Annotated in this window: 57 protein-coding genes and 2 tRNA genes (2 of these 59 running past the window's edge); 29 read left to right on the top strand and 30 right to left on the bottom strand. The window is 63.7% G+C overall.

Annotated features, from left to right (window positions below):
• Positions 1-1,334: the 5' portion of an MATE family efflux transporter gene (locus FNJ84_RS07225; protein WP_143792349.1), read on the bottom strand. The gene continues 43 nt to the left of window position 1, outside the view; only the first 1,334 of its 1,377 coding nucleotides appear in the window; it begins with the start codon at positions 1,332-1,334; its stop codon lies off the left edge, out of view.
• Between the two features lie 130 nt (positions 1,335-1,464).
• Here FNJ84_RS07225 and FNJ84_RS07220 point away from each other — a divergent pair, with 130 nt between their 5' ends.
• From FNJ84_RS07220 to plsY, 4 genes are read left to right on the top strand one after another with little or no spacing between them, the layout of a single operon-like run.
• Positions 1,465-2,433: an aspartate carbamoyltransferase catalytic subunit gene (locus tag FNJ84_RS07220; RefSeq protein WP_143792348.1), complete on the top strand. Its 969-nt coding sequence runs from the start codon at positions 1,465-1,467 to the stop codon at positions 2,431-2,433.
• Positions 2,430-2,885, top strand: a complete 456-nt coding sequence (locus tag FNJ84_RS07215) for a hypothetical protein (protein ID WP_143792347.1) — start codon at positions 2,430-2,432, stop codon at positions 2,883-2,885. Before FNJ84_RS07220 ends, FNJ84_RS07215 begins: the two co-directional genes overlap by 4 nt.
• Complete coding sequence (gene pyrC / locus FNJ84_RS07210; protein WP_143792346.1) at positions 2,882-4,144, top strand: dihydroorotase; 1,263 nt, start codon at positions 2,882-2,884, stop codon at positions 4,142-4,144. Before FNJ84_RS07215 ends, pyrC (FNJ84_RS07210) begins: the two co-directional genes overlap by 4 nt.
• Positions 4,141-4,725, top strand: a complete 585-nt coding sequence (gene plsY, locus FNJ84_RS07205; RefSeq protein ID WP_143792345.1) for a glycerol-3-phosphate 1-O-acyltransferase PlsY — start codon at positions 4,141-4,143, stop codon at positions 4,723-4,725. Before pyrC (FNJ84_RS07210) ends, plsY begins: the two co-directional genes overlap by 4 nt.
• A gap of 78 nt (positions 4,726-4,803) precedes the next feature.
• On the opposite strand, the gene FNJ84_RS07200 is transcribed toward plsY, so the two are convergent.
• A complete protein-coding gene (locus tag FNJ84_RS07200) occupies positions 4,804-5,496 on the bottom strand; it encodes an acyl-homoserine-lactone synthase (RefSeq protein ID WP_143792344.1) in 693 nt (230 codons plus the stop codon).
• Positions 5,497-5,849: 353 nt separating this feature from the next.
• On the opposite strand from FNJ84_RS07200, the gene FNJ84_RS07195 reads away from it, so the two are divergent.
• Complete coding sequence (locus tag FNJ84_RS07195; protein ID WP_143792343.1) at positions 5,850-6,470, top strand: autoinducer binding domain-containing protein; 621 nt, start codon at positions 5,850-5,852, stop codon at positions 6,468-6,470.
• 57 nt (positions 6,471-6,527) lie between these two features.
• Here FNJ84_RS07195 and FNJ84_RS07190 read toward each other — a convergent pair.
• The 11 genes from FNJ84_RS07190 to cobT form a co-directional block, all read right to left on the bottom strand.
• Positions 6,528-6,603 (bottom strand) — tRNA-Phe (locus FNJ84_RS07190).
• Positions 6,604-6,680: 77 nt separating this feature from the next.
• On the bottom strand, positions 6,681-6,854 hold the full coding sequence (locus FNJ84_RS07185) for a DNA gyrase inhibitor YacG (RefSeq protein WP_143792342.1): 174 nt from the start codon (positions 6,852-6,854) through the stop codon (positions 6,681-6,683).
• Positions 6,851-7,927 (bottom strand): ribonuclease E/G, encoded by a 1,077-nt coding sequence (locus tag FNJ84_RS07180; RefSeq protein WP_143792341.1) that lies wholly within the window; start codon positions 7,925-7,927, stop codon positions 6,851-6,853. The genes FNJ84_RS07185 and FNJ84_RS07180 overlap by 4 nt, the downstream gene beginning before the upstream one ends.
• Complete coding sequence (locus tag FNJ84_RS07175) at positions 7,924-8,544, bottom strand: nucleoside triphosphate pyrophosphatase (RefSeq protein WP_143792340.1); 621 nt, start codon at positions 8,542-8,544, stop codon at positions 7,924-7,926. The genes FNJ84_RS07180 and FNJ84_RS07175 overlap by 4 nt, the downstream gene beginning before the upstream one ends.
• 7 nt (positions 8,545-8,551) lie before the next feature.
• A complete protein-coding gene (gene infA, locus FNJ84_RS07170; protein ID WP_010397442.1) occupies positions 8,552-8,770 on the bottom strand; it encodes a translation initiation factor IF-1 in 219 nt (72 codons plus the stop codon).
• Between the two features lie 88 nt (positions 8,771-8,858).
• Complete coding sequence (locus FNJ84_RS07165) at positions 8,859-10,145, bottom strand: FliM/FliN family flagellar motor C-terminal domain-containing protein (protein ID WP_143792339.1); 1,287 nt, start codon at positions 10,143-10,145, stop codon at positions 8,859-8,861.
• 69 nt (positions 10,146-10,214) lie between these two features.
• On the bottom strand, positions 10,215-12,905 hold the full coding sequence (locus tag FNJ84_RS07160; RefSeq protein WP_143792338.1) for an ATP-binding protein: 2,691 nt from the start codon (positions 12,903-12,905) through the stop codon (positions 10,215-10,217).
• Positions 12,906-13,235, bottom strand: a complete 330-nt coding sequence (locus tag FNJ84_RS21945) for a hypothetical protein (RefSeq protein ID WP_185968449.1) — start codon at positions 13,233-13,235, stop codon at positions 12,906-12,908.
• A gap of 17 nt (positions 13,236-13,252) precedes the next feature.
• Entirely contained in the window at positions 13,253-13,624 is a 372-nt protein-coding gene (locus tag FNJ84_RS07150) for a response regulator transcription factor (protein WP_143792337.1), read from the bottom strand.
• 74 nt (positions 13,625-13,698) lie between these two features.
• Positions 13,699-14,970: an XRE family transcriptional regulator gene (locus tag FNJ84_RS07145; protein WP_143792336.1), complete on the bottom strand. Its 1,272-nt coding sequence runs from the start codon at positions 14,968-14,970 to the stop codon at positions 13,699-13,701.
• Positions 14,971-15,042: 72 nt separating this feature from the next.
• A complete protein-coding gene (cobT, locus tag FNJ84_RS07140) occupies positions 15,043-16,911 on the bottom strand; it encodes a cobaltochelatase subunit CobT (protein WP_143792335.1) in 1,869 nt (622 codons plus the stop codon).
• A 155-nt stretch (positions 16,912-17,066) separates the two neighbouring features.
• On the opposite strand from cobT, the gene FNJ84_RS07135 reads away from it, so the two are divergent.
• On the top strand, positions 17,067-17,651 hold the full coding sequence (locus tag FNJ84_RS07135) for an NADPH-dependent FMN reductase (protein WP_143792334.1): 585 nt from the start codon (positions 17,067-17,069) through the stop codon (positions 17,649-17,651).
• A gap of 70 nt (positions 17,652-17,721) precedes the next feature.
• Here FNJ84_RS07135 and FNJ84_RS07130 read toward each other — a convergent pair whose 3' ends face one another.
• Positions 17,722-18,075: a hypothetical protein gene (locus FNJ84_RS07130; RefSeq protein ID WP_143792333.1), complete on the bottom strand. Its 354-nt coding sequence runs from the start codon at positions 18,073-18,075 to the stop codon at positions 17,722-17,724.
• A gap of 22 nt (positions 18,076-18,097) precedes the next feature.
• The gene (gene cobS, locus FNJ84_RS07125; protein WP_143792332.1) at positions 18,098-19,069 is read right to left on the bottom strand and encodes a cobaltochelatase subunit CobS; all 972 of its coding nucleotides are present in this window, start codon (positions 19,067-19,069) and stop codon (positions 18,098-18,100) included.
• Between the two features lie 127 nt (positions 19,070-19,196).
• Between cobS and FNJ84_RS07120 the strand changes: the two genes are divergently transcribed.
• Together FNJ84_RS07120 and FNJ84_RS07115 are read left to right on the top strand one after the other, a co-directional pair.
• Complete coding sequence (locus FNJ84_RS07120; protein ID WP_143792331.1) at positions 19,197-19,739, top strand: sigma factor-like helix-turn-helix DNA-binding protein; 543 nt, start codon at positions 19,197-19,199, stop codon at positions 19,737-19,739.
• Positions 19,736-20,131 (top strand): hypothetical protein, encoded by a 396-nt coding sequence (locus FNJ84_RS07115; protein WP_143792330.1) that lies wholly within the window; start codon positions 19,736-19,738, stop codon positions 20,129-20,131. Before FNJ84_RS07120 ends, FNJ84_RS07115 begins: the two co-directional genes overlap by 4 nt.
• A 17-nt stretch (positions 20,132-20,148) precedes the next feature.
• Here the strand turns inward: FNJ84_RS07115 and FNJ84_RS07110 are convergent, their stop codons facing one another.
• The 4 genes from FNJ84_RS07110 to ugpB all read right to left on the bottom strand — a co-directional run bounded on the left by FNJ84_RS07110 (position 20,149) and on the right by ugpB (position 24,264).
• Positions 20,149-21,156 carry a sn-glycerol-3-phosphate import ATP-binding protein UgpC gene (locus FNJ84_RS07110; RefSeq protein ID WP_143792329.1) on the bottom strand — a complete coding sequence of 336 codons (1,008 nt, stop codon included), beginning with the start codon at positions 21,154-21,156 and terminating at the stop codon, positions 20,149-20,151.
• Positions 21,157-21,158: 2 nt separating this feature from the next.
• On the bottom strand, positions 21,159-22,007 hold the full coding sequence (ugpE, locus tag FNJ84_RS07105; RefSeq protein WP_143792328.1) for a sn-glycerol-3-phosphate ABC transporter permease UgpE: 849 nt from the start codon (positions 22,005-22,007) through the stop codon (positions 21,159-21,161).
• 1 nt (position 22,008) lies between these two features.
• Complete coding sequence (gene ugpA / locus FNJ84_RS07100) at positions 22,009-22,887, bottom strand: sn-glycerol-3-phosphate ABC transporter permease UgpA (RefSeq protein ID WP_143792327.1); 879 nt, start codon at positions 22,885-22,887, stop codon at positions 22,009-22,011.
• A gap of 63 nt (positions 22,888-22,950) precedes the next feature.
• The gene (gene ugpB / locus FNJ84_RS07095) at positions 22,951-24,264 is read right to left on the bottom strand and encodes a sn-glycerol-3-phosphate ABC transporter substrate-binding protein UgpB (protein WP_143792326.1); all 1,314 of its coding nucleotides are present in this window, start codon (positions 24,262-24,264) and stop codon (positions 22,951-22,953) included.
• A gap of 338 nt (positions 24,265-24,602) precedes the next feature.
• Between ugpB and FNJ84_RS07090 the strand changes: the two genes are divergently transcribed.
• Positions 24,603-25,007, top strand: a complete 405-nt coding sequence (locus FNJ84_RS07090; RefSeq protein ID WP_143792325.1) for a hypothetical protein — start codon at positions 24,603-24,605, stop codon at positions 25,005-25,007.
• 29 nt (positions 25,008-25,036) lie between these two features.
• Here FNJ84_RS07090 and FNJ84_RS07085 read toward each other — a convergent pair whose 3' ends face one another.
• Positions 25,037-26,044 carry a DUF808 domain-containing protein gene (locus tag FNJ84_RS07085; RefSeq protein ID WP_143792324.1) on the bottom strand — a complete coding sequence of 336 codons (1,008 nt, stop codon included), beginning with the start codon at positions 26,042-26,044 and terminating at the stop codon, positions 25,037-25,039.
• Positions 26,045-26,280: 236 nt separating this feature from the next.
• Between FNJ84_RS07085 and FNJ84_RS07080 the strand changes: the two genes are divergently transcribed.
• Complete coding sequence (locus tag FNJ84_RS07080) at positions 26,281-27,390, top strand: M4 family metallopeptidase (protein WP_221931942.1); 1,110 nt, start codon at positions 26,281-26,283, stop codon at positions 27,388-27,390.
• Positions 27,391-27,463: 73 nt separating this feature from the next.
• On the top strand, positions 27,464-27,787 hold the full coding sequence (locus tag FNJ84_RS07075) for a protealysin inhibitor emfourin (protein WP_143792323.1): 324 nt from the start codon (positions 27,464-27,466) through the stop codon (positions 27,785-27,787).
• A gap of 15 nt (positions 27,788-27,802) precedes the next feature.
• Here FNJ84_RS07075 and FNJ84_RS07070 read toward each other — a convergent pair whose 3' ends face one another.
• On the bottom strand, positions 27,803-28,606 hold the full coding sequence (locus FNJ84_RS07070; protein ID WP_143792322.1) for an AraC family transcriptional regulator: 804 nt from the start codon (positions 28,604-28,606) through the stop codon (positions 27,803-27,805).
• Between the two features lie 14 nt (positions 28,607-28,620).
• Here FNJ84_RS07070 and FNJ84_RS07065 point away from each other — a divergent pair, with 14 nt between their 5' ends.
• Entirely contained in the window at positions 28,621-29,157 is a 537-nt protein-coding gene (locus FNJ84_RS07065; protein ID WP_143792321.1) for a peroxiredoxin-like family protein, read from the top strand.
• A 58-nt stretch (positions 29,158-29,215) separates the two neighbouring features.
• Here FNJ84_RS07065 and FNJ84_RS07060 read toward each other — a convergent pair whose 3' ends face one another.
• Positions 29,216-30,391, bottom strand: coding sequence for a M20 aminoacylase family protein (locus FNJ84_RS07060; protein WP_143792320.1), 1,176 nt, complete (start codon positions 30,389-30,391; stop codon positions 29,216-29,218).
• 67 nt (positions 30,392-30,458) lie between these two features.
• Between FNJ84_RS07060 and mazG the strand changes: the two genes are divergently transcribed.
• Positions 30,459-31,265 (top strand): nucleoside triphosphate pyrophosphohydrolase, encoded by an 807-nt coding sequence (mazG, locus tag FNJ84_RS07055; RefSeq protein ID WP_143792319.1) that lies wholly within the window; start codon positions 30,459-30,461, stop codon positions 31,263-31,265.
• Between the two features lie 57 nt (positions 31,266-31,322).
• On the opposite strand, the gene glnA is transcribed toward mazG, so the two are convergent.
• Positions 31,323-32,729 (bottom strand): type I glutamate--ammonia ligase, encoded by a 1,407-nt coding sequence (glnA, locus tag FNJ84_RS07050; protein WP_143792318.1) that lies wholly within the window; start codon positions 32,727-32,729, stop codon positions 31,323-31,325.
• Between the two features lie 68 nt (positions 32,730-32,797).
• Positions 32,798-33,136, bottom strand: a complete 339-nt coding sequence (locus tag FNJ84_RS07045; protein ID WP_143792317.1) for a P-II family nitrogen regulator — start codon at positions 33,134-33,136, stop codon at positions 32,798-32,800.
• 162 nt (positions 33,137-33,298) lie between these two features.
• Between FNJ84_RS07045 and FNJ84_RS07040 the strand changes: the two genes are divergently transcribed.
• The 4 genes from FNJ84_RS07040 to FNJ84_RS07025 all read left to right on the top strand — a co-directional run bounded on the left by FNJ84_RS07040 (position 33,299) and on the right by FNJ84_RS07025 (position 37,197).
• Positions 33,299-35,047: an NAD(P)H-hydrate epimerase gene (locus FNJ84_RS07040; protein ID WP_143792316.1), complete on the top strand. Its 1,749-nt coding sequence runs from the start codon at positions 33,299-33,301 to the stop codon at positions 35,045-35,047.
• Between the two features lie 86 nt (positions 35,048-35,133).
• Positions 35,134-35,218: transfer RNA gene (locus FNJ84_RS07035), tRNA-Leu, on the top strand.
• Between the two features lie 20 nt (positions 35,219-35,238).
• Positions 35,239-36,573, top strand: coding sequence for a trigger factor (tig, locus tag FNJ84_RS07030; RefSeq protein ID WP_143792315.1), 1,335 nt, complete (start codon positions 35,239-35,241; stop codon positions 36,571-36,573).
• A gap of 231 nt (positions 36,574-36,804) precedes the next feature.
• Positions 36,805-37,197, top strand: a complete 393-nt coding sequence (locus FNJ84_RS07025) for a nuclear transport factor 2 family protein (protein WP_143792314.1) — start codon at positions 36,805-36,807, stop codon at positions 37,195-37,197.
• Between the two features lie 6 nt (positions 37,198-37,203).
• On the opposite strand, the gene FNJ84_RS07020 is transcribed toward FNJ84_RS07025, so the two are convergent.
• The 4 genes from FNJ84_RS07020 to FNJ84_RS07005 form a co-directional block, all read right to left on the bottom strand.
• Positions 37,204-37,767, bottom strand: a complete 564-nt coding sequence (locus tag FNJ84_RS07020) for a DUF1007 family protein (RefSeq protein ID WP_143792313.1) — start codon at positions 37,765-37,767, stop codon at positions 37,204-37,206.
• Positions 37,749-38,846, bottom strand: coding sequence for a DUF3500 domain-containing protein (locus FNJ84_RS07015; protein ID WP_185968448.1), 1,098 nt, complete (start codon positions 38,844-38,846; stop codon positions 37,749-37,751). The genes FNJ84_RS07020 and FNJ84_RS07015 overlap by 19 nt, the downstream gene beginning before the upstream one ends.
• A gap of 106 nt (positions 38,847-38,952) precedes the next feature.
• Positions 38,953-40,056, bottom strand: a complete 1,104-nt coding sequence (locus FNJ84_RS07010; protein WP_143792311.1) for a YihY/virulence factor BrkB family protein — start codon at positions 40,054-40,056, stop codon at positions 38,953-38,955.
• 35 nt (positions 40,057-40,091) lie between these two features.
• Positions 40,092-40,748, bottom strand: a complete 657-nt coding sequence (locus tag FNJ84_RS07005; protein WP_143792310.1) for a hypothetical protein — start codon at positions 40,746-40,748, stop codon at positions 40,092-40,094.
• Positions 40,749-40,875: 127 nt separating this feature from the next.
• Between FNJ84_RS07005 and purB the strand changes: the two genes are divergently transcribed.
• The 4 genes from purB to gap all read left to right on the top strand — a co-directional run bounded on the left by purB (position 40,876) and on the right by gap (position 44,862).
• The gene (gene purB, locus FNJ84_RS07000) at positions 40,876-42,192 is read left to right on the top strand and encodes an adenylosuccinate lyase (protein ID WP_143792309.1); all 1,317 of its coding nucleotides are present in this window, start codon (positions 40,876-40,878) and stop codon (positions 42,190-42,192) included.
• 73 nt (positions 42,193-42,265) lie between these two features.
• On the top strand, positions 42,266-43,288 hold the full coding sequence (locus FNJ84_RS06995; protein ID WP_143792308.1) for a FliG C-terminal domain-containing protein: 1,023 nt from the start codon (positions 42,266-42,268) through the stop codon (positions 43,286-43,288).
• A 63-nt stretch (positions 43,289-43,351) separates the two neighbouring features.
• Positions 43,352-43,495: a hypothetical protein gene (locus tag FNJ84_RS21940; RefSeq protein ID WP_185968447.1), complete on the top strand. Its 144-nt coding sequence runs from the start codon at positions 43,352-43,354 to the stop codon at positions 43,493-43,495.
• Positions 43,496-43,860: 365 nt separating this feature from the next.
• Positions 43,861-44,862 (top strand): type I glyceraldehyde-3-phosphate dehydrogenase, encoded by a 1,002-nt coding sequence (gene gap / locus FNJ84_RS06990; protein ID WP_143792307.1) that lies wholly within the window; start codon positions 43,861-43,863, stop codon positions 44,860-44,862.
• 87 nt (positions 44,863-44,949) lie between these two features.
• On the opposite strand, the gene FNJ84_RS06985 is transcribed toward gap, so the two are convergent.
• Entirely contained in the window at positions 44,950-45,276 is a 327-nt protein-coding gene (locus FNJ84_RS06985) for an antibiotic ABC transporter (protein ID WP_143792306.1), read from the bottom strand.
• 130 nt (positions 45,277-45,406) lie between these two features.
• Between FNJ84_RS06985 and pyrC (FNJ84_RS06980) the strand changes: the two genes are divergently transcribed.
• The 8 genes from pyrC (FNJ84_RS06980) to FNJ84_RS06945 all read left to right on the top strand — a co-directional run bounded on the left by pyrC (FNJ84_RS06980) (position 45,407) and on the right by FNJ84_RS06945 (position 53,877).
• The gene (gene pyrC, locus FNJ84_RS06980; RefSeq protein WP_143792305.1) at positions 45,407-46,450 is read left to right on the top strand and encodes a dihydroorotase; all 1,044 of its coding nucleotides are present in this window, start codon (positions 45,407-45,409) and stop codon (positions 46,448-46,450) included.
• Entirely contained in the window at positions 46,447-47,118 is a 672-nt protein-coding gene (locus FNJ84_RS06975; protein WP_143792304.1) for an orotate phosphoribosyltransferase, read from the top strand. Before pyrC (FNJ84_RS06980) ends, FNJ84_RS06975 begins: the two co-directional genes overlap by 4 nt.
• Before the next feature lie 148 nt (positions 47,119-47,266).
• Positions 47,267-48,754: a replicative DNA helicase gene (locus FNJ84_RS06970; protein WP_143792303.1), complete on the top strand. Its 1,488-nt coding sequence runs from the start codon at positions 47,267-47,269 to the stop codon at positions 48,752-48,754.
• On the top strand, positions 48,745-49,101 hold the full coding sequence (locus FNJ84_RS06965; RefSeq protein WP_143792302.1) for a DMT family protein: 357 nt from the start codon (positions 48,745-48,747) through the stop codon (positions 49,099-49,101). The genes FNJ84_RS06970 and FNJ84_RS06965 overlap by 10 nt, the downstream gene beginning before the upstream one ends.
• The gene (locus FNJ84_RS06960; protein WP_143792301.1) at positions 49,088-50,284 is read left to right on the top strand and encodes a multidrug effflux MFS transporter; all 1,197 of its coding nucleotides are present in this window, start codon (positions 49,088-49,090) and stop codon (positions 50,282-50,284) included. The genes FNJ84_RS06965 and FNJ84_RS06960 overlap by 14 nt, the downstream gene beginning before the upstream one ends.
• Before the next feature lie 183 nt (positions 50,285-50,467).
• Positions 50,468-51,865, top strand: a complete 1,398-nt coding sequence (locus tag FNJ84_RS06955; RefSeq protein ID WP_143792300.1) for a short-chain fatty acyl-CoA regulator family protein — start codon at positions 50,468-50,470, stop codon at positions 51,863-51,865.
• Positions 51,866-52,037: 172 nt separating this feature from the next.
• Entirely contained in the window at positions 52,038-53,363 is a 1,326-nt protein-coding gene (locus FNJ84_RS06950) for a M23 family metallopeptidase (RefSeq protein ID WP_255471090.1), read from the top strand.
• The gene (locus FNJ84_RS06945) at positions 53,353-53,877 is read left to right on the top strand and encodes a polymer-forming cytoskeletal protein (RefSeq protein ID WP_143792298.1); all 525 of its coding nucleotides are present in this window, start codon (positions 53,353-53,355) and stop codon (positions 53,875-53,877) included. Before FNJ84_RS06950 ends, FNJ84_RS06945 begins: the two co-directional genes overlap by 11 nt.
• Positions 53,878-54,034: 157 nt before the next feature.
• On the opposite strand, the gene FNJ84_RS06940 is transcribed toward FNJ84_RS06945, so the two are convergent.
• Positions 54,035-54,304, bottom strand: partial view of a DUF2189 domain-containing protein gene (locus FNJ84_RS06940; RefSeq protein ID WP_370454585.1) — the end only. The gene runs 609 nt beyond the window's last position; 270 of the gene's 879 nt are visible here — the last part of the coding sequence; the start codon falls outside the window, past its right edge; it ends in the stop codon at positions 54,035-54,037.

Here is a 54,304-nt window from a genome sequence, read left to right as displayed (position 1 = left end):
CCGTGATAGAACCGCCAGTACATCAGACCGGCGGCCACGGTCAGCCCGGCGAGAAGCCCGACCCACAAGCCCGGCGCACCCATGCCGAAGGTAAAGGCGCACAGATAGCTGGTGGTCAAACCAACCGCCCAATAGCCGACAAAGGCCAGATACAGCGGCACCCTTGTATCCTGCACGCCACGTAGCAGGCCCTGCAAGATGACCTGCATCGCATCGGCAATCTGGAACATGGCGGCCCAGATCATCAGCCCGACGGCAACCGTCAGAATTGCGCCGCTGGCCGGGTTGGCCTCGTCCAGATACAGCCGCACCAATGACTCGGGCCACAGCACGAATATCACGATCACCACCGCAGCGAAGGTCAGCGACAGCAGGATCACCGCCGCGGCCACCCGCCGCAGCGCGTCGAAGTCGCGGCGGCCAAAAGCCTCGCCCGCGCGGATCGTCGCGGCATTGGACAGCCCCAGATGCACCATAAAGGCGATGCTGGTGATCTGCAGCGCGATGCCATGGGCGGCCAGTTCGGTCGTGCCGATCCAGCCCATCATCACATTGCTGCCGGCAAACAGCGCCACCTCGGCCACCACGGCCAGTCCGATCGGAAGGCCCAGCCGCAGCACGCTGAAGAAGAACGGCCAGTCGGGTCGCCAGAACCGCTGCATCAGGCGATAGCGCCGGGCCTCGGGCAGCCACAGCGCATAGGCCAGCAGACCGGCCAGCTGCACCGCATTCACCGTCAGGCTGGCAATCGCCGACCCCGCCACACCCAAATCCGGCGCGCCCAGATTGCCAAAGATGAACATCCAGTTCAGCAGCACGTTCAGCGGCACGCCAGCCAGGGTGATCCACATCACCGCATTGGGCCGGCCAAGCGCCGACAGATAGGAGTTGATGACCATCCCCGCCAGCACCAGCGGCATGGCAGGCATCATGATCCGCAGATAATCCTGCGCAAGGATGGAAAGCTGCGGGTCCTGCCCCAGCAGGATCAGGATCTTGCCCGACCACCACATCAAGGGCGCCATGATCAGCCCATGCAGGATCGACAGCCACAGCGCCATGCGGGTGACCCGGCGCACCTCGACATCATCGCCGCGCGCCCGCGCGCCGGCGATCAGCCCCGAGCCACCGATGGAATAGCCCCCGCCCAGCAAAAACAGCAGCATGAACAACGAACTGGCCAGCACCAGCGCGGCCAGGGCCTCGACCCCGTACCAGCCGACCATGACCGTATCGGTCACGCCAATGGCCATGCGCGCGACATGACTGCCGATCATCGGCAGTCCAAGCGCCATCGTGGCGATCAATTCAGGGCGCAGGCGTGCAAGGTTCATCATCCGCCCATATCTGCACAGAATGCAGGCAGCAAGCGACGATCCGGGTCTATTGGCAAATGCTTGCCGCGCCGTGCGGCTTCTGCGATAGACACAGCCGAACGATCCTGCCCGCGATCACGGAGCCGCCATGACCTTTCGCGCCCGCCATCTGCTTGGCATCGAACATCTGAACCCGCAGGACATCACCACGCTTCTGGATCTGTCCGAGAATTACGTGCAGCTGAACCAGCGCACGGTAAAGCATTCCGACACGTTGGCCGGAATGACCCAGATCAACATGTTCTTCGAGAACTCGACCCGCACCCAGTCCAGCTTCGAGCTGGCGGGCAAGCGTTTGGGGGCCGATGTGATGAACATGTCGATGCAGACCAGCAGCGTGAAAAAGGGCGAGACGCTGATCGACACCGCGCTGACGCTGAACGCAATGCATCCCGATCTGCTGATCGTGCGGCACCCCCATTCCGGCGCGGTCAACCTGCTGGCCGAAAAGGTGAATTGCGCGGTGATCAACGCGGGCGATGGCCGCCATGAACACCCGACCCAGGCCCTGCTGGACGCGCTGACGATTCGCCGCAGCAAGGGGCGTCTGCATCGCCTGACCGTTGCCATCTGCGGCGATATCGCCCACAGCCGGGTGGCGCGGTCGAACCTGATCCTGCTGGGCAAGATGGAAAACCGGCTGCGCCTGATCGGGCCACGCACGCTGATGCCCGCTGGCGTCGCCGATCTGGGCTGCGAGGTCTATGAGGACATGCGCGAGGGGCTGCGCGACGCCGATGTCGTGATGATGCTGCGGCTTCAGCGGGAACGGATGGATGGCGGGTTTATCCCCTCGGAACGCGAATACTTCCACCGTTGGGGGCTGGATGCCGAAAAGCTGGCCCTGGCGAAACCCGATGCCATCGTCATGCATCCGGGCCCGATGAACCGGGGCGTGGAAATCGACGGCACCATCGCCGATGACATCAACCGCAGCGTCATTCAGGACCAGGTCGAGATGGGCGTTGCGGTCCGCATGGCGGCGATGGACCTGCTGGCGCAGAACCTGCGCGCCGAACGCGGCCGCGCCCTGGCCGGGCCGGGCTTGTGGGGATGACCGGGATGGTGAATGCCGAGTTGCAACCGGGGGAAACCGTGCTGGGCATCTATCGCACGACCACCGCCGCGATCCTGCGCGCGGCGGCCGTGGCAACGGCCATGTTCGCCGTGGTCATGGCTGTGATCCGCGCATCCGAGGACCAGTTCGGCATGCCGGGCTATCTGGGTTCGGTCCTGGTGTTCGGCGCCTTCATGGCGGGGGCTGGCTGGCTGATGGACCGCGACCGCGAATGGGTGGTCACAGATCGCCGGATCGTCGGACCGCGCGGGCACACGCTGGACATCAACCCGGACCTGCGGGTGCGGCGGCTGATCTATGGGCTGCGGCTGCGCCAGAGGGGCAAACCGATGATGACCATCCGCGCCGTGCCCGATATCGGCGAAATGGCGGTGCGCATCCGCAATGCCACCTTCGCCAGCATGGCTAAAGACGACACGAGGGGCGCATGATCCTGCACTTTACCAATGCCCGGCTGATCGACCCCGAGGCGCAGACCGACAGCCTCGGCTCGCTGACCGTCGAGAACGGTCAGATTGCGTCCCGCGACGGCGACATTGCCAAGGGGGCCGAGATCATCGACTGCGCCGGGAAATGCCTGGCACCGGGCATCGTCGACTGGGGCGTAAAGATCGGAGAGCCGGGCGAACGGCACAAGGAAAGCTTCCGCAGTGCCGGGCTGGCGGCGGCGGCGGGCGGTGTGACCACGATGATCGTGCGGCCCGACACCCTGCCCCCCATCGACACGCCCGAGGATCTGGAATTCGTCACCCGCCGCGCCGCCGATGCGCCGGTGAACATTCGCCACATGGCGGCGCTGACCAAGGCACGCGAAGGGCGCGAGATGGTCGAGATCGGTTTTCTGACCGATCTGGGCGCCGTCGCCTTTACCGATGGCGTGCGGGTCGTGGCCGACAGCAAGCTGCTGGGCCGCTGCATGAGCTATGCCAAGGGGCTGGGCGCCCTGATCGTCGGCCATCCGCAGGATCCCGGCCTGTCAAAGGGCGCGGCGGCGACCAGCGGCAAATTCGCCAGCCTTTACGGGATTCCCGCCGTATCCCCCATGGCCGAGGTCATGGGGCTGGACCGCGACCTTGCGCTGGTGGCCATGACCGGCTGCCGCTGGCATGCAGACCAGATCACCGTCGCAGCCGCCCTGCCCGCCCTGCGCCGCGCGCGGGCCTCGGGTCTGGATGTGACGGCGGGCACCTCGATCCACCACCTGACGCTGAACGAATTCGATGTGGGCGACTATCGGACCTTCTTCCGCTTTACCCCGCCCTTGCGGTCGGAAGATGACCGGCTGGCCATGGTGCAGGCCGTGGCCGATGGCGAGATCGACGTCATCGCCAGCTTCCACACCCCGCAGGACGAGGAATCCAAGCGCCTGCCCTTTGAGGTTGCAGCGCCCGGCGCCGTGGGCCTGCAAACCCTGCTGCCGGCGGCGATGCGGCTGTATCATGCAGGCGCGCTGACTTTGCCGGAACTGTGGCGGGCCATGTCGCTGAACCCGGCCGCCCGTCTTGGCCTTCCGGCCGGCCGACTGGCCGAGGGCGCCCCCGCCGATCTGGTGCTGTTCGACCCCGACGCCCCTTTCGTGATGGACCGCTTTGGCCTGTTGTCGAAATCGAAGAATACCCCCTTTGACGGCGCCCGGATGCAAGGCAAGGTGATGGGCAGTTGGGTCGCGGGCAAAAGGGTGTTCGGATGATTGCGCTTCTCTGGGCCGTTATCGGTTATCTGCTGGGTTCGATCCCCTTTGGCCTGGTGATCGCCCGCGCCCTGGGGCTGGGCGACCTGCGCCAGATCGGGTCGGGCAATATCGGCACCACCAATGTGCTGCGAACCGGCAACAAACCCGCAGCGGCAGCCACCCTGTTGCTGGATGCAGGCAAGGGCGCCATCGCGGTGCTGCTGGCGCGTTATTTCGCCGGTGAAACGGCAGCCATCCTCGCCGGAGGCGCCGCCTTTCTGGGCCATTGCTTTCCGGTCTGGCTGGGCTTCAAGGGCGGCAAGGGCGTCGCCACTTTTCTGGGCACGCTGATCGCGCTGGACTGGCGGCTTGGGCTGATCGCCTGCGCCACCTGGCTGGTCGTGGCGTTGATTGCGCGCATCAGCTCTCTTTCCGCGCTGATTGCGGCGGCGCTGTCGCCGATCGTTGCCTGGATGCTGGGCCGGACTGAACTGATCCTTGTCGCGCTGTTCATGGCCGCACTGATCTTTGTCCGCCACAAGGCGAATATCAGCCGGCTGCTGGACGGGACCGAACCCCGAATCGGCGGCCGGAAATAGATCCGGCCGCCGCTCCGGGGGCCATTCATCGAACATCCATCGCTGCCGGTTCAAAAGCCTGTGATCTGACCGCGAAGGTCAGGCCACGGGCAGCCGATGCTTCTGCGCCTGCGGCGTGCCCGGACGAACCGCCGTGGCCACGCTGCGCACAGGCACCTCGACCACCTGGAAACGACCATCGGCATTGCCACAGACCGGGCCAAGCGGCCTGGCCGGCCAGCTAAGCTTGCGCGCCATCCGCAGGAATGCGGGCGATCCGAGGAACAGGCAACTGGTCGCCTCTTGCTGCAACAGGAACTGGTTCACCTCTTCCAGCACATGTTCGGTCAGGGCGCGCGGGCCGTTCACGATCATCCGCGTCAGCTCCCAGGTCTGCGCATCCGAAGGCGGCAGTTCATCGCACAGATTGTCGGGCAGCCCCGGCAGATGGCCCAGGCACGCATCCCGAATCATATAGGAATATTGCAGGCTGCCATGCCCGCTGAAGTGGTCGGCACGCCGCAGACGCGCGCCGCCGACCACTTCATTCCCCTTCAGGCAGATCACATAGGTCGTATCAAGCGAATCATACTGTTCAAACTCCACCTCTTCGGCGTAGAACAGCGGCCATTCCAGCCTGTCGACAAAGACCTGCTTGCGCAGTTTCAGGTACTCGTTAACAAGATACCAGGAAGAAATTCCGTCCGGCAGCCGGACAATCTTAACACTATATTCCGGTGGCAGATCCGGATTGAGTTTCCATTCAGTTGGGAAGCGGTTCTCGAACAGCATGGTTGGGCAGTTCCTTCGTTGCACCTATAAAAAGCCTCACACCCTCTGCCGTAACCGCCCAGACACCCCATTCACGGAGCTCTATGGTGACGGGGTTGTCGCTTTCGCGAACCTCGAACATCAAAAGCAGGTTCCTTACCATATCAATGGTAAAATCTGCCTTCGCGACTAGCGGCAAGTAGCCAGCGGTCACCCTGTCAGATATGGAATCCATAACCCCCCCAATGGTCCGCCAATCCTCTGCGGTGAATGCAACGTATCCGAAGCAATTTACGATTGACAGAACCCTAGCCAATTAGACAGTCTGATTGGTCAGACCCCCACCAAATAGCCGGCACGAACGGACAAATTACATGCTAGAGACCATCATTCCGAACCATGAAGACGAGTTGACCGAGATCGCCGAGCTTGCGCCGACCGGATATATCATGGGTTTCGGACTGCGATTCGGTCGTCCCGACCTGATCATCAACCGCTATCCGGCGCGCTGGACCCAGAAATACGAGGAAGACAACTATTTCTTCCGCGACCCACTGGCGGTCTGGACCATGGCGCGGATCGGCAAGACCCGCTGGTCCGAGGTCACGATCCCCGACCCGTTCGACGTGATGACCGAGGCGGCGAAATTCGGGCTGCGCTATGGGGCCACCTTCGTGGCAAAGGTTGACCGGAAACGGTCCTTCATGTCGCTGGCCCGCCCCGACCGCGAATTTACCGATGCCGAGATGGCGATGCTCAGCGTCAAGCTGGATCTGTGGGCACATCTGTTCGCCCGCAGCCATGTCGCCCTGTCAGACAAGGAAATCGAGGCCTTGCGCCTGATGCGCGACGGCATGACCCATACGGATGCCAGCGAAAAGCTGAACATCAGCGTCTCGGCGCTGAAGCTGCGCCTTTCAGGTGCGCAAAAGAAGCTTGGCTGCCGGAACACGATGACGGCGGTGGTCAAGGCGGTGCGCGACGGGCTGATCTAATCCGTCAACTGCCGTGCGGGGCCCTGGCATCACATGCGGCAAATCTGGGGGGGTAAATGGTGCCCGGAGACGGATTTGAACCGCCGACACGCGGATTTTCAATCCGCTGCTCTACCAACTGAGCTATCCGGGCCATCGGCCTTGCGACCTTGGGTGTCGGGTGTTTACGGGCGCGGCGCGGCGCTGTCCAGACCCGAAATCGACAAAACGTCAGTTGCCATCGCGATCGTCGTCATCGCCCTGGCCGGGCACATCAGCCGGAGGCCCCGGAATGACGTAATCGCCCCGCAACCACCGCGCCAGATCGACATCGGCGCAGCGACGTGAACAGAAAGGGCGATAGGCCGCGACACTGGCCTTGCCACAGATCGGACATTTGCTCATCGCGCGGCCTTCCCGGCAGCCGCCGCCAGCATGGCCAGCGGCGCACGGTCTCGTTTTCGGCTGATTTCGTACAGCCCCATCTTGGTCCAGCCGACCAGAACGGTTTCGGCTGATTCGCCCCTGAAGGCGGCTGTCAGGATCTGATCCAGCGTCGCGCGGTCCCGTTTCGGCATCGGCGCGAAATCGACCACCACCTGCCCGCCCAGACCTCGCAGACGCAGTTGACGCGGCAAATCACGCGCAAGGGCGATGTTGGCCTTCAGCCCCGCCGCCGGCGACATGTCGCGGCCGGTGTTCACATCAACCGCCAGCAAGGCGCGCGTTGGCTGAATCGCGGCAGAGGCGCCGCCGGGCAAGGCGACCTGAGACCGCAGCAGGTCGTCAATCATCTGATCCACACCAAGCTGCTCAAAGGCAGCCGCACCCTCGTCGACCTGATCGGGCGCGGGTTCCGCCCAGTCGATCCAGGCAGCCTCGTGCGGGCTTGGCGGATCAAGCAGCAGTTCGGGCTGGCCGGCTTCCTCGGCCAGAATACCGGCAGCAAGGGTGATCAGCTGCCCCAACTCGGCCTGAACCTGATGATCATCTGACAGGGCAGCCGCGCTGCGCAGGATCAGCCCGCAATCCTGCGGCAGACCGGCGGCATCGGCGATCAATGCCTGGCCAATCGCCGTCAGCACCGCGCGCGTCTGATCGTCGCGAATGCTGCGAGAGACGTTCACCCCCGGCCGACCTGGCGTCAGGATTCCGAAACGGCCGCGAAACAGCAGTCGCGATGTCACGGGAATCGCCTTGCCTTCGTCGGCGACGCCGGCCACCTGGACCAGAATCGGCTGCCCCTCGCGCAGCCCGCTGCGATCGCGCAGATAGCCGCGGGCCCCGTCGGGCAGACGCAGAAAGACCCCGCCCTGCCCCTTGACCAGCCGATCGACGACACCGCGGCAGATGGCCCCCGGTGCCAGCGGCGTCAGCGCGCTGCTGTCCGCGATGAGGTCGATCAGCTGACCGTCCTGAATCAGCGCGGCGGCCTCGTTTCCGAACAGTTTTCCCAGAACGATCTGACGACCCTTCATGTCCTGCCTCCGATAATGCCGATGGCAGCCAGCATCGCCGCCGTCTCGGACAGCGGCAGGCCGACCACGGCGGAATAGCTGCCCTGAATCCAGGGGATGAACGCAGAAGCCGGGCCCTGGATCGCATAGCCGCCCGCCTTGCCGCGCCAGTCTTCCGTCGCCAGATATCGTGCAAGCGCCGGCGCGTCGATCACTCGCATCTTCACAGTGGTCTCGACCAGCCTTACCCGGCATCCGGCATGGTCGCGCAATGCCACCGCAGTCAGAACCAGATGACGCCGGCCCGACATCAGCCGCATGAAAGCGCCAGCCTCGACCTGGTCTTCGGGTTTGCCCAGGATGCGGCGACCAACAGCGACCGTGGTATCAGCGCACAGCACTGCCTCGGCCGGACCAAGCGTCACCGCCGCAGCCTTTTCGGCAGCCATGCGGTACACATAGTCGCGCGGTTTTTCACCGTCATGCGGCGTTTCATCAATATCGGCCGGACGAATCGCGTCCGGTCGGATACCGATCTGCGCCAGCAGCTCCAGCCGCCTGGGGCTAGCGGATCCCAGAACAAGACGCGGTGCGCCCTGCCCTGCGGCAAGGCCGCCCGTTTGCACAGGATCAGGCATTTCGCCCCTATTTGAAGCGATAGTTGATGCGTCCCTTGGTCAGGTCATAGGTGTTCATTTCCACCTGAACCTTGTCCCCAGCCAGAACACGAATGCGGTTCTTCCGCATTTTTCCTGCCATATGCGCAATGATCTCATGGCCATTTTCAAGCTCGACCCGGAACGTCGCATTCGGCAGGAGTTCCTTCACGACGCCTGGAAATTCGAGCATTTCTTCCTTGGCCATGGTCACTCCGTCTTGATTTTCCCCCGACTCTGCGAGGCCGCTGTTACATGCGGCGGAAACGGGTCTTTTACAAGGGGGAAGCGTCGTCTCAGCCGGATATGGCCGCTTTCTGTTGCGAAGCAACCGTCATTGCACCATCAACAGCGCCCGAATCACCTGCCTGTGGATCGCGGAAGCCGTCGGGATCCTTCAGATCGGCCATCGGCGGCTCGGCCGCATTTCTCGGCGAGAAAGGGGCGGCATTGACCTGCTGGCGTGCCGATCCGGTTTCCCCCATCCCAGGGGCCGGCTGACGCATGGCCGTGTCGTTTGCGCCTTCCGTCTCGGCGCTGGCCTCTGGGGGGGCGCCTGCATCACGCAGCCGAATGGCGTGATAGCCGTCCGCCTCGCCCAGCTTGCCCGTCGCCAGAACCTGTCCCAATCGGGTCTCAAGGCGCGTATCGGACAGATCGAGCCGGGGCAGAGGCAGAAGCTGCCCGGCTTTCAGGCCCCGCAGATCGCCCAACGTCATCATGCGGCGACACAAGACCCCCACCACCTCGACCGGGGCGTCCTGCACCGGGCGGGCCAAGGCGCCATCGGCCCGAGCCGTGGCGCCTTCTTCGGTGACACCTCTCCCGTTCCGCGCCCCCTGCCCTGACGGACGCGGGGCGGCATCGGGCGGGGTGCCCGCCTGACGGTCGGGCCGGGTGGGGCCACCGGACGGCGGCAGGGCCGCAACGGCCTGATTCTGTGGTAATGCAACAAAGATCTGCCCCTCGCGCTCGGGGTTTTGGCCGAAGCGCAGGCGATAGCGCAGGCTGCGATAGGGGCTGTCATCCAGCATCAGCAGCAAGGGGCGCTGGTCGTCCAGAAAACTGGCATAGCGGAAGCCGCCGAAGGTCTCGAACCCGTCGACCTGGGTAATTTCCTGGCCCAGCTGCTCTAGCAGCTTGTTCACGAAATCGGCGCAGATAATGGCATCACTGCGCGTTGCGCGACGTGCCTCGACCGGGCGCGCGGTCAACCGGCCCAGGGTCTGCATCTCGATCAGGGCCGTCATCAGGTCGGGGCAAATGGCGACCACGCCGATGGCATCACCCGCGCCTTCAACCACCGACAGCAAGGCGGGCTGCGGCAGCAGTTCGGCCATTTCGGCCAGAGTTATGGCGGCAGGTTGCAGTTCCAGCGTGCTGACAGGCAGTTGATACAGCTGGTCCATCGCACGGGCGACGGCGGTAATGGCGGCGCGCCTGGCCGTCACGGGTTGAGGACGCGGCAAGGCTTGGGCGGCACCATGATCCAACCGGGCCTGATCGCGTGCCAGCAGCAGCCGTCGCAACACGCCCTGCCCCCCGCCTTCGTCCTGTAGCCTGCCCGCGTCCATTTCCGTCATTCCGCCCGAATCCTGACCTGCCTTTCGGGCAGCATCACCCAGACAGGTTTAGATTTCGTTTATGACGCCTCATTCATTCCAATCACCGCCCCCGCCACACGCATTCGGCGCATCCGCGCTTGCCGAGGGCTTCAACGGCGGCCGGTGCGGCAGGCTGACGCGGAAGGCGGCCCCACCCTGCCCCGGCAGATAGGTGATGTCACCGCCAAGCGCCGTCATGATCTCGCGGCAAATGGCCAGCCCCAGCCCGGCCCCGCCCGCCCGCATCGGATCGTTCAGCCGGGCGAATTTCTCGAAGATCAGCGCCTGACGGTCCGGGTCTATGCCAGAACCGTTGTCGATGATGTCGATCTCGGTGCTGCGATCAGGCCGGCGGCGGACATGGACCCACAGCTCGGGTCGGGGGGCGTCGCAATATTTGCGGGCATTGCTGATGATGTTGATCAGCACCTGCAACAGCCGGTCTGTGTCAGTGATCACCGCAACATGTTCAGTCGGCAGGTCACGGTGGATGACGAAATTGCGCCCCGTGCCGGTGGCCGAGGCCGCATTCACTGCCCGGTCGACCAGATCATGCAGATTGGCCACCGCAACATTCAGCCGGACGCCGCCACTTTCCAGCACCGACAGGTCCAGCAGGTCGTCCAGCAGCCGGGTCAGGCGGCCTGCCTCGTCATGAATGATCCCGGCGAAACGGGTGCGGTCGGCCTCGGGCAGGTCGGGCAGCTTCAACAGCTCGGAGAAAGCCCGGATCGAGGTCATCGGCGTGCGCAGCTCGTGGCTGACCTGGCCGAGAAAGCTGTCCTTCTGAACCGACAGTTCGGTCAGCTTTTCATTGGCCTCGCGCAATTGGCGGGCGGTGCGGGCCAATTCGGCGCGGGCGGTTTCCAGACGGCGGGCTTCCTCCTTGGCGCGGCTGGCCTCGCCGGCGACCTCCATCAGGTCGGCCACGCTCAGCCCGGTTCCGCCGCCAACCCGGCCGATCATCGCATGGGCCGTAGCTGTGCCCACAGACCCGGCAAGCCTGCGTTCCAGACGGGTCAGAAAGCGCGGCGTCAGGTCGGGCAGAAAGCCGGACTTGCCTTGTGCCACAGCCTCGGCCTGAAAGAAGCGCAGCGCCGGATCCGCGCCCCAGATGCGACGCGACATGGCCAGCAGCGATTCGGCGCTTCGCGCCGTGTCGCCGCCGGCGCGGTCCGGCCCCTCGGGTTCGACGGCCAGAACGAAGGACAAGCCCTGCAACCGCTCTACCGGATCGGGAAAGCTGACCAGCGACAGCGTCAGGAAGGCAAGCGTATTCGCCCCAAGCGACAGCACGATCGACCCTGCCAGAGGGTCGACGCCCTGCGGAAAGCCGGGCGTGGCGCCGATGCCCACCGACGGCAGGAAGATCAGCACCATCCACAGCACCAGCCCGGTCCCCACCCCGGCATAGGCGCCGATCCGCGTGGCCCCGCGCCACAGCAGCCCCCCCAGCATGGCCGGAAAGACCTGCGCCATCCCGGTAAAGGCGACCAGCCCCATCGCTGCCAGCGCAGCCGACCCGCCCGATGCCTGATGATAGACCCAGCCGCCGCCAACCACGGCAAGGATCGCCAGTCGGCGTGCGTTCAGCACAAAGCGGCCCAGATCCTCGGCATCATCGCCATCCGGCCTGCGGCGCAGCCACAGCCACAGCGGCACAAGCCAATGGTTCGAGATCATCGTCGCCAGCGCGATCGCGCTCATCACCACCATCGAGGTGGCGGCGGAAAATCCGCCCAGAAAGACCAGCAGGGCCAGCATGTTCTGGCCCTGCGACAAGGGCAGGCTGAGAACGAACAGATCAGGGTTAGAGCCAGCCGGCAGCAACTCGCGGCCAACCACCGCAATGGGCAGCACAAACAGCGACATCGCGAACAGATAGGTCGGGAAGGCCCAACCCGCCATGCGCAGCCGCTCGGCATCGGCGGCCTCGACCACCATGACCTGAAACATGCGCGGCAGGGTGATGACGGCGATCCCCGAGACGACGATCAGCGCCGTCCAGCGATCAGGTTTCAGCAGCCAGCCCTGCACCAGCGCGGGATCCTCGGCGGTGGCTTTGGCGATGCGGCCGACAACATCGGTGGGACCGTCGGCCAGACCCCAGACGACAAAGACGCCAAGCGCAAGAAAGGCGATCAGCTTGACCACGGCCTCCAGCGCGATGGCGGTGACGACGCCGTGGTGGCGTTCGTCCGCCGCCAGGTTGCGCGTGCCGAACAGGATGGTGAACAGGGCCAGCCCCGCCGCCACCCACAGCGCAGTTCCGCCTTGGGCGACGGGGTCGGCCTCTTGCGTGAAGGCACGAAAGGACAGGCTGACCGATTGCAGCTGCAAGGCGATATAGGGCGTGGCGGCGGTCACGGCGATCAGGGTGATCAGCGCGGCCAGCGGGTTCGACTTGCCAAAGCGGGCCGAGATCAGGTCGGCCACCGATGTGACATGGTGCATGCGCGCCACCCGGACCAGCCGCCGCAACCCCCACCAGGCACCGGCAAAGACCACCGTAGGCCCCAGATAGATCGTGGCAAATTCCAGCCCCGACCGGGTGGCGTAACCGACCGCGCCAAAAAAGGTCCAGGCCGAGCAATAGACCGACAGCGACAGCGTATAGACCGCCGGGTGATCCAGCCACTTCACCCGCCCGCGCAGCGCCGCGCGATCAGCCGCGAAGGCCACAATGAACATCAGGACGACATAGCCCAGGCAGGTCGCCACCAGAACATCAACGGCCATCTACCGCCCCGCGCTTTCAGAGCGGCCTCGGCCAGCGCCCGCACCCTCGCCCGGATCGTCACCATCCGCGCCGCCATCCTGCCCGGCAGACTGGGCCGATGGATCGGCCGTGCCCATGGCCGCAAACAGACCGGCAGTCAGCGCGATCAGCCCGGCCCACAGGCCGAACAGCCACAGCGCGCCGCCGGTCAGGCTGACCACGGCCGGCACCCACCACACCGGCAGCAGGATCAGCACCAGCGCCAGGACCGGCAGAATGCGGGCGACATCGCTCAGCCGTCGCCGGCGATAGGACGAGCGCTCCAGGAACAAGGGCTGATGTCGCGCCATCGCGCCGCCTTTTTTGGCTAGTGCATCAGGCGCCCGACCAGCGCCCGAAGCTCGTCATTGGCAAAGGGCTTGGCCAGGCCCGCATCGGCGCCGCAGGCCGCCGCCGTGCCCACAGCATCGCCATGCGCGGTCAAAAGCAGAACGGCGGTCCGGGCCAGCAGCGGATCGGGAAGCGCACGCAGGTCGGCCAGAATCTCGCTGCCCGAGCGGTTGGGCAGCATCAGGTCCAGCACCACCAGCCGCGGTCGCTGCGCCCGGATGCTGTCCACGGCCTCGCCGCCATCGCGGATCACGGCGACCTGCCAGCCCTCGCGCGTCAGGATAAAGCGCACCGCCTCGGCGATGCTGTGGTCGTCCTCGATCAGCAGGATGTCGGTCTGATCGCCCAAGCCGGTTTTCCTTTCGTCGTCCCGGTCCGTCCTGCCACATATTGCGCGGCACCGGCCCGGCCTGTCAAAGCCGATTACGCCGGCGCAAGGATCGAAGGTTCGCGCCGTGCGGGACAGCCATCGCGCGGACAGATCCGGCAGCTGGGCCCCACGCGCAGAACCGCATCATGGGCCGGATCGGGGCCGGCGGGCAGAATCAGCATCTGCGCCGCGCTGAGAACCGGCCCGTCCAGCCCCGCCGGCTGGATCCGGGTGGCAAAGCTGAACGTATCGAAACGCGCGCCGCCCGGCATTTCCACCCGCAACCGAATGGCCGCCTGAGGATTGATCAGCGCCCGGAACAACGGCCACAGCGCACAGGCATCGCCTTGCCGCGGCAGGGCAAACCCCTGCGCCGCCCGGCGCAGCACCATGACGCCCGCCCCGTCGCAAACCAGCAATCCGGCGCCCTCGTATCCCCTTGGCCGCAGCGCCGCCAACCTGCGCATCACCAGATCCAGCGGCCGGCCCAGCATCTGCGCCACGGCCAGAGGATCCGGCGCCCCGGAAGCGGCGCGGGCCAGATCGGCATCGGGCAGCGCCGCGCGTTCAGCCGCCATACGTTCCAGATGCGCCCGCGCCAGATCACGCGCCGCGTCTGATGCCAGATCGGTCGCCTGATCCAGCGGCGGACTGCCGGCGGTCATCCAGGCCTCGACCTCGTCTTGCGGGGTCAGGAAGGTGCTGTCAGCCTCGAAACTGTCCAGATAGGCGACCAGCGCCTGCGCCGTGGTCGACAGACGCTGACTGTCATGGTCAAGATTGGCAAAGAACCGTTCACGCCAGGCGGGGGTCAATCCTTCATCGCCTTCCGCAAGGATCGCGGCGGTCGAGCGCAGCGCCGTCACCGCCGACAGCACCTCGTGCAGCGTGGCCAGCAGATAGGGATCCTGCGTCATCCGTTCCGACAGTGAAACCAGCCGCAAGGACAGCGCCCGGTTCTGCGCGGCCGCAGCGACCAGCGCATCGGCCCAACCGGGAAAGCGGGCGGCAAATTCGGCCGTCTGTTCCAGTTCCGGCAGGCCCGTGCCAAGCCGGCCGTCCAGCGCGGCCACGGCTTCGCGCAGGGCGGCCAGACGCGCCTCTTCCCGGCCGGATTCCAGTTCGGCCGCAGGCACCTCCAGCGCCACGGCCAGCCGGGCGACCAGCGCGTCGCCCACCGGGCGGCGGTTATGTTCGATCAGGTTCAGATAGGCGGCCGAGATGCCCGCCGCCTGCGCCACATCAGCCTGCTTGCGCGCCAAAGCCAGCCGCCTTTCGCGGATGCGGGTGCCGGTCAGGACATGGGTGGGGCTGCGCTTGGTCATGGCGGCGATGAAAGCCCGGCCGGGGCCCTGACGCAAGAGCGGCCTTGCGGACCGCCCGCGCCGAAAGGACCGTCAGGCCCGGCGCATGGCGTTCATGCCCAGCACGCGGGCGCGTTTACGCGGATCGGCATCGAACAGCGCGGCAAGCTGTTCGGTCATCGCGCCGGCCAGTTGCTCGACATCGGTGATCGTCACCGCGCGGTCGTAATAGCGGGTGACATCATGGCCGATGCCGATGGCAAGAAGCTCGACCTGCTTCCTGCGCTCGACCATGGCGATCACATCGCGCAGGTGCTTTTCCAGATAGTTCGCCGGATTCACCGACAGGGTGCTGTCATCGACCGGCGCACCATCCGAGATCACCATCAGGATCTTGCGCACCTCGGGCCGGCGGATCAGCCGGCGATGCGCCCATTCCAGGGCCTCGCCGTCGATGTTTTCCTTCAGCAAGCCTTCCTTCATCATCAGCCCCAGATTGGGGCGGACGCGACGCCAGGGCGCGTCGGCACCTTTGTAGATGATGTGGCGCAGGTCGTTCAGCCGGCCGGGTTGGGCCGGTCGGCCCTGTTTCAGCCATTCCTCGCGCGCCTGCCCGCCCTTCCATGCGCGGGTGGTGAAGCCGAGGATCTCGACCTTGACGCTGATGCGTTCCAGCGTGCGGGCCATGACATCGGCACAGATGGCCGCGATGGAAATCGGGCGCCCGCGCATCGAGCCGGAATTGTCGATCAGCAGGGTCACCACCGTGTCGCGGAACTCGGTGTCCTTCTCGACCTTGAAGGAAAGCGGCGTCGTCGGGTTGGCCACCACGCGGGCCAGACGACCGGCATCCAGAACGCCCTCTTCCTTGTCAAACTCCCAGCTGCGATTCTGCTGCGCCTGAAGACGGCGTTGCAGCTTGTTGGCAAGACGGCTGACGGCGCCGCGCAGCGGTTCTAGCTGCTTGTCCAGATAGGCGCGCAGGCGTTCCAGTTCTGCCGGCTCGGCCAGATCCTCGGCCTTGATCTCTTCGTCCCAGGCCTGGGTAAAGACCTTGTAATCGGCGCTGGCCTCGCTGACGGGCGGCGGGATGTCGGGCGGGGATTCGGCCTCGGGCATCTCGGCTTCGTCGGACAGTTCGTCATCGGACTGGTCATCCATGCTGACCTGGGCCTGGCGTTCGTCCTGCTGCTGTTCCTGGCTGCGTTCGGGCGAGGATTCGGCGTCGTCGCTGTCATCCTGTTCGCGCGACTGGTTGTCGCCGGCCTCTTCGTCCTGTTCGGCGTTTTCCTCGGCCTCGTCATCCTCGGGCTGATCGGGATCGTCGCCCAGTTGGTCACCATAGCCCAGATCGCTGATGATCCGGCGCGAGAGCCGCGCGAAAGAGGCCTGATCGGCCAGCGCATCCTGCACGTTTTCCAGCGTCGTCCCGGCCTGCTGTTCCACGAAGGGGCGCCACAGTTCCGCGACATGATCGGCCCCGGCGGGCAGCTTGCGCCCCGTGGCGGCCTGACGGACCAGCAAACCCGCCGCAACCGACAGCGGCGCATCAGCGGGGGCCTTGATCTGGGCATAGCCCTTTTTCTCGGCATCGGCCGCGATGCGCGCGTCGATATTTGACAGCGCGCCGGGCATGTCGCGGGCGCCCAAAGCCTCGACCCGCGCGGTTTCCAGCGCTTCATACAGTTCGCGCGCCATCGGGCCGGCAGGTGCGAATTTCACATGCGTCGCCGGGTCGTGATGGCGCAGCCGCATGGCCAGCGCATCGGCAGTGCCGCGCGCCAGCAAAACCTCGTCCCGCGTCATCCGCCTGCTGACCTGCGGCAGGCGCATCTGGTCGCCCGTCACGCCCGACGGGTCGGCGGTGAAGGTCACGTTCAGCTCGGCATCATCGGCCAGGGCACGGGTGGCCTCGGTCAGGGCCTTTTTGAACGGATCGGCGGGGTTGTCGGATTTTTTCATGGCTTCCATAGAACACCACCCGCGCGCCAGAGCAAGAGCCGCCCGCATTGCGCAAGGCTGCACAGCCGTCTGTGCGGTGGTGCGGGTGAGAATCTGCAACCTGTGCATTAGATTTACGTTAGATGAAAGAACCGCCAGAACGAAAGGGACATCCCATGGCCAAACCCAAAATTGCCGTCATCATCAGTTCGACCCGCGCCACCCGCTTTGCCGACAAGCCGGCGCAGTGGTTCATGAGCAAGGTCAAGGACAACGCCGATCTTGATTTCGATCTGGTCGATCTGCGCGACTTCAACCTGCCGTTCTTTGACGAGCCGGCTTCGAACCTGTGGATGCCCTCGGCCAATCCCCAAGCTGTCGCATGGCAGAACAAGCTGGCTGAATATGACGGCTATGTGTTCATCGTGGCGGAATATAACCGCTCGATCACCGGGGCGCTGAAGAACGCGCTGGATCAGGCCTATAAGGAATGGAACCACAAGCCGATGGCAGCGGTCGCCTATGGCGCGATGGGCGGTGCCCGCGCACTGGAACAACTGCGCCTGATGGCGGTCGAGTTGCAGATGGTGCCGGTGCGCAGCGCGGTTCACATCGCCGGCGGCGATTTCTTCGCGACCTCGCCTTTGGGTGCGAACCAGCCGATCGAGTCGATCGAGGATCACCTGCAAGGCTCGCTGGATGCGACGCTGGCCGATCTGGTGTGGTGGACCAACGCGACGGTGGCGGCGCGCAAGGCGTGATTTTCCGGTTTTTTCCGGAACAGCGGGCGGGGATAAAACCCCGCCCGTCGTCATTTGAATATACGGTGCTTCAGCGATGCGATGCCATCTCTGGCAGTTCCCCGATCAGCCCGTCGCAAATGGATTGCTGCGTCACATAGCTTTGCGCAAGCGCCGCGTCATTATCGAAGATATGCGCCTGAATGGCCTGCGCCCACCACGCGGCGCGACCTGTGCTGGCCGCAATATCATCCTCGGACGCACCAAGCCTGAAAGCGGCGGCAGTGAAATCATCAGCCATGACCAGCCAGCCCTCGCTGACATCGGCGGGGTCAAAGCTGACGGTCTCATAGCCGTAATGGCCGTGATACAGCGCCGCACATTCTGCCGCATCCTTCCAGCCTGCTGTCTGCGTCCACGCCGGTCCGGCGCAAATGATCAGCACGGCACAGAAGGCAAGGCGCCCATCACCCCGCAATCGCCGCCGCACTTTCCGGCAGTTCTTCGTCGAACAGGCGCTGATAGAACTCGGCCACGGTCTGCCGTTCAAGCTCGTCACACTTATTCAGGAAGGTCAGCCGGAACGCATAGCCGACATTGTCGAAGATCCGCGCGTTCTGCGCCCATGAAATCACCGTGCGCGGCGACATGACCGTCGACAGATCGCCCTGCATGAAGGCGGTCCGCGTCAGGTCGGCCAGCGTGACCATCTGGTTGATGATCTTGCGGCCCTTTTCGTTGTTGTAATTGGGGCTTTTGGCCAGAACGATGGCGGCCTCGGCGTCATGGCTGAGATAGTTCAGCGTGGCGACCAGGGACCAGCGGTCCATCTGGCCCTGGTTGATCTGCTGGGTGCCGTGATAGAGGCCGGTCGTGTCGCCCAGACCCACAGTGTTCGCGGTGGCAAACAGGCGGAAATAGGGGTTCGGCGTGATCACCTCGTTCTGGTCCAGCAGGGTCAGCTTGCCGTCTGCCTCCAGCACGCGCTGGATCACGAACATCACGTCGGCGCGGCCTGCGTCATATTCGTCAAAGACAATGGCGGTCGGGTTGCGCAGCGCCCAGGGCAGGATGCCTTCGTGGAAAACCGTGACCTGCTTGCCATCGACCAGCTTGATCGCATCCTTGCCGATCAGGTCGATCCGGCTGACATGGCTGTCAAGGTTCACCCGCACGCAGGGCCAGTTCAGCCGCGCGGCGATCTGTTCGATATGGGTCGACTTGCCGGTGCCGTGATAGCCCTGGATCATCACCCGGCGGTTATAGGCAAAGCCCGCCAGAATGGCCAAAGTGGTATCAGGGTCGAACTTGTAGGTGCTGTCGATCTCGGGTACGCGGTCGGTCCGTTCGGCAAAGCCCTTGACCTTCATGTCGCTGTCCAGACCGAATACCTCGCGCAGGTCGATCTCTTCGGTGGGTTTCGCAGTCGCATCCAGCATGTCAGGCCCCTTTGCTCGTCCAGCCTGCTTGATCGCGCATTCGCAGGCCGGGCGCAAGGTCGCCGGCGTTGACGCGAAACCACGACGCGGCCTAACCTGAAACCGGCCCACAGGGATACGATCCGCGATGGACAGCCGCCGAGCCCAAGTCGAACAGTTGATCGCCCGGATCGCCGATCGCGACCGGGCCGCGCTGGATGCGCTGTATGATGCGACCTCGGCCCGGCTGCACGCGCTTTGCCTGTCGATCCTGAAGGAAAGGCCGGCCGCGCAGGATGTGCTGCGCCAGGTGTTCCAGCGCGTCTGGCAGGATGGCGCGCGCCAGCCGGAAACCGGGCTGTCGCCGATGGCCTGGCTGACCACCCTGACCCGTGATCTGGCGCTGGCCCGGCTGCACGGCGACGGAAACGCCCCTTCCGGCAGCCTTGATGCCCTGCCTGCCACCGCCAGCCCGCTGGCCGGTGGCCCAGACCTTTCCGCGAAGCAGCGCGAACGGCTGAACACCTGCCTTGCGGGAATGGACGAGGCGCAATCCCAGGCGATCCGCACGATCTTTCTGCAAGGCGCAAGCTACTCGGAGCTGGGCCGGCTGACCGATACCCCGCCCGGCGCCCTGCGCGACTGGCTGCGGCGGGCCCTGCTGACATTGAAAAGCTGCACAGGCCGATGACCGAAAAACCGCTTGCCCCCGAGGAGGAAACCCAGGCCCTTGCGGCGGAATATGCGCTTGGCCTGCTGCGCGACGACGACCTGCAAACCGCCCGTCAGCGTCTGGCCAGCGACCCGGCCTTCGCCGCCGCCATCCGCGATTGGCAAGAGCGGTTGGCCCCCCTTGCCGACGATCTGACGCCGGTAATGCCGCCGACGGCGACCCTGATGGCGGTTCATCGCGCCCTTGGACTGGCCAGGGAACCGCTGGCGGATGTGCCGCCAATCCGGGCCGGGCGTGGATCGGCGCGGTCGGGCGGCGCGGGCCAGGGCGGTTGGTTCATCTGGCTGCTGGCCGCGATTCTCGCCGGTGCGGCCGCTCTGGCTGCGATTCTGCTGCTGTCGGGTGGCTGAGCCCCGGCGCGCGGCGATCAATCCAGCCGCAGGCCGCTTTCCTTGTCGAAACGGTGCAGCGCCTGCGCGGGGACCGACAGCGTCAGGCTGTCGCCCAAGGCCGCGTCCGACGGCATGGTGACGGTGAAATCCTCGCCCCCGACCAGACCGTGAACCAGCCTCTGCGCGCCCAGTTCCTCGACCGCGGTGATCTTCAGTTCGATCGCGCCGGCAGGATCGACAACCAGATCCTCAGGGCGAATGCCCAGCAGCCCGGCATGGGCGCTGCCGGGCAGATGCGGCACCGCGCGGGACGAGATCAGATTCATCGCCGGACTGCCAATGAACCCGGCAACAAAGGTGCTTGCCGGCTTGCGATAGACCTCAAGCGGTGTGCCGATCTGTTCCACGCGGCCCATGTTCAGAACAACCAGCCGGTCAGCCAGGGTCATCGCCTCCAGCTGGTCATGCGTGACGTAAAGCGAGGTGGTTCTCAGCCGCCTTTGCAGGTCCTTGATTTCAAGCCGCATGGTGACACGCAGTTTCGCATCCAGATTCGACAGCGGTTCATCGAACAGAAACGCCGCCGGTTCGCGCACGATGGCGCGGCCCATGGCAACGCGCTGGCGCTGACCACCCGACAGGGCGCGTGGCTTGCGGTCGAGATATTGGCCGATTTGCAGGATACCGGCAGCTTCCTCGACCCGGCGGGCGATCTCGTCGCGCGGGGTGCGGCGGTTCTTCAGCCCGTATTCCAGGTTCTGGCGGACCGTCATATGCGGGTAAAGCGCGTAGTTCTGGAACACCATGGCAATGTCGCGGTCGGCAGGCTCGACCTCGTTCACCACGCGATCACCGATCTTGACGGTGCCGTCGGTGATGCTTTCCAGCCCCGCGACCATCCGCAGCAGGGTGGATTTGCCGCAGCCCGAGGGCCCGACCAGCACGATGAACTCGCCATCGGCGATGTCCATATTCACGTCGCCAATGGCCCGTGTGCCGCCGGGATAGACCTTGCCGACATTGTCCAGGGTAATGGATGCCACGATTATTTCTCCGTCTCGACAAGACCTTTGACGAACAGCTTCTGCATCAGCACGACGACCAGGACGGGCGGCAGCATCGCCATGACGGCGGTGGCCATCACCAGATGCCATTGTGGCAGCCCGTCCACCGCGTCGGCCATGCGCTTGATGCCCGCAACGATGGTGTAATAGCCGGAATCGGTGGTCACGAGCAGCGGCCACAGATATTGGTTCCAGCCATAGATGAACAGGATCACGAACAAGGCCGCGATATTGGTGCGCGACAGCGGCAGCAGGATGTCGCGGAAGAATTTCATCGGCCCTGCACCGTCGATCCGGGCGGCCTCGACCAGTTCATCGGGCATGGTCAGAAAGACCTGCCGGAACAGGAAAGTGGCCGTGGCGGACGCGATCAGCGGGATCGACAACCCGGCATAGCTGTTCAGCAGACCCAGATCGGCCACCACCTTGAAGGTCGGCACGATGCGCACCTCGACCGGCAGCATCAGCGTCACGAAGATGCACCAGAAGGCCAGATTGCGCAGGGGAAAGCGGAAATAGACGATGGCAAAGGCCGACAGGATCGAGATGATGATCTTCCCGATGGCGATGGCCAGCGCCATGATCAGGCTGTTGACCATCATCTGCCCCACCGGAGGCGTGCCGCTGGTGGACACGCCGGCATCCAGCATGCGGCTGTAATTTTCCACCAGATGCGGGCCGGGCCACATCGGGATCGTGCCCGATGAAAAGTCGGTGGCCGTATGGGTCGAGGCCACAAAGGCCACCCAGACCGGCAGCGCAACCAGCGCCACGCCGAAGATCAGCACCAGATGGGCGAGTATGTTCAGGAAGGGGCGGTTCTCGATCATCTCAATACTCCACCTTCTTCTCGACATAGCGGAACTGGATCACTGTCAATGCGATCACGATCAGCATCAGGATCACCGATTGCGCGCCGGAACTGCCCATGTTCTGACCAATAAAACCGTCGAAATAGACCTTGTAGACCATGATATTCGTGGCCTGTGCCGGGCCGCCTTCGGTCGTGCTGTCGATGACGGCGAAGGTCTCGAACATCGAATAGACGATATTGACGACCAGCAGGAAAAAGGTCGTGGGCGACAGTAGCGGGAAGGTGATGGTGAAGAACCGCTTGATCGGCCCGGCGCCGTCGATGGCGGCGGCCTCGCGCAGGGACGCCGGAATCGCTTGCAGCCCGGCGACGAAGAACAGGAAGTTATAGCTGATCTGCTTCCAGGCGCTTGCGATGACCACCAGCGTCATCGCCTGATCGGGATTGCTGATATGGTTCCAGCGAATGCCCATCTGGCCCAGCACATAGGGCATGATCCCCACGGTCGGGTTGAAGATGAACCACCACAGGATGCCCGCTACCGCAGGCGCCACCGCATAGGGCCAGACCAGCAGCGTGGTATAGATGCGCGTCGATCGCAGCATCCGGTCCACCGCCACCGCCATCAGCAGCGCCACGCCCATCGACAGCACAGTGACCGAGACGGCGAAGATCAGCGTGACCTTCATGCTGTTCAGATATTCGGCACTGCCCCAGAGGCGGCGGTAATTCTCGAACCAGACAAAGGTGCTGTTGATGCCAAAGGCGTCCTCGCGCAGGAAACTTTGCCAGACCGCCTGGGCTGCGGGCCAGAGAAAGAAGATGAAGGTGATGGCAAGCTGGGGGGCCAGCAAAAGCCAGGGCAATAGCTGATTGCGAAAGATCGTGCGCTTCATCTTGTCACTCGGGCCAGAAGGGGATGGGGGCCGCGTCGATCGGCGCAGCCCCCGGTGTCAGGTCTACTGGTTCTGCGTCTCGAATTCTTCGATCAGCGCATTGCCGCGCGCAACCACGCCATCCAGCGCGCCCTGGGCATCCTTGGACCCGGCCAGAAGCTGCTCGAATTCCTCGTCGATGATGCCACGGATCTGGACATAGTTGCCGAAACGCAGGCCTTTGGAATTCTCGGTCGGGGCGTTCAGCGTGATCTGGTTCAACCCGGTATCCGCACCCGGATTTTCGGCAAAGAAGCCGGCCATTTCATCCGCCGCCGCCTGGGTGATCGGCAGATAACCCGAGAAGGACGCCCAATCCGCCTGCACCGCCGGGCTGGAGAGGTATTCGAAGAACTTCGCCGCGCCGGCATATTCCTCGTCGGGACGTCCCGACAGCACCCACAGCGTCGCGCCCCCGATGATCGAGTTCTGCGGCGCGCCCTCGACATCGTCGTAATAGGGCAGCATGCCAAAGCCCAGCTCGAAATCCTTGGCATTGGCGATCACGCCCGCGCGGGAAGCCGAGCTGTTCATGATCATCGCGCATTCCTGCGAATAGAACATCGGCGGGGCGTTGTCGCCGCCGACCGGGCCGCCATATTTGAAGATGCCTTCATCGGCCCATTTCTTCAGATTGCCCCAATGCTTGACCTGCACAGGGCCATTCACGGTCAGGCGCGCATCAAGCCCGCCAAAGCCGTTTTCCATCGTGCCGATGGGCTGGTTGTGCCAGGCGCTGAAATTCTCGGTCTGGATCCAGCTGATCCAGCCGGTCGTGAAGCCACAGGTGGCCGCACCCGAGTCGATGATCTTCTTGGAAAATTCTTCCATCTCGCCCCAGGTCTTTGGCGGGGTGTTCGGGTCCAGCCCGGCCTTTTCGAAGACCGTCTTGTTGTAATACAGGATGGGCGTCGAGCTGTTGAACGGCATGGACAGCATATTGCCGTCGGTATCGGTGTAATAGCCCACGACCTGCGGCAGGAAGCCGGCCGGATCAAAGGCGGCACCCTGATCGGCCATCAGTTGATGGACCGGAATGATGGCGCCTTCTGCGGCCATCATCGTGCCGGTGCCGACTTCAAAGACCTGAACGATGGCGGGCTGCTGCTTGGCGCGGAAGGCCGCAATCGCGGCGGTCATGGTTTCCGGGTAGGTGCCCTTGTAGGAGGGGACGACCTTGTAATCGCTTTGGCTGTCGTTGAAGCCCTTGACGATCTCTTCCAGCTTGGCGCCCAATTCGCCGCCCATGGCGTGCCACCACTGAACTTCGGTCTGCGCCTGCGCGGTAGCAGCAGATACGGCAAAAGCGACGGCCGAGGCCGTAAACATAAGTTTCATATTGTTTTTCCTCCTGTTGAGGTCGTGGATACCCGCGCGGTCTAGCCGTTCGTGGTGACAGTTCCACAACCGTTTTGCGAAGGAAATGTGACAGTCTTTGACTGACCGGTCAACGAAACAGTGCAGCCGATATGCATGGGGCTGATGGAAGTGGTAGACCGGTGCCGATCCTTGGTGCGAAGAAGGTATAATATCACGAATTCAATATGTAACAGGTTTCCATTCCCGGAATCAGAGACGCGGCCATCCTCTCGTGCCTGTTTCTGGCAGGGTGCCTGTCCGACGACACCGCCCTTCGAAAGCAAGCGACCAGCGATGCGGGCTGCGGCCGGGTGGAAATGGAATACGGCGCCACCACCTATGAGCTTCCCGCCGAGGATCTGGGCAGAGAGAATATCGGCCTCTATACCCTGACCGCTGTGGGGAATGGCCCGGAATACGGGCGCTTTTCCCTGCTGAATTGCAGGACCGGTGCGATCACCCGCGCCGAACAGACCGATGGCCCCAACGATCTTCGCCCACGGATTGACGCCATCCGGCAAAAAGGTGGGCTGGCCTCGCCCGCCGATCTGGCCCGCGAAGCCGGCCGATCGGGGCTGCACGTCATTCAGGGCCAGGTCGAGCGCACCGAAACCTCGCGTGCGGGCTGCGCCTGCGCGCTTCTCTATTCGAAAGCCTGGTATAGCGGCTTCCCCAAGGGCTATCTGCCACCGGGGCCGACCGAGATCATGCTGATCGACTGATCAGGCGCCGGCCCCTTCCCTTATCTGGCTCAGGCCTTGCTGGCGCCGCCGAACAGGCCCTTGATCCAGCCGATCAGCGGAATGGCCGTCGCGCCAAGGATCGGGTTGATCACGTATTTCGCCAGCGGGATCAGGATCAGGCCAAGAACAAGCCCGACAATCCCGTCGAAAAAGGCCGTGACGGCCCAATTGACCAGACCAGAGAATTGCGGCACGGCGGCCGCTGCGGCCTCGGCCTGATGATTGATCCATTCATAGGGCTGGTGCTGGCCCAGCTCGTGCAGGCCGTGGATCACGATCTGCCCGCCGACCCAGATCATCGCGGCGGTGCCAACGACGGTCAGCACCTTCATGAAACCCGGCATGAACTTGACGATGCCGCGACCAAGCGCGGCCAGCGCGCCCTTTCGTTCGGTCGCCAGATGCACGCCGACATCATCGGCCTTAACGATCAGCGCAACGAAACCATAGACGGCAACCGTAATCCCGATGGCGACGATGAACAGAATCAACGCCTTCATCCAGAGGGTGTCATCTTCCGGTATGGTGGACAGCGCGATGGTCATGATCTCGGCCGAGAGGATGAAATCGGTCTTGATCGCACCGGCCACGCGGGCTTCCTCCAGCGCGGCGCCGTCCTGATCGGGATGGGTGTGCTTTTCGCTGTCATGCGTGTCGGAATCGCTGCCAAAGGCATGGGCGACCTTCTCGGCGCCTTCATAGCACAGATAGGCCCCGCCGATCATCAGCAGGGGCGCGATCAGCCATGGCGCGAAGGCCGACAGAAGCAACGCGATGGGCAGCAGGATCACCAGCTTGTTGAACAGCGAGCCGCGCGCGATCTTCCAGACAATCGGCAATTCGCGGCTTGCATCGAAGCCTTGGACGTATTTCGGTGTCACCGCGGCATCGTCGATCACCGCGCCTGCGGCCTTGGCGCCGGCCTTGACCGCCTGGCCCGCTACGTCGTCGATTGACGCCGCCGCAACCTTGGAAATCGAGGCCACGTCATCCAGCAGCGCGATCAGACCACTCATGCACCATTCTCCATCATGTTCCGTCAGAACCTGCCCCGCCAACGCGGCAGGCGCAAGTTCGGTTCACCGTCTTGCACCGCAATGACAGGGTAAGACCGACGGATTCGGCACATGCGATCACAGCCGGACACATGGTTGATTGAAATGCGCAAAATACGTCCCATGGTTGATGTTCTCTATTTGTTCCGAAGTTAGTCTGTGTTAACCTCGATTCCCAAGCGAGAGGTTCCCGACGCATGTGTTTTTCAGTCTGTTCCCATGGCACTCATCATCACACGATCAACTGCATCGTTCCCCCGCATATGCTGCGCGTCATCGCCCTGCGCGGCGACGAGCGCCTGGCCGAAATGGCGCGCAGCCTGCTGAAGCAAACCGAACAATTGCGCGACGACCGCCAGGACAACGCGCATGTCACGCCGGCCCCGCCCGAGGATTCGCCCGCCATGGCACGGGCCCGCGGCCAGGGTCGGGCGGCGGCAGCGAAATACAGCCCCAACCGGCAGATCCATGACGGCCAGCACAAGGCCACGCTGCCCGGAAAACTGGTGCGCGAGGAGGGCGACGACCCTTGCGGCATCGAGGATGCCGACCGCGCCTATGACGCGGCGGGTCAGGTATTCGGACTGTTTGGCGACGAATATGACCGCGATTCTCTGGATGGCAAAGGCATGGCGCTGATCGCCACGGTCAATCACCGGCGCAACTATAACAACGCCTTCTGGAATGGCGAGCAGATGGCCTATGGCAATGGCGACGGGCAGCTGTTCAGGACCTTTATCGACCTGTCCGTCATCGCGCATGAGATGACCCATGGCATCATCCAGCATTCGGGCGGGCTGGTCTATCAGGACCAGTCGGGGGCATTGAACGAAAGCATCGCCGATGTTTTCGGCGCCATCGCGGTGCAGCGCCACAAGGGGCAGGACGTGAATCAGGCCGACTGGATCATCGGCGGCGAGATCCTCGGCCCCGACATCAAGGGCGTCGGGCTGCGCAGCATGAAGGCCCCCGGCACCGCCTATCATGACGAGTTGCTGGGCCAGGATCCGCAGCCCTTCCATATGGACAATTTCCTGTCCACCACCGACGACCATGGCGGGGTCCATATCAATTCCGGCATCCCGAACCACGCCTTTTATCTGTATTGCCAGTATATTGGCGGAAATTCCTGGGAAAAGCCGGGGCAGATCTGGTATCGCGCCTTGCAGCAGCTGAACAACCCGCTGGCCAGTTTCGCGCAATGGTCCGACCAGACCGTCGCCGCCGCGATCGAGCTTTACGGCATAACCAGCACCGAGGTGACGATGCTGCGCCGGGCCTGGAAACTGGTCGGCCTGCCCACCTGACCTGCCGATCGCCGAGGGGCCTGTCCTTTCGGCGATCTTGCCGGAATCGGCATCCGCGCCTATCTTTTGCATGATGAGTTGCGCAACGGTAACGGCTGGATGCATTGCCATGATCATTGAAATCTCGTCCAGCGGCGGCTTTGGCGGGCTTGCGGCGGCTGGATTGAACAAGCGGATCGACGTGGACCGGCAGGCACCGGCGCTGCGGCAGGAGATCTGCGACATGTTCGAGCCGCGCGATCTTAGCCAATTGGCCTCGCGCTCGGTCCGGGCCAAGGGCAGCGACATGATGGTCTATCGGATCCGCGTCACCGGCCGTCAGGCTGGCGAGCAGGTCTATACGATCCGCGAGGATCAGCTGCCCCCCGAAATGCTGGACCTGATCGACCAGATGTAGCGGTCTGCGACGGCGTCACGCCCTGGGTTCGCTGCCCGGCAGAATGCCGAACTCGCGCCGATAGGCCCGAGAAAAGGCGTCTGCCCCGCCATAGCCGGACCGACGGGCGACGCGATCCACACGCGCGCCCTGCCGCAATTGATCCCGTGCCAGAATCATCCGCCAACGCCGCAGATAGGCCATCGGCGACACGCCAACGGTTTCCACAAAGACCTGCTTGAAATGGCTGTGCGACAGGCCGGCGATCTGGGCCAGATCGGTGCTGCGCCAGATCTTCTGGGGCGCGTCATGCATCGCCACCAGCGCCTGGCTGATGCGGGGATGGGCCAGCCCTCCGAACAGCCCAGGTGCGGCCGGCGCCTTTTCGATCTGGCGACGCAGGATCCAGACCACCAGCACCTCGGCCAGCCGCGCCATCACCGCCGGCCCGCCACAGCGCGGCTGGCCATGCTCGGCCGCCAGCAAGGCCGCAAGCCGGCCCGTATCGCTGTCGCCGCCCGCCGGTTCGCGAACCAGGTCCGGCATGGCGGTCAGCACGGGGCTGAACTCGCCGCCGAAATCGACGGAAAAGGCAAACAGAACCCGCTGTCCCGGTGTCGTGGCAATGCCGGTCCGCCGCGGTTGCAGCACAATGTCAACCTGACCGTCCGGTGCCTCGATCCCGGCCATATTGGCCTGCCCGGTCGAGGCGGCGTCGATGCGAAGCCGCATCCGATCCAGCAGAGATGACAGGCGATCCAGCCCCATGATCATCCTTTCAGTCGTATATTTCGGATTTTTTCCGTTCGTAAAGCCGGCATAGCCAAGCTGCAAGATCATTGAAGGAAAGTTTCATGTTGTCCCCCCGCGAAAAGACCCCTGCCCTGACATTGGCCACGGTTGCCCATGGCACCTTCGACCTGTCAGCCGAAACCGGCCCGAACGGCACGCTGATCTGTTTCTATCGCGGCCTGCATTGCCCCATCTGCGCCACCTACCTGACCGAGCTGGAGCGCCTGACCCCGAATTTCGCCGAGCGCGGCCTTGGCACGATCGCGATCAGCACCGACGATGCAGGGCGCGCCGCCACAATGGCCGGGAAGATCAGGGCCGTTAACCTGCGCATCGCCCATGACCTTCCCTTGCAGAAAGCACGGGATTGGGGGCTGTATCTGTCGGCCGGGCGGGGCACGACCTCGATCGGGATCGAGGAACCCGCGCTGTTCTCGGAACCTGGCGTTTTCATCGTGAAGCCGGATCAGACCCTGTATTACGGATCGGTCCAGACCATGCCCTTCGTGCGGCCGCATTTCGCCGATTTCATGGGTGCGCTGGATTTCGTCATCGCCAAGGACTACCCCGCGCGCGGCGAAATTCGCGGCCCGGTCTGAGCGCTGCGGTGACTGGGGGCGGCTCGACCCGCCCCCGCTTCCCTGTCGCGCGCCCGGCCTAGCGGGCGGCGGTTTTCAGCGGCTGTGCGCGTTCGACCAGCCGGGCAAAGAATGTCGCACCCACGGGCGCGATCTGGTCGTTGAAATCATAGCTGGCGTTGTGGACGCTGGCGCCCTCACCCTGGCCGATGAACAGATAGCAGCCGGGCCGCTGTTGCAGCATATAGCTGAAGTCCTCGGCCCCCATTTCGCGCCCGGACTCGGCGATCACATTGGCGTCGCCGGCGACCTCGCGGGCGGCTGCGACGGCAAAGGCTGTCTCGCCCTCGTGATTCACAGTCGCGGGATAGCCATGTTCATAGTCCAGATCGACGGCAATGTCATAAGCCGCCGCCTGGCCCTCGCAGATCTGATGCAGGCGGCGCGATACCATCTCGCGCACCTCGTCCGAAAAACAGCGGATGGTGCCGCAGATATAGGCGGTCTCGGGGACGATGTTGTCGGCGCTGCCGGCATGGACCTGGGTGACCGAGATGACCAGATCGTCCATCGCATAGTGGTTGCGGCTGGAAATGGTCTGGATCGCGCTGACGATCCCCACCGCCGCCACGATCGGATCGGCGGTCAGATGCGGCATGGCGGCATGGCCACCGCGCCCGCGCAGGTGGATGTGGAAATTGTCGACCGACGCCATGATCGGCCCCGGCGTGGTCTGGAACGACCCCGCATCCTGCCCCGGATTGTTATGCAGCGCGAAAACGCGGGCGATATCGAAACGATCCATCATGCCGTCGCGGACCATGGCATCGCCGCCGCCGCCATCCTCTTCCGCCGGCTGAAAGATCAGCGCCACGCGACCCGCGAAATTGCGCGTCTCGGCAAGATAGCGCGCGGCCCCCAGCAGCATGGTCGTGTGCCCGTCATGGCCGCAGGCATGCATCCGCCCCGGCACGGTCGAGGCCCATTCAGCCCCCGTTTCCTCGTCCATCGGCAGGGCATCCATATCCGCGCGCAGCCCGATGGTCGGTCCGGTCCCCTGCCCCTTGATGATCGCCACGATGCCGGTGCGGCCAATACCTTCGTGGATCTCGTCCACGCCGAACTCGCGCAGTCGCTCGGCGACGAAAGCCGCGGTCTGGTGGCACTCAAAGCCCAGTTCGGGATGCTGATGCAGATGGCGCCGCCAGCGGGTCATGTCGGGGCCGAATTCAGCGATGCGGTTCAGGACGGGCATGATGTGGACTTGGGCTCCGGGCTGTGGCAGGTGGCACGCATTGGCGCAGGAAACACGGGGAAATGCAATGCGTGACACCAGCGAAGCACAGGCCCAGATCGCCCGCCTGATCGGCATCATGGCCGATCTGCGCGACCCCAGCAGCGGCTGCCCCTGGGATATCGAGCAGGATTTCGCATCCATCGCACCCTATACGATCGAAGAGGCGCATGAGGTGGCCGATGCCATCGACCGCCAGGCCTGGGGCGAATTTCCGGGCGAGTTGGGCGATCTGCTGTTGCAGGTGGTGTTTCACGCCCAGATGGCGGCCGAGAAGGACATGTTCGATTTCGCCGAGGTCGCGCGGCGGATCAGCGACAAGCTGATCGCCCGGCACCCGCATGTCTATGGCGATGAATCGCGCGACAAATCGGCCGAGCAGCAGGTCAAGGACTGGGAGGCGATCAAGGCCGTGGAACGCGCCGGCAAGGCCGAAAAGGGCGTGTTGGACGGCGTGGCGCTTGGCCTGCCGGCGCTGACGCGCGCGATCAAGCTGCAAAACCGCGCCGCGCGCGTCGGGTTCGACTGGCCCGGCCCCGGCGACGTGCTGGCCAAGATCACCGAGGAGGCCGCCGAACTGGTCGAGGCGCGCGAAGGCACCGACCCCGATGCGCTGACCGAGGAATTTGGCGATCTGCTGTTCGTCATGGCCAATCTGGCGCGGCATCTGAAGATCGACCCGGAACAGGCCTTGCGCGGGGCCAATGCCAAATTCACCCGCCGTTTTGGCGCCATCGAGGCCGCGCTGGCCGAACAGGGCCGCCGCCCCGAGGACAGCAACCTGGCCGAGATGGATGCCCTGTGGGATCGGGCCAAGGCCGCCGAGCGCGCCTGAGCGGGTCATGAAAAAAGGGCGCCTGACAGGCGCCCTTTCCGATTTCCATCCGACCGATCAGACCGAATAATACATCAGGTATTCGACCGGGTGAGGGGTGTGCTCATAGGCATAGACCTCTTCCCATTTCAGGGCCATGTAGCCTTCCACCTGATCGCGGGTGAACACGTCACCGGCCAGCAGGAAGTCCATGTCCTTCTCCAGCTCTTCCAGCGCTTCGCGCAGGCTGCCGCAGACGGTCGGGATCTCGGCCAGTTCTTCCGGCGGCAAATCGTACAGGTCCTTGTCCGACGCAGGGCCCGGATCAATCTTGTTCTTGATGCCGTCCAGACCGGCCATCAGCAAGGCTGCAAAGGCCAGATAGGGGTTGGCCGCGGGATCGGGGAAGCGGGCTTCCACGCGCTTGGCCTTGGGCGATTCGGTCCACGGAATACGCACGCAGCCCGACCGGTTGCGGGCGGAATAGGCGCGCAGAACCGGGGCCTCGAAGCCGGGGATCAGACGCTTGTAGCTGTTGGTCGCCGGGTTCGTCAGCGCGTTCAGCGCCTTGGCGTGCTTCAGGATACCACCGATGAACCACAGCGCTTCCTGCGACAGGTCGGCATATTTGTCGCCGGCGAAGACAGGCTTGCCATCCTTCCAGATCGACATGTTCACATGCATGCCCGACCCGTTATCGCCCTTCATCGGCTTGGGCATGAAGGTCGCGGTCTTGCCATAGGCATGGGCGACGTTGTGGATGACGTATTTGTATTTCTGAAGGTTGTCGGCCTGCGCGGTCAGGGTGCCGAACACCATGCCCAATTCGTGCTGGGCGGTGGCGACCTCGTGATGGTGCTTGTCGACCTTCATGCCGATGCGCTTCATCGTCGACAGCATCTCGCCGCGGATGTCCTGGCCGGCGTCGATCGGGTTCACCGGGAAATACCCGCCCTTCAGCGGCGCACGGTGGGCCTGGTTGCCCATTTCATACTGGGCGTCGGTGTTCCATGCGGCGTCAGCGGCGTCGATTTCATAGCCGACCTTCTGCGGCGAGACGGCATAGCGCACGTCGTCGAACAGGAAGAACTCGGCCTCGGGGCCGAAATAGGCGACATCGCCGATGCCGGTGGATTTCAGATAGGCCTCGGCCTTGACGGCGGTGCCACGCGGATCGCGGCTGTAGGCCTCGCCCGTGTCCGGCTCGACCACGTTGCAATGCACGCACAGGGTCTTTTCGGCATAGAACGGGTCGATATAGACGCTGGACGGATCGGGGATCAGTTTCATGTCGGACTGGTCGATCGACTTCCAGCCGGCAATCGACGAGCCGTCGAACATGAAGCCTTCTTCAAAGAAATCCTCGTCGACCTCGTCGCGGATCAGCGTCACATGCTGCAACTTGCCTTTGGGATCGGTGAAGCGGACGTCGACATAGGCGATCTCTTCCGCTTCCATCAGATCCAGAACATCTTTGGTTTTCATTTCTTCCCTTTCTGCGTAGGCCGACCCGGCACGGCGGCCGGGTCGGAATTCAACTGTCGGTCGCTGGTTCAGACCGCGTCGTCGCCGGTCTCGCCGGTGCGGATGCGAATCGCCTGCTCGACCGGAGAGACGAAGATCTTGCCGTCGCCGATCTTTTCCGTGCGGGCAGCGCCGACGATGGCGTCGATGGCCGCATCGACCTGATCATCCGGCAGGACCATCTCGATCTTGACCTTGGGCAGGAAGTCCACCACGTATTCCGCGCCGCGATACAGTTCGGTATGGCCCTTTTGACGGCCAAACCCCTTCACTTCGGTCACCGAAAGCCCCTGGACGCCAGCCTCTTGCAGAGCCTCTTTCACATCGTCCAGCTTGAACGGCTTGATGATCGCCTCGACCTTTTTCATCGCAATTGATCCTTCCTGCATCCTCAGCGGCTTGCCTGAAGCCTGATTGGCGGGTTTGATGGCCGGGGTAAAGCGGCAGAGCCTTCTGAGGCCGAGGGAAAACGTGATGCGCGGCCTGCTGACTGAAATTTGTGCATGTCGCCTAATTTTTAGGCAATCCCCATGCTGACTGGCACCGAAATCCTGACGACCGCCCAAATGCGCGCCATCGAATCTGCGGCGATGGCCAGCGGGACTGTGACCGGGTCGGAGTTGATGCAGCGGGCGGGCGCGGCGGTGGCCGGTCAGATTCGCCTGCGCTGGCCCAAGCCGGGGCGCGTGACGGTCTTGTGCGGGCCGGGGAACAATGGCGGCGACGGCTATGTCATCGCCCGGCTGCTGGCGCGGGTGGGTTGGCAGGTGCGGGTGTTGGGGATGGACAACACACCCGGCCCCGATGCGGCTGAAATGAAGCGGCGGTGGTGCGAGACGGGGCCTATTATGCCGCTGACCGCAAGTGAATTGCGCAGCGGACCGGGCAGCGATGTCTATGTCGATGCGATTTTCGGCACCGGCCTGACTCGCACACCCGAAAGCAAGATTGCCACCATTCTGAACTATCTCGGCGGATCAGGTGGCGATTGGGCCTTTTTCCGCGACAGGCTGGTTGCCGTCGATTGCCCCAGCGGACTGTGCCTGGACAGCGGCGCCTTTCTGGGCAGATCGCGCAAACCCGGCGAATATGACCTGCACGCCCGACTGACCGTTGCCTTCGACAGCCCCAAGCCGGGGCATCTGTTGGAACGCGGGCCCGAATGTTGCGGTGAATTGGTCATTGCCGATATCGGTCTGGCAGAATGGCGGACATCTGAACTGTCCCCTGCAAGACATGGGACGTTCTCGCAAACATTGCGTTACCCAAGCCTGACTGCCAACTGGCCCGATTTTCACATCCCTGACCGGCGCCGCTACAATATCGCGCCGGAAAAACAGGCCGAATGGCTGACCAAACGTAAAACTGAGACTGATCACAAATTCGGGCATGGTCATGCACTGGTGATTGCCGGAGGGATCGGCCACGGCGGTGCGGCCCGGTTGTCCGCCCGCGCCGCGTTGCGCGTGGGCGCCGGGCTGGTAACTATCTGTCCGCCAAGGTCTGCGCTGATCGAGCGTTCCGGCCCGCCCGATGCCCTGATGCGGCAAGGCATTGATAACACCGCGGCACTGGCCGACCTGCTGAGCGATCCGCGTATAAAGGCGATCTGCATCGGTCCCGGCTGCGGCATCGACCGGGCGGCTGCGTTGCTGCCCGCCGTGCTTGCCGCGAAACGCCCCACGGTCCTCGACGCCGATGCGCTGACCGCGTTGGCGGCGATGGGGTTCGACGGCCTTCACGGCGACTGCATCCTGACCCCGCATATGGGTGAGTTCGGGCGGCTGTTTCCCGATCTGGCAGAAAAACTGCATGGACCTCGCCCACCCGACCCGATGCGATACGCGGATTTCGACCCTCAGAAACACGACTCCCGAACTCAAGAGATGCTGAACCGTCAAAAGGCCCTCGCAGAACAGCGCGGCCCGGCCTATTCCAAACTTGACGCCGCCCGCGACGCCGCCGCCCGCTGCCGCGCGACCATCCTGCTTAAAGGCCCGGATACGGTGATCGCCGAGCCGCAACCGAATAAGACTGCAATCCCCGGCCGCGCGGTCATTCATTCCGCCTTCGACGTCCCCTGGCTCGCAACCGCGGGATCAGGCGACGTGCTGGCCGGCATCATCACCGGCCTTCTGGCGCGCGGCATGTTGCCACGCGACGCCGCCGCCACCGGCGCATGGCTGCACGCCGCCGCTGCCCGTCGCTTTGGCCCCGGCCTGATCGCCGATGATCTGCCCGATCAGCTTCCGGGTGTGTTCCGCGATCTGGGCATCTGAAAGAATCCCCTCGCACCCGGCCTGACGCTTTGCTAAGAGGGCGCGGAATTTGCGCGGCGGGCTGCCAGCCTGCCCGTTTGACATATGCGGGTGTGGCGAAATTGGCAGACGCACCAGATTTAGGTTCTGGCGCCGCAAGGCGTGGGGGTTCAAGTCCCTCCACCCGCACCAAGTTGGATGAAGGATAGGACATGCAGGTCACGGAAACCCAAAACGACGGTCTCAAGCGCGGCTACCAGATCACCCTGACCGGAGCCGAGTTGGCTGCCGCCGTGGACGGCAAGCTGAAAGAGGCACAGCCCGAGATCGAGATGAAGGGCTTTCGCAAGGGCAAGGTCCCGATGGCGCTGCTGAAAAAACAGTTCGGCCAGCGCCTGATGGGCGAAGCCATGCAGGAATCGATCGACGGCGCGCTGCGCGATCACCTGGAAAGCTCGGGCGATCGTCCGGCCGCCCAGCCCAAGATCGAGATGGCTGATGGCGAAAACTGGAAAGAGGGCGACGATGTCGTCGTCAATGTCGAATACGAAACCCTGCCCCAGATCCCCGAGCTGGACCTGTCCAAGATCAAGCTGGAACGCCTGAAGGTAAAGGCCGAGGACGCTCAGGTCACCGAGGCGCTGGAAAATCTGGCCAAGAACGCCCAGAATTTCGAGGACCGCAAGAAAGGCACCAAGTCGAAAGAGGGCGATCAGGTCGTCATCGACTTCAAGGGCTTTGTCGACGGCGAGGCCTTCGAGGGCGGCGCAGCCGAGGATTACCCGCTGGTCCTGGGTTCGGGCAGCTTCATTCCCGGTTTCGAGGAACAGCTGACCGGCGCCAAGGTCGGTGACGAGGTCAAGGTCGAGGTCAAATTCCCCGAGGAATATGGTGCTGCGCACCTGGCCGGCAAGGACGCGATCTTCGAAACCACCGTCAAGGCCGTCAAGGCGCCCAAGGCCGCCGAGCTGGATGACGAACTGGCCAAGCGCTTTGGTGCCGAGGATCTGGAATCGCTGAAAAAGCAGATCGCAGAGCGGCTGGAGGCCGAATATGCCGGTGCCTCGCGCGCCGTGCTGAAGCGTGCCCTGCTGGATCAACTGGATGGCATGGTCAGCTTTGAGCTGCCGCAGTCGCTGGTCGAAGCCGAGGCCGCCCAGATCGCGCATCAGCTGTATCACGAGGAACACCCGGACGATCACGGCCATAACCACGGCCAGATCGACCCGACCGACGAGCACAAGAAACTGGCCGAACGCCGCGTGCGCCTGGGCCTGCTGCTGGCCGATATCGGTCAGAAGGCCGAAATCAACGTGACCGACCAGGAAATGACGCAGGCCGTGATGAACGCCGCCCGCCAATATCCGGGTCAGGAACGCGCCTTCTTCGAGTTTATCCAGCAGAATCAGGGCGCCCAGCAGCAGCTGCGCGCACCGATCTTCGAGGACAAGGTCGTCGACCACATCGCCGAAGGCGCAAAGGTCAAGGACAAGGATGTCTCGAAAGAGGATCTGGAAAAGGCCGTCGAGGCGCTGGACGAACTGTAAGCGTCGCAACAGCAGAATGAGGAATGCCCCGCCGGTCTGGCGGGGCATTTCTGCATTTTGGGACCCGGTTCCTTTTGCGACAACAAGGTCGGTGGGCCTGCGCATATGGGCTTGTCGTCTGGTTTGCCACATGGGCCAATGATGCCCGTCCTGTCCATCGGCCGCCCGGCGGGCCTTGGCTGAACGGCGGTTTCGGCGCATGATCGGGCGGTTGTCCAAAGGAGGATCGCCATGTCCCTGATCCGCGATTTCTGGACCGCCATGAACGGCAATGACTGGGCTGCCGTGGCGGATCATTTCCTGACCGAGGACTTTCTCGGGATCATGCCGCAATCTGCCGAGCTGATCCGGGGCCGTGCCGATTTTATCCGGCTGAACAGCGCCTTTCCGGGTCAGAAAAGCTGGCTGTTCGAAGTGATTTCAGTCGTGACCGAGGCCGACCACGCCGCCAGTGATGTGCGCGTCATCAATCACGAACTGGGCATTGCCGTCCGCGTCATCAGCTTTCACCAGCTGCGCGATGATCGCATTGCCCGCCAGACCGAGTTCTGGCCCGAGCCCTATCCCGTGCCCGACTGGCGCAAGGGGATGCTGGCCACCGATCCTGACCTGTCGAAATTCTAGCCCCTGTCAGGGCTGCTTCGACCGAAACTCGACGGTCGCGCGATCCCCTGCCGCAGATCGCGTTATCGCCACCTGCCCCATCAGCGCCGCAAAATCGGGTTTAAGATAGGGCTGGATAAACCAGTCGTGGTCATAGCGGTCATAAGCAACGGCCAGCGTTACGCTGTGATCCTGCCGCTCGGCCAGCACCAGATCGACCCCCACGTCCAGCCTGATCCCCGCCGCACCGGTTGACAGCGCCTCGACCGGAGGCAGGGTCAGCATTGGCGTCGGCAGGATGACCGCCGCGCCATCGACCATCAGCGACAGTCCCGCCAGCAGATCGTTTGCGAAGGCGTTGGCCTCTGGTTGCGATAACTGCCCATCCTGGTCGGCATCCAGATCGCTGACCAGCGAGGCGGCGCCATCGACCGAGGGGATGATAACCACTGATATGTCGGCCCGCTTTGTCCCCAGGGTCAACGCCACTTGCTGATCGAAATACTGGTGCGGATGCGCCAGCGCGCCACCGCCAACCACCGCAAGCGCAACCGCCAGACATGCGCCCCGCATCAGTCCGCCGCGATCCATGCGGTGCCATAGTCGTTCAGCGGGTTGCGATACATGTTATGGGCGTGATCGGTGGGGTCGCCGTCGCCGTCCTGCGGCGCATATTCCAGCGCCAGCGAGGGCCCGGTGACCCGGAAATAGGCCGCGCCAGGCTGGCCCTGCGGCCCCCACCAGCCAAACCAGGTCTGATCCAGACCGGCCTCGACCTCGGCCATCATTGCGGCGGAATCGTCATCATTGGCAAAACCCAGCCGCGTGTGGATCAGATCCAGCAGCAATTCCTGCTGGGGTTCCTCCAGATCGCTGCCCTTGATGCCCTCGGGCGCCAGGACCGTGCCGTATTCGCCCGGCCCCAGCAGCAGGTTGATCGCCTTGTCGCTGCGGATCGCCTGCTTTTTCTGATCATCATTCAGACTGTCCAGCAGGGCCTGGGCGGCAAGGGTCTCTGCCTCGGTGGTATAGATTTCCACGCCGTCGATGGTGATATGCAGCGGCTCGCCCCCGGTGAGCATGGGAGAGAATGACAGATCGGGGCCAAAGACGGTTGCGTTGATCGCCAGATGATGACCACCGAACTGCAACATCCAGGGCGCGGTTTCCGATGGCTCACCCAGAAACGAGACGTAATAGAACCCGCTGCCGAAATTCACCGGCATCGGCCCACCACCGCCGCCCTGATCGGTCGCCCCAAGCGCGTCGTCGCCTGCCAGCTGATAGCGGATGTTCCGCACCCCCTCGGCACTGAGAACCTGCGCCAGCAACGCATCCAGCGCGGCGATCTGTTCGGCCGACAGATCACCGCGCTTCACCCCCTGCCGCTTGACCGCGCCATCAGGAAAATTCGACCAGTTCGAACGTTGTGTATTGTCGGCGAAGGGAAAGACTGCGGCAGCCCGCTGATCGGCGGTCAGGCTGGCCAGAAAGCCCTGCGCCGCCGCCAGGATTGCCCGGCTTTGCGCATCGGCCTGGGGCAACTGATAATCCTGCTTCAGGGTGATGTCGACCGGCGGGGTCTGAAGGTCGCCTTGCTGGGCCAACGCTAATTGCGGCAGGCAAAGCAACGGCAACACCAAAGCGGTGATGGGGCGATTTTTGATCATTAAAGGCATCCTTTCAGTTAATCGTGACAGCAAACGGGTTAAAATCGCACAGGTCTTGTTCGGGTGATACTTTTCTGGTCCGAAACAAAACCCAAACGGCAGCGCTTCACGCCAGCTTTTTCGGTCCACCCTCATCAGCCTGCGGATCACCGGGAACGGGAATCTGGTTGTCCATCTTGATCTGGCGCTCGACCTCGGAATTGATTTCGGCGCCGACGATGACGACCATGGATGCGATCCACAGCCACATCATCAGGCCGACCACCGCACCAAGCGAGCCATAGGTCTGGTTATAATTCGCGAAATTGCCCGCATACCAGGAAAACAGCATCGAGGCAGCACCCAGGCCCACTGCCGCAAACAGCGCGCCCGGCGTGATCCAGTGCCAGCGCGCGCTGCGCCTGCTGGGACCAAAGCGATAGAACACCGCCAGCGCCAGCATGGCCGCCACAAAGATGATCGGCCAGCGCAGCCAGGACACCAGCGCCTCGGTATAGCGGTCTACGGGCAGAAAACCCACCACCGCCGGCAGGACGGCGATCAGGCTGAACATCACCACGACCAGCGCCGCAGCCCCCATGGTAAAGCCCATCGCCAGCAGGTTCAGCCGCAAAATCCCCCGCTTCTCCTTCTGGAACCAGGCCACGTTCATCGCCGAGATCATCGCCTTGGTTCCGCCATTGGCCGAGTAAAAGGCGATCAGCAGCCCCATAACCGAGGCGAATGACAGCGCCGCCTGCGGGGCCGCCGTGATCCTTTCGGTCTGGTCCAGCACGATCCGCAGCGCCTCGGCCGGGATAAAGCGGTTCAGCATCTCAAAATTGTCGACGATCTTCTGCGGATCGGCGAACAGGCCATAGATGGAAACAAAGGCGGTGATCGCCGGAAACAGGGCCAGAAGGCTGAAAAAGGTCACGCCCGCCGCGACCGCCGTTACCCGGTCCTCGCCGATCTGGGTCATCGTCCGTTTGGCAATGGCGACCCAGTCGGACATGCTCAGCTGCCAGGGCGATTTTGCCGCCCCCGGCGGGCCGACCTGATCGGGCGGCGGCAATATCTCGGTAAAATCCAGCCGACGCCGACGTCGCCGCCACAGCCCCTCTGCCCTTTCGCGGTCCTGCCCGATGCCGAATCGCTGCCGGGTCTGATCATCCAGATCATCGAACAGGGCGTCCAGGACCGAAGGCGGGCGGGAAGGCTTGTCTGACATGAAATCCGGCGATTGGGCTGCGCTGAAGGCGATGGTTACAGGCGATGCATGCGGTCGTCACGCCCTGTCCGGGGTTTTTCCCCGGCGCGCGGTGGGTCATCGCGGCGATCCTCGGGCCGATCCATCAAGGATCTCACCGCATCCGCCGCGTCCGAGAACTCTTTCATGATGCCGCTGGCCTGCGCGGCCACCTGCCGAAACCCGACCATCGCCCCGGCCACCGAGGAAACCAGCCCGTTCAGGCTGCCCGACAGATCGCTGGCGGTCCGGGTCATATCGCGCGCCAGCCCGCCACGGTGCGGCGCGGCGCGGTCCTGTGCGGCGGCGGCGCGCAGGCGGGCGGCACGCTTTTGATCCTGCCGCGCGCGTTCACGGGCGCGTTGGCGGATTTCTTCGCGTTCATCCTCGTCCAGCTCGGCGAATCGCGGGGCCAGCCCGCGTCTGCGCAATCCCCCGGCCGGCGCGCTGCCCTGCTGTTCATCCGTCGAGTCGGGACCAGAGGACGGCCGGCGCAGGGCAAGAACGGTCGCCGCCGTCGCCGCAGCCGCCATCACCCCCATCCCGCCCAGAACCAGAATTTTTCTGGTCAGCGACGGCTGGCGCGGCCGCGATGTCTGGTAGGGGCCGGTATCGGATGGCGGAATCCGCGACGACGGCATCGGGCGCTGGTCAGGATCGGTATCGGGCTGCATGGTGGGCCTCGGACGGTCAGTTCTCGGGTCAACCCACAAGCCGGCACTAATGTTCCGCGAACCGCGAAATCTTGCCCCCGGCCCCTCGGCCCGCTATGCCCCCGCCAAGCCAGACAGGAGACCGCCGATGATCCCCCGCTATGCCCGCCCGGAAATGACCGCCATCTGGTCGCCCGAGACCAAGTTCCGCATCTGGTACGAAATCGAGGCCCATGCCTGCGATGCACAGGCCGAACTGGGCGTGATCCCGCGCGAAAGCGCCGCCGCGGTCTGGAAGGCCAAGGATGTTGAATTCGACGTGGCGCGCATCGACGAGATCGAGGCCGTCACCAAGCATGATGTGATCGCCTTTCTGACCCATCTGGCCGAGATCATCGGAAATGAAGAAGCGCGCTTTGTTCATCAGGGCATGACCAGCAGCGACGTTCTGGATACCACGCTGAACGTCCAGCTTGTCCGCGCCGCCGATATCCTGCTGGCCGATCTGGACAAGGTGTTGGCCGCGCTGAAGCGCCGCGCCTATGAACACAAGGACACCATTCGCATCGGTCGCAGCCACGGCATCCATGCCGAGCCGACGACGCTTGGCCTGACCTTCGCCCGTTTCTATGCTGAAATGGACCGCAACCGCGCCCGCCTGCTGGCCGCCCGGCATGAGGTCGCAACCGGTGCCATTTCCGGCGCCGTCGGCACCTTCGCCAATATCGACCCGGCGGTCGAGGAACATGTCTGCAAGATGCTGGGCCTGCGCCCCGAGCCGATTTCGACGCAGGTGATTCCCCGCGACCGGCACGCGATGTTCTTCGCCACGCTCGGCGTCATCGCCAGCAGCGTCGAGAATATCGCCATCGAGATCCGCCACATGCAGCGCACCGAAGTACTTGAGGCAGAAGAGTTTTTCAGCCCAGGCCAGAAGGGCAGCTCGGCCATGCCGCACAAGCGCAACCCGGTCCTGACCGAAAACCTGACCGGCCTCGCCCGACTGGTGCGCATGACCGTGATCCCCGCGATGGAAAATGTGGCGCTGTGGCACGAACGCGATATTTCGCATTCTTCGGTCGAACGTGGCATTGCGCCAGACGCCACCATCACGCTGGATTTCGCGCTGAACCGGCTGGCCGGGGTGATCGACAAGCTGGTCGTCTATCCCGAAAACATGCTGCGGAATATGAACAAGTTTAAGGGTCTGGTGATGAGCCAGCGGGTGCTGCTGGCCCTGACCCAGGCCGGCGTCACGCGCGAAGATGCCTATCGGCTGGTACAGCGGAACGCCATGAAGGTCTGGGAAGAAGGCAAGGATTTCAAGGAAGAGCTGCTTGCCGACCCCGAAGTGACGGCCGCCCTGTCGCCCGCCGAGATCGAAGAGAAATTCGACCTTGGCTATCACACCAAACATGTCGACACGATCTTTTCGCGGGTATTTGATTCAACTGGCGCGAAATAAGCGGCGCCGGCTAACCGCGCATTAGTAAAGTTCTGCGATTGTTCCCCTGATCTAGTGAATCGGGGGAACACCCATGGCCCATATCACCGTCCTGTCTCCGCGCCAGAAGGCCGCCGTCATCGTCAAGTTGCTGCTGGACGGTCAGGATGAATTGCCGCTTTCGGCGCTGAATGACGAGGCGCAGACCTTGCTGGCGCAGGAAATGGCGGCGATGCAGCTGATCGACCGAACCACGCGGGACGCCGTGATCGGCGAGTTCTGCGATTCGCTGGAACGCATCGGTGTAACCTTTCCCGGCGATCTTGATTCCACGCTGGATATTCTGGGCCAGCAGTTGTCGGTCGACGCGACCGACCGGCTGCGCCGGGTCGCGGCGCTTAGCGGCCAGGGTGACCCCTGGGACCGGATCGGGGCGTTGCCTGCGGACAAGCTGGTCATGCTGGCCTGCAATGAAGCGGTCGAAATCGCGGCGCTGATGTTTTCCAAACTGCCGGTGAGCAAGGCATCAGAGGTATTCGGCAAACTGCCGCGCGAACGTGCGCGGGCGGTGGCGCTGGCCATGTCGATGACGGGCGATGTGACCCGCGCGGCACTGCACCGTGTCGGGCTGATCCTGCTGCAAGCCGCCGACGCGCTGCCGCGCCCGGCCATCGACTCGCCCGCGGTCGAACGTGTCGGCGCAATCCTGAACTTCGCCACGGCGGATCTGCGTGATGCCATCCTGGAAGGGTTGGATCAGGATGACGCCCAATTCGCCGGTGGCGTCCGCAAGACGCTGTTTACCTTCCGCCATATCCCCAGCCGGGTCGAGGTTCGCGACATCCCACGGATCGTCCGCGACATCGACAACAACACGCTGATCCGCGCACTTGCCGGGGCCAAGGACGAGGACGCGCAGACCACCGAATTCATCCTGTCCAACCTGCCGCAGCGCCTTGCCGAAAACCTGCGCGGCGAGATCGAGACAGCTGGCACCATCCGGCCCCGCGACGCCGAGATCGCCATGACCGAGGTGGTCGCGGCCATCCGCGCATTGGCCGATTCAGGCGATCTGGACCTGATCCTGCCCTCGAATGGCGGGGAAGAAGCTGCCTGATCACAACCGCCCTGATCGGGACGGGCTTGCGATACCCTCCGCTTCTGACCTAGCAAGTGCAGGATGACGAACCGGATCGCCCTTGTTCTCGCACTGCTGATCCTCGGCCTGTTTCTGGCCGATCACTTCCTGTTCCACTGGGGTCTGCCGCTGTTCCTTGCCAGGCAGTTCGCGACATTGATCGAATGGGTCAGCTTCTGGCGTTAGACCAATCCTTGCCTTTGCCCGCCTGTCGAGCGGCCGGCATCTGGCTGCGCTCCGCCCGATGTCACCGCATCTGGGCCACCGCATTTGGGCCACCGCATTTGGGCCGTGGCGAAGACTGCTGCCCGCATGACGCCGCCCGCCCGGCCAGCCCCGCGTGGTCGGGGCCATACCGCCAGCCCCCGTCGCCCTGCCCCCTTTTCCCTGCCCCGTCGCCCAGCCCCCTTTTCCCTGCCGCCGTCGCCCTGCCCCGATCTCGGGCGTCGGCGCGGCCAGGCCCATGACCGCTTTCGCCACGACGAGGGCGTTTGCATCGCCACGCGATCGGCGTTAAGGGAAGCCAAACTTATCTGGGCGGAGTATCCATCATGGCAGTCAAGGTAGCGATCAACGGCTTCGGGCGGATCGGGCGCAACGTTTTGCGCGCCATCGTCGAATCAGGCCGGACCGATATCGAGGTCATCGCGATCAACGATCTGGGTCCGGTCGAGACCAATGCGCATTTGATCCGCTTTGACAGCGTGCATGGCCGTTTCCCCGGCACTGTTACCGTCACCGATGACACGATCGACGTCGGTCGCGGCCCGATCAAGGTGACCGCGATCCGCAATCCGGCCGATCTGCCCTGGGGCGATGTCGACGTGGTGCTGGAATGCACCGGCATCTTCACCGATGCCGACAAGGCCAAGGTTCACCTGGAAAACGGCTCCAGCCGGGTTCTGGTCTCGGCCCCGTCCAAGGGCGCCAGCAAGACCATCGTTTTCGGTGTGAACGACAACACGCTGACCAAGGACGATCTGATCGTTTCCAATGCCAGTTGCACCACCAACTGCCTGTCGCCCGTCGCCAAGGTGTTGAATGACACCATCGGCATCAAGAAGGGCTTCATGACCACCATTCACAGCTATACCGGCGATCAGCCGACGCTGGACACGATGCACAAGGATTTGTACCGCGCCCGCGCCGCCGCCATGTCGATGATCCCGACCTCGACCGGCGCCGCAAAGGCCGTGGGTCTGGTTCTGCCGGAACTGAATGGCAAGCTGGACGGCGTGGCAATCCGCGTGCCGACCCCGAACGTCTCGGTCGTCGACCTGGTGTTCGAAGCCAGCCGCGACACCTCGGTCGAAGAGGTGAATGCCGCCATCAAGGCCGCCGCCGATGGCCCGCTGAAAGGTATCCTGGGCTATACCGACCAGCCGAATGTCTCGATCGACTTCAACCACGACCCGCATTCGTCGATCTTCCACCTGGATCAGACCAAGGTGATGGATGGCAATATGGTTCGCATCCTGACCTGGTATGACAATGAATGGGGTTTCTCGAACCGGATGTCGGATACCGCTGTCGCCATGGGCAAGCTGATCTGACAGACCTGACTGCGCCCCCGGAAACGGGGGCTGCGAATGGCAAAGGGCCGCGAGTCGATCTCGCGGCCCTTTTGCATCAGCCTTGCATCAACGACGCGCGCCGCTGTGTCGCGCCAGGCGGCGCGAATTGGCCTTGGTCCGCCGGGCATAGGGCCGCAGCGCCGCCGACATCACCTTATCCACGCTGTCACCGCGGGTGACCGAACGGATGCTGGCCTGAAAGGCCTCTTGCGCGGCGTCGTATTTCTCGGTGAACATGCGCAGCGTCTCGTCCGGCGACTGCGAGACGATCCCCATCATCCCCGCCAACCGCATCCCGATCACCAGCTGCGATTCAAAACCGATCCGCGCCATCTGGGCCCAAAGTGCCAGTTGCGCCATCGGATCAGGTATCTGCTTATTCATCTTTTCCATCGTTACCAAACATTCTGCCCCCGTCTTTTTTTATATGCTGCACATTCTACAATTCATAAACAAGTCAGACTTTCCGACAGTTCCTGATCGCGCTTGGCATTTGGGGGCACAAGGCTGTAGAGGCAAGGTCATGACCGATACTCTGATCATCCGCCGCCCCGACGACTGGCATCTGCATCTGCGCGATGGCGCCATGTTGGCCGCCGTCGCGCCGCATTCCGCCGATTTCGGCCGCGCCATCATCATGCCCAATCTGGTACCGCCGGTGGTGACCGGCGCCCAGGCCGCCGATTATCGTGCCCGCATTCTGGCTGCCCTGCCCGCAGGCGCGGCTTTGCAGCCGCAGATGACGCTGTATCTGACCGATTCGACCGATCCGGCCGATGTCCTGGCCGCCCATCGTGACGGGATCATCCGCGCGGTCAAACTGTATCCGGCCGGCGCCACCACCAACTCTGCCAGTGGCGTGACCGATTTCGACCGTGTCCGTCCGGTGCTTGAAGCCATGGCCGAGGCCGGCATCCCGCTTTGCGTCCATGGCGAGGTCACCGATCCGGCCGTCGACATCTTCGACCGCGAGGCTGTGTTCATCGACCGGGTGCTTGACCCTGTGCGCCGCGCCACACCCGGCCTGCGGGTGGTGATGGAACATATCACCACCTCGGACGGGGTGGATTACGCGCGGGCAGGCGGGGACGATCTGGCCGCCACGATCACCACGCATCACCTTGTGATCAATCGCAACGCCATCCTGGCCGGTGGCATCCGCCCGCATTACTATTGCCTGCCCGTGGCCAAGCGGGAATCGCATCGCCTTGCCCTGCGCAACGCCGCGACCAGCGGCGACGCGCGTTTCTTCCTGGGCACCGACAGCGCCCCCCATGCCGACAGCGCCAAGCTGCAACCCTGCGGCTGCGCCGGCTGCTTTACCGCGCCCAACACCATGTCGATTCTTGCGCAGGTCTTTGAACAGGATGGCGCGCTTGACCGGCTGGAGGCATTCGCCAGCCTGAACGGCGCTGCCTTCTATGGCCTGCCACCGAATGACGATCGCATCACGCTGACACGTCGCGACACGCCTGCGACCTATCCCACCAGCATTACCGCCGGCGACGAGACCGTGACCGTCTTTGACCCCGGCTTTGCGCTGTATTGGCACCTGGAGAAGAAATGAGCCTGCCCTACCCCTCGCGCGAGGAAATCGCCCGCCTGACCGCCCGGATGCTGCTGGAAATCAAGGCGGTGGATTTCAATGCCGAGAACCCGTTCACCTATGCCTCGGGCCTGAAGGGGCCGACCTATGTGGACTGCCGCCGCATCATCAGCTTTCCGCGAGTCCGCCAGACGCTGATGGATTTCATGGCCGCCACCGTTATGCGCGACGCCGGTTTCGACGCATTCGACAATGTCGCCGGCGGCGAGACGGCCGGCATCCCCTTTGGCGCGATGGTGGCCGAGCGCCTGGGTCTGCCGATGACCTATGTGCGCAAGAAGCCTAAGGGATATGGCCGCAATGCCCGGATAGAGGGTGTAATGACCGAGGGTCAGCGCGTGCTGCTGGTCGAGGATCTGACCACCGATGGCGGATCAAAGCTTAGCTTTGTCGATGCGATCCGCGAAACCGGTGCGCAATGCGCGCATACGGCGGTAATCTTTTATTACGGTATCTTCCCGGAAACGACGCAGCGGCTGGCCGATCACGGCGTGAGCTTGCATCACCTTTGCACCTGGTGGGACGTTCTGGCCGAGGCAAGGGCACAGGGCGCCTTTGACGCCGCGACCCTGCAAGAGGTCGAGACCTTCCTGACCAACCCGCGCGACTGGCAATCCGCGAATAGCTGATTTGTTTCAAACCGTTGCGGGTGTCGATCCACAGGATTTCCACAGCTTTCGCATCGGTTTGATCCCCTGAATTTTTACCCGCCCGGCGTTCCCTCGCCGCGCGGTATCGGTTAGTTTCCGTGACAATTCATAAAGCAAGGGCAGCATCATGGCCGAGGCGACGGCGATCACCATCAAACAGGCCGCCAAGGATGCCGAAGAGCAGACGGTTCCTTTCTCGATCGAGGCAGAGCAGCAATTGCTGGGCGCGCTGCTGACCAATAACGATGTGTTCGACCGGATCAGCCAGATCATCAAGGCCGATCATTTCTATGAACCCGTCCATGCCCGCATCTTCGAGATCTGCTCGGAACGGATTCGCCGCAATGCGCTGGCCAGCCCGGTGACGATCAAGGCGTTCATGGAAAACGATGCCGGGCTGAAGGATCTGGGCGGCCCGTCCTATCTGGCGCGCATCGCCGGGGCTGCGATTTCCGCCTTTGCCGCGCGCGACTATGCCCAGATGATCCGCGAATTTGCGCTGCGGCGCGAATTGATTGGCCTGGGGCAGGATATTTCCGCCCGCGCCGCCACCGTGGCCGTCGATGACGATGCCGAGGCCCAGATCACCGCGGCCGAGCAGATCCTTTACAAGCTGGGCGAACAGGGCACGGCCGAGCGTGGATTTCAAAGCTTCCTCAAGGCGGTTACCGGCGCGGTTCAGGCCGCGAATGCCGCCTATCAGCGTGATGGCGAGCTGTCCGGGATTTCGACCGGGCTGGTCGATCTGGATCGCAAGATGGGCGGGCTGAACAATTCTGACCTGATCATCCTTGCCGGGCGCCCCTCGATGGGCAAGACGTCGCTGGCCACGAACATCGCCTTCAACGTGGCCAAGGCCTATAAGCTGGGCGAGCGCGCCGATGGCACGCAGGGCGCGGTCCAAGGCGGTGTCGTGGGCTTTTTCAGCCTGGAGATGTCGGCCGAGCAGCTGGCCGCGCGGATCCTGTCCGAGGCGGCCGAGGTGCCATCTGAACGCATCCGCCGCGGCGATATGGACGAGGCCGAGTTCCGCCGTTTCGTCGAGGCCGCCCATGCCTTGCAGAACTGCCCGCTTTACATCGACGATACGCCAGCCCTGCCGATCAATCAGATGGCTGCCCGCGCCCGCAAGCTGAAGCGGACCCATGGCCTTGACGTGCTGATGGTCGACTATCTTCAGCTGTTGCGCGCCGCGACCGCCAAGGACAGCCGCGTGAACGAGATCAACGAAATCACGCAGGGCCTGAAGGCCATCGCCAAGGAACTGAACATCCCGGTGATCGCCCTGTCGCAGCTGTCACGCCAGGTCGAAAGCCGCGAGGACAAGCGCCCGCAGCTGTCGGACCTGCGCGAATCGGGCAGTATCGAACAGGACGCCGATATCGTGATGTTCGTGTTCCGCGAAGAATATTACCGCGAACGCGAAAAGCCCGCCGATCACGAGCTGGACAAGATGGCCACCTGGCAGACGATGATGGAATCCTGCCATGGCAAGGCCGAGGTCATTCTGGGCAAACAGCGCCACGGCCCCATCGGCACGGTCGAGCTGTCCTTTGAAGGTCAGTTCACGCGCTTCGGCAACCTCGCCAAGGATCGTCAAAGCCAATGGGAATAAGCCTGCCGATCCCGGTCATCACCATCGGGTTGCTGATCGCCTCGAATGTTTTCATGACGATTGCGTGGTATGGCCATCTGAAATTCAAGACGGCACCGCTGTTAACCGTGATCATGGTCAGTTGGCTGATTGCATTTTTCGAATATACCATGCAGGTTCCCGCCAACCGGATCGGCCACGGCTATTTCAGCGCCGCCCAGCTGAAAACCATACAAGAGGTCATCAGCCTGACCGTTTTCGCCGGATTTTCATGGTTTTATCTTGGCGAAAAACTGGGCTGGCAGCATGCGGTCGGTTTCGGGTTGATCTGTTTGGGGGCCTGGTTCGTGTTCCATGACTGGGGTTAGAAACCCGCCGCATACGATCACGCTCGTCGCTTTGTCGGGCGTGTCAGCGTTGTCGATGAACGTGTTTTTGCCCTCGTTGCCGGGCATGGCGCAGTATTTCGACGTCGATTACGCGGTGATGCAGTTGTCGGTGTCCGGCTATATCGCGGCCAGCGCGGTGTTGCAGTTGCTTGCCGGCCCGATCAGCGATCGCATGGGCCGGCGTCCGGTCATGCTGGGCGGGCTGATCATCTTTCTGCTGGCCACGATCGGCACGCTTGTGGCGCAAAGCGCCGGGGTCTTTCTGGTATTTCGCATGATTCAGGCGGTCATTACCGTTGGCATGCTGGTCCCGCGCGCCGCCATCCGCGACATGTACAGCGGCGACCGGGCGGCCAGCATGATCGGCTATGTCACCATGGGCATGGCCATTGTGCCAATGATCGCACCAATTGTCGGTGGCGTCCTGGACCAGGCGATCGGGTGGAAGGCAAATTTTGCGCTGATGGGGCTGCTGGGACTGGCCGTTCTGATCTGGGCATGGCGCGACATGGGCGAGACGGTCCGTGACGGAGGCGTGCCGCTGGCCCAACAGATCGCGAATTATCCGCTGGTGCTGCGCTCGGTCAGGTTCTGGGGCTATTGCCTGGCGGCGACGCTGTCCTCGGGGGCGTTCTTCGCCTATCTGGGCGGCGCCCCCTTTGTCGGTCAGCACGTTTTCGGCCTGACCCCGGCGCAGGTCGGATATTACTTCGCTGCCCCCTCGATCGGCTATCTGATCGGGAATTTCCTGTCGGCCCGGTTCGCGGCCCGGATCGGTTTGGTTCGGATGATTCTTGCGGGCGCCCTGGTCTGTTTCGTGGCGCTGTCGGCCGGGCTGATCGCGGACCTGGCCGGATCGCACGAGCCGCTGCTGTTCTTCGGCGCCATTGCCTTCATGGGCCTGGGGAACGGTCTGGTCCTGCCCAATGCCAATGCCGGCATGATGAATGTCCGCCCCGAACTGGCCGGCACCGCCTCGGGCCTGGGCGGTGCCATGGCAATCGCCGGCGGGGCCGTCCTGTCGGCGCTGGCCGGCGCCCTGCTGCACGAGGATTCGGGGGCAACGCCGCTGCTGGCGATCATGACCGTTTCGGCGCTTGGCTCGTTGCTGGCGGTGCTGTGGGTGATCCATCGTGAACGGGTGCTAAGCCGGTCCGCCTAGGGCCGGGACGAGCCAACGGAATCTTAAACATTGCCGGTTAGTCTGACCGGCATGTTTCTGGTGTTTCTGTCATTCTTGTTCATCATGCTGCTGTCGATGCCCCTTTGCGGCCTCGCCTCACGCCCTCTTGCAAGGGCGGCTTTGCAAAAGCTACAGGTCACTTTGCAAATATCGGGGGCAATCATGGCGGTGCAAAAGATCTATGCGGGCGTATCCTTGCGCGAGACGCGCGCCCGCGCGGGGCTAAGCCAGCGCGGATTCGCCGAAAGGCTGGGGATCAGCCTGCCCTATCTGTCGCAGATGGAAAACAACCACCGCCCGATCTCGGCCGGGGTGCTGCTGCGGCTGGCCCAGGAATTTGGTGTCGACCTGCAATCGCTGTCTGCCGGCGATGCCGAACGCATGGTGATCGACATGCAAGAGGCGCTGGCAGACCCTGTTTTCGACGCCTCTCCATCGCTGGCCGACCTGCGGCTGGCTGCCACCAACACCCCGGTTCTGGCCCGCGCCTTTCTGGATCTCTACCGCGCCCATCGCGAGGGGCAGGAACGTCTTGCGGCGCTGGATGAGGCGATTGGCGCATCGGGCCAGAACGCCACGCCCTCGCCCTGGGAAGAGGTGCGCGATTTCTTCCACTATTGCGACAATTACATCGACGCGGTCGACCGCGCGGCCGAGCGTTTCGCCTGCCCTGACGGGCAACGTGGCGATCCCTCGCTGCTGGCGCAACAGGCGCTGGCGGCAGCAGGCATTGCCACGCGCATGACCGATCTGCCGACCGGCGCCGTCTTCCGGCGCGAGGGACGCGAATTGCTGATGAATGCTGCGGCCGAGCCATCGACCCGCCGGTTCCAGTTGCTGCACCAGGTGGCGCTGGCCCGTCACGGCGAGTTGCTGGAGGCGACGCTTGATCTGGCGCGTTTCCGCAGCGAAACCGCGCGTAACATTGCGCGGATCGGGTTGGCCAACTATTTCGCGGGCGCCGCGCTGATGCCCTATCGCGGCTTTCTGGGCGCCGCGCGGCGGGAACGCCACGACCTTGAACGGCTGGCGCATCTGTTCGACGCATCGCTGGAACAGGTTGCGCATCGCCTGTCGACGCTGCAACGCCCCGCCGAAAAGGGCCTGCCCTTCTTTTTCGTGCGCGTCGACCAGGCAGGCACGATCACCAAACGCCATTCCGCGACTCGGTTGCAATTCGCGCGCTTTGGTGGCGCCTGCCCGCTGTGGAACGTCCATCAGGCATTCGAACAGCCCGGCCGCTTTCTACGACAATTGGCGCAGACGCCCGATGGCGCCCGGTATCTGCTGATGTCGCGCGATGTCTCCAGGCCGGCAGGTGCCTTTGGCGCCCCGATCCGGCGCTTTGCCATCGGCCTTGGCTGCGAGATCACGCATGCCGCCGAGGTGGTCTATGCCGATGGTCTGGAACTGGGAAATCCGCATTCCTACGAACCCATCGGCATTTCCTGCCGTATCTGCCCGCGGCAGGATTGCCATCAGCGGTCAGTCCCGCCCGTCGACCGCGCCCTGCGGATTCCCGGTGATCGCAGCGGACCATTGCCGTATGAAATTGCCTGATATCCCCAGCAAATGCTCGGCGAGATTCCGCCACAACAGGCGTGAATCTGCCCATCTGCGTGCCGCCTGGCAGCTGGCATGTTGCATTGAGGGCACAGCACCTGTTTACGAAACCCTGACTGGAACCATAAGGCGACCGATCGAACGGTGCGCCACAGCTTGGGGACATGCATTGGCATTTGGTATCACGCACCGTCTGAACACGGCCCTAGAGCGCTGGCTACCCGAACAACGGCTTTTTCTGCGATCCGAGGACAGCACCCGGTTCGTTCGGCTGCGCCCGCTGACGCAATTCGTGGCGATCGGCGGCACTGCGGTTGTCTTTGGCTGGGCGATCCTTGCCAGCTCGATCCTGGTGATCGACTCGATCAGCGCGGATTCCTCGCGCGACCAGATCCGGCGCGCACAGATCGCCTTCGAGGACCGGCTGGAACAGCTGTCGGCCGAACGGGACACGCGCGCCGCCGAAGCGGCGACCGCCCAAAGCAGGTTCACCGTCGCGCTTGATCAGGTCTCGAAGATGCAATCGCAGCTGCTGGCATCGGAAGAGGCGCGGCGCGAATTGGAAACAGGCATGGGCGTCGTCCAGTCGACGCTGCGCAATGCCATCGTCGAGCGTGACAGCGCCCAGGACGAGGCCGCCTCGCTGACGGCTGCGATCGAGGACGGCACCGGACAACCCCTGCCCGAAGCCGGTCGTTCGCAGGAATTTTCGGTCGCATTGGATATCCTGTCCGACGAGCTGAAGCAGACCGCATCCGCCCGCGCCGAAGCCGTGGCCGAGGCCGAACAGGCCCGCATCGCAGCCGAACAGATTGCTGTCGAACGCGATCAGATTCTTGCCCGCCACGACGAGATCTTTGCCCAGCTTGAAGATGCCGTCACCATCTCGGTCGAGCCGCTGAACAAGGTTTTCCGCTCTGTCGGGATGGATCCTGATCAGGTGCTGCGGACGATCCGCAGCGGCTATTCCGGTCAGGGCGGTCCGTTGACCCCGATCGCCTATTCCAGCCATGGCGATGCCGCGATCTCGCAGGGCGAGACCAAGGCCAACCAGATCATCGTGACGCTGGACCAGATGAACACCTATCGCATCGCGATGGAAAAGCTGCCGCTGGCCATGCCGGTCGCCTCGTCCTTCCGCTACACATCGGGTTTCGGTCGCCGTTGGGGCCGTATGCACGAGGGTATCGACATGGCTGGCCCGGTCGGCACGCCGATCGTGGCACCGGGCGATGGCGTGGTGACCTTTGCGGGCCGTCAAAGCGGCTACGGCTATCTGATCAAGATCGAACACGAGCTGGGCACCGAAACCCGCTATGCCCATTTGTCGAAAATTCGCGTGAAGGTCGGCCAACGTGTGTCGCAAGGCGAGCGAATCGGTGATATGGGCAATACCGGGCGCTCGACCGGCCCGCATCTGCACTATGAGGTTCGGGTGAATGGTCGGGCCGTGAATCCAATGAGCTTTATCGAGGCGGCAAGCAATGTTTACTAAATCCCGCGTAACCGATACCGGAAACCGCAATCCCGGCACCCCGGCCCCGGCCGAGGCAGCCAGCCAACCCGCCAGCAGCGCCCCCATGGGCACGCCCGAACGCGGCGCCGACCAGTCGGCAGCGCCTGTTCCAGCCGCCCCGCGCGCGCGCACCGCGCCATCGGTGCTGTCTTCCGACCTGACGGTAACCGGCAATATCCGCACCCAGGGTGACATCCAGATCGAGGGCAATATCGAAGGCGACATCCGCGCCCATCAGCTGACGGTTGGCGAAAGCGCGACCATCAAGGGCGAAGTCGTTGCAGACGAAGTCATCGTCAATGGTCGTGTGGTCGGCCGCGTGCGTGGCCTGAAGGTCCGTCTGTCCGCCACCGCGCGGGTCGAGGGCGACATCGTCCACAAGACCATCGCCATCGAATCCGGCGCGCATTTCGAAGGTTCGGTCCAGCGTCAGGACGACCCGCTGGCCGGCGAAGGCGCCAAGAAGCTGGCACCGCCGACGGCTGCCAGCTGATCTGGCAAGCCAGCAACTCAGGAAAACCGCGGCCATATCGCCCGGTTACCAGGATCGACAAAGCCCAGGCAGACGCCTGGGCTTTGTCTTTTGCCGTCGTGGTGTGCGTTGATCAGATTGCCGCAGCTGTCGCGCGCGAAGCGCCGCCTGCAAGCCGCTATCGCGACGGGCGGCCTTGCGTTTCGCCCTGGCCCCTGTCCGGGATCAGCTGGCGATACAAGTGCCAACTGGCATGACCCAGAACCGGCAGCACGATGAACAGGCCCAGAAACAGCGGCAGGATACCCAGAAACAGCAGCCCCGCGATCACCACCGCCCAAAGCAGCATCGGCCCCGGATTGCGGAACACGGCCTTGAACGAGGTGATGATGGCCGTGATGAAATCGACCTCGCGGTCCAGCAGCACTGGCAGTCCCACCACCGTGAT

The sequence above is a fragment of the Paracoccus sp. M683 genome (genome assembly GCF_007096355.1).
Classification (GTDB): Bacteria; Pseudomonadota; Alphaproteobacteria; order Rhodobacterales; family Rhodobacteraceae; genus Paracoccus.
The sequence above is the reverse complement of the archived record's forward strand: the minus strand, read 5'-3'. Positions and strand labels throughout refer to the sequence as shown.

Bases quoted from the DNA above. Each gene is read 5' to 3' on its own strand.
- FNJ84_RS06985 (WP_143792306.1), bottom strand. From the start codon at position 45,276: ATGGAAAAGATGAATAAGCAGATACCTGATCCGATGGCGCAACTGGCA.
- pyrC (WP_143792305.1), top strand. From the start codon at position 45,407: ATGACCGATACTCTGATCATCCGCCGCCCCGACGACTGGCATCTGCAT.
- FNJ84_RS07015 (WP_185968448.1), bottom strand. From the start codon at position 38,846: ATGATCAAAAATCGCCCCATCACCGCTTTGGTGTTGCCGTTGCTTTGC.
- FNJ84_RS06965 (WP_143792302.1), top strand. From the start codon at position 48,745: ATGGGAATAAGCCTGCCGATCCCGGTCATCACCATCGGGTTGCTGATC.
- FNJ84_RS07135 (WP_143792334.1), top strand. From the start codon at position 17,067: ATGGCCAAACCCAAAATTGCCGTCATCATCAGTTCGACCCGCGCCACC.
- FNJ84_RS07080 (WP_221931942.1), top strand. From the start codon at position 26,281: ATGTGTTTTTCAGTCTGTTCCCATGGCACTCATCATCACACGATCAAC.
- FNJ84_RS07120 (WP_143792331.1), top strand. From the start codon at position 19,197: ATGGACAGCCGCCGAGCCCAAGTCGAACAGTTGATCGCCCGGATCGCC.
- FNJ84_RS07165 (WP_143792339.1), bottom strand. From the start codon at position 10,145: ATGACGGAAATGGACGCGGGCAGGCTACAGGACGAAGGCGGGGGGCAG.
- purB (WP_143792309.1), top strand. From the start codon at position 40,876: ATGATCCCCCGCTATGCCCGCCCGGAAATGACCGCCATCTGGTCGCCC.
- cobS (WP_143792332.1), bottom strand. From the start codon at position 19,069: ATGCTGGATGCGACTGCGAAACCCACCGAAGAGATCGACCTGCGCGAG.
- FNJ84_RS07025 (WP_143792314.1), top strand. From the start codon at position 36,805: ATGTCCCTGATCCGCGATTTCTGGACCGCCATGAACGGCAATGACTGG.
- FNJ84_RS07070 (WP_143792322.1), bottom strand. From the start codon at position 28,606: ATGATCTTGCAGCTTGGCTATGCCGGCTTTACGAACGGAAAAAATCCG.
- FNJ84_RS07060 (WP_143792320.1), bottom strand. From the start codon at position 30,391: ATGCCCGTCCTGAACCGCATCGCTGAATTCGGCCCCGACATGACCCGC.
- FNJ84_RS07065 (WP_143792321.1), top strand. From the start codon at position 28,621: ATGTTGTCCCCCCGCGAAAAGACCCCTGCCCTGACATTGGCCACGGTT.
- FNJ84_RS06960 (WP_143792301.1), top strand. From the start codon at position 49,088: ATGACTGGGGTTAGAAACCCGCCGCATACGATCACGCTCGTCGCTTTG.
- pyrC (WP_143792346.1), top strand. From the start codon at position 2,882: ATGATCCTGCACTTTACCAATGCCCGGCTGATCGACCCCGAGGCGCAG.
- plsY (WP_143792345.1), top strand. From the start codon at position 4,141: ATGATTGCGCTTCTCTGGGCCGTTATCGGTTATCTGCTGGGTTCGATC.
- FNJ84_RS07185 (WP_143792342.1), bottom strand. From the start codon at position 6,854: ATGAGCAAATGTCCGATCTGTGGCAAGGCCAGTGTCGCGGCCTATCGC.
- FNJ84_RS06945 (WP_143792298.1), top strand. From the start codon at position 53,353: ATGTTTACTAAATCCCGCGTAACCGATACCGGAAACCGCAATCCCGGC.
- FNJ84_RS07160 (WP_143792338.1), bottom strand. From the start codon at position 12,905: ATGGCCGTTGATGTTCTGGTGGCGACCTGCCTGGGCTATGTCGTCCTG.
- cobT (WP_143792335.1), bottom strand. From the start codon at position 16,911: ATGAAAAAATCCGACAACCCCGCCGATCCGTTCAAAAAGGCCCTGACC.
- FNJ84_RS06955 (WP_143792300.1), top strand. From the start codon at position 50,468: ATGGCGGTGCAAAAGATCTATGCGGGCGTATCCTTGCGCGAGACGCGC.
- ugpA (WP_143792327.1), bottom strand. From the start codon at position 22,887: ATGAAGCGCACGATCTTTCGCAATCAGCTATTGCCCTGGCTTTTGCTG.
- infA (WP_010397442.1), bottom strand. From the start codon at position 8,770: ATGGCCAAGGAAGAAATGCTCGAATTTCCAGGCGTCGTGAAGGAACTC.
- FNJ84_RS06995 (WP_143792308.1), top strand. From the start codon at position 42,266: ATGGCCCATATCACCGTCCTGTCTCCGCGCCAGAAGGCCGCCGTCATC.
- FNJ84_RS07085 (WP_143792324.1), bottom strand. From the start codon at position 26,044: ATGAGTGGTCTGATCGCGCTGCTGGATGACGTGGCCTCGATTTCCAAG.
- FNJ84_RS07005 (WP_143792310.1), bottom strand. From the start codon at position 40,748: ATGCAGCCCGATACCGATCCTGACCAGCGCCCGATGCCGTCGTCGCGG.
- mazG (WP_143792319.1), top strand. From the start codon at position 30,459: ATGCGTGACACCAGCGAAGCACAGGCCCAGATCGCCCGCCTGATCGGC.
- FNJ84_RS07215 (WP_143792347.1), top strand. From the start codon at position 2,430: ATGACCGGGATGGTGAATGCCGAGTTGCAACCGGGGGAAACCGTGCTG.
- FNJ84_RS07090 (WP_143792325.1), top strand. From the start codon at position 24,603: ATGGAATACGGCGCCACCACCTATGAGCTTCCCGCCGAGGATCTGGGC.
- FNJ84_RS07145 (WP_143792336.1), bottom strand. From the start codon at position 14,970: ATGACCAAGCGCAGCCCCACCCATGTCCTGACCGGCACCCGCATCCGC.
- FNJ84_RS07115 (WP_143792330.1), top strand. From the start codon at position 19,736: ATGACCGAAAAACCGCTTGCCCCCGAGGAGGAAACCCAGGCCCTTGCG.
- ugpE (WP_143792328.1), bottom strand. From the start codon at position 22,007: ATGATCGAGAACCGCCCCTTCCTGAACATACTCGCCCATCTGGTGCTG.
- FNJ84_RS07020 (WP_143792313.1), bottom strand. From the start codon at position 37,767: ATGGATCGCGGCGGACTGATGCGGGGCGCATGTCTGGCGGTTGCGCTT.
- FNJ84_RS21945 (WP_185968449.1), bottom strand. From the start codon at position 13,235: ATGGCGCGACATCAGCCCTTGTTCCTGGAGCGCTCGTCCTATCGCCGG.
- FNJ84_RS07045 (WP_143792317.1), bottom strand. From the start codon at position 33,136: ATGAAAAAGGTCGAGGCGATCATCAAGCCGTTCAAGCTGGACGATGTG.
- FNJ84_RS07175 (WP_143792340.1), bottom strand. From the start codon at position 8,544: ATGCCTGATCCTGTGCAAACGGGCGGCCTTGCCGCAGGGCAGGGCGCA.
- tig (WP_143792315.1), top strand. From the start codon at position 35,239: ATGCAGGTCACGGAAACCCAAAACGACGGTCTCAAGCGCGGCTACCAG.
- FNJ84_RS07180 (WP_143792341.1), bottom strand. From the start codon at position 7,927: ATGAAGGGTCGTCAGATCGTTCTGGGAAAACTGTTCGGAAACGAGGCC.
- FNJ84_RS07195 (WP_143792343.1), top strand. From the start codon at position 5,850: ATGCTAGAGACCATCATTCCGAACCATGAAGACGAGTTGACCGAGATC.
- ugpB (WP_143792326.1), bottom strand. From the start codon at position 24,264: ATGAAACTTATGTTTACGGCCTCGGCCGTCGCTTTTGCCGTATCTGCT.
- FNJ84_RS07010 (WP_143792311.1), bottom strand. From the start codon at position 40,056: ATGTCAGACAAGCCTTCCCGCCCGCCTTCGGTCCTGGACGCCCTGTTC.
- FNJ84_RS06975 (WP_143792304.1), top strand. From the start codon at position 46,447: ATGAGCCTGCCCTACCCCTCGCGCGAGGAAATCGCCCGCCTGACCGCC.
- FNJ84_RS21940 (WP_185968447.1), top strand. From the start codon at position 43,352: ATGACGAACCGGATCGCCCTTGTTCTCGCACTGCTGATCCTCGGCCTG.
- FNJ84_RS07200 (WP_143792344.1), bottom strand. From the start codon at position 5,496: ATGCTGTTCGAGAACCGCTTCCCAACTGAATGGAAACTCAATCCGGAT.
- FNJ84_RS07220 (WP_143792348.1), top strand. From the start codon at position 1,465: ATGACCTTTCGCGCCCGCCATCTGCTTGGCATCGAACATCTGAACCCG.
- FNJ84_RS07075 (WP_143792323.1), top strand. From the start codon at position 27,464: ATGAGTTGCGCAACGGTAACGGCTGGATGCATTGCCATGATCATTGAA.
- FNJ84_RS06970 (WP_143792303.1), top strand. From the start codon at position 47,267: ATGGCCGAGGCGACGGCGATCACCATCAAACAGGCCGCCAAGGATGCC.
- gap (WP_143792307.1), top strand. From the start codon at position 43,861: ATGGCAGTCAAGGTAGCGATCAACGGCTTCGGGCGGATCGGGCGCAAC.
- glnA (WP_143792318.1), bottom strand. From the start codon at position 32,729: ATGAAAACCAAAGATGTTCTGGATCTGATGGAAGCGGAAGAGATCGCC.
- FNJ84_RS07040 (WP_143792316.1), top strand. From the start codon at position 33,299: ATGCTGACTGGCACCGAAATCCTGACGACCGCCCAAATGCGCGCCATC.